This window comes from Pseudomonas sp. W22_MBD1_FP4 (assembly GCF_052113765.1).
GTDB lineage: Bacteria > Pseudomonadota > Gammaproteobacteria > Pseudomonadales > Pseudomonadaceae > Aquipseudomonas > Aquipseudomonas sivasensis.
Genome location: NZ_JBGQOI010000031.1, coordinates 1 through 56,923, shown reverse-complemented (window position 1 = coordinate 56,923; position 56,923 = coordinate 1). Strand labels below are relative to the sequence as shown.

At 58.6% G+C, this 56,923-nt stretch carries 50 protein-coding genes (1 of these 50 cut by a window edge); 26 read left to right on the top strand and 24 right to left on the bottom strand.

Annotated features, from left to right (window positions below):
- Positions 1 to 346 carry part of the coding region annotated (locus tag ACEN2T_RS27715) for an MATE family efflux transporter (protein ID WP_442117871.1) on the bottom strand (this coding region is incomplete at its 3' end). The annotated region extends 671 nt beyond the left edge of the window, so 346 of the 1,017 annotated nt are shown.
- A gap of 256 nt (positions 347 to 602) precedes the next feature.
- Here ACEN2T_RS27715 and pdxB point away from each other — a divergent pair.
- Positions 603 to 1,745 (top strand): 4-phosphoerythronate dehydrogenase PdxB, encoded by a 1,143-nt coding sequence (gene pdxB / locus ACEN2T_RS27710; RefSeq protein WP_122755747.1) that lies wholly within the window; start codon positions 603 to 605, stop codon positions 1,743 to 1,745.
- 53 nt (positions 1,746 to 1,798) lie between these two features.
- Here the strand turns inward: pdxB and ACEN2T_RS27705 are convergent, their stop codons facing one another.
- Complete coding sequence (locus ACEN2T_RS27705) at positions 1,799 to 1,972, bottom strand: PA1571 family protein (RefSeq protein ID WP_032888780.1); 174 nt, start codon at positions 1,970 to 1,972, stop codon at positions 1,799 to 1,801.
- Between the two features lie 243 nt (positions 1,973 to 2,215).
- On the opposite strand from ACEN2T_RS27705, the gene ACEN2T_RS27700 reads away from it, so the two are divergent.
- A complete protein-coding gene (locus ACEN2T_RS27700) occupies positions 2,216 to 3,982 on the top strand; it encodes an ABC transporter ATP-binding protein/permease (RefSeq protein ID WP_442117870.1) in 1,767 nt (588 codons plus the stop codon).
- Between the two features lie 22 nt (positions 3,983 to 4,004).
- On the opposite strand, the gene ACEN2T_RS27695 is transcribed toward ACEN2T_RS27700, so the two are convergent.
- Both ACEN2T_RS27695 and ACEN2T_RS27690 read right to left on the bottom strand, forming a co-directional pair.
- Entirely contained in the window at positions 4,005 to 7,901 is a 3,897-nt protein-coding gene (locus tag ACEN2T_RS27695; protein ID WP_442117869.1) for a hypothetical protein, read from the bottom strand.
- Between the two features lie 209 nt (positions 7,902 to 8,110).
- The gene (locus ACEN2T_RS27690; protein WP_032888785.1) at positions 8,111 to 10,039 is read right to left on the bottom strand and encodes a transglycosylase SLT domain-containing protein; all 1,929 of its coding nucleotides are present in this window, start codon (positions 10,037 to 10,039) and stop codon (positions 8,111 to 8,113) included.
- A 213-nt stretch (positions 10,040 to 10,252) separates the two neighbouring features.
- On the opposite strand from ACEN2T_RS27690, the gene ACEN2T_RS27685 reads away from it, so the two are divergent.
- Complete coding sequence (locus tag ACEN2T_RS27685) at positions 10,253 to 12,172, top strand: ATP-binding cassette domain-containing protein (protein WP_122764927.1); 1,920 nt, start codon at positions 10,253 to 10,255, stop codon at positions 12,170 to 12,172.
- Between the two features lie 138 nt (positions 12,173 to 12,310).
- Here the strand turns inward: ACEN2T_RS27685 and ACEN2T_RS27680 are convergent, their stop codons facing one another.
- Complete coding sequence (locus ACEN2T_RS27680) at positions 12,311 to 12,751, bottom strand: universal stress protein (RefSeq protein WP_032888788.1); 441 nt, start codon at positions 12,749 to 12,751, stop codon at positions 12,311 to 12,313.
- Positions 12,752 to 12,856: 105 nt separating this feature from the next.
- Here ACEN2T_RS27680 and ACEN2T_RS27675 point away from each other — a divergent pair, with 105 nt between their 5' ends.
- The 7 genes from ACEN2T_RS27675 (at position 12,857) to ACEN2T_RS27645 (ending at position 21,211) form a co-directional block, all read left to right on the top strand.
- Positions 12,857 to 13,294, top strand: a complete 438-nt coding sequence (locus ACEN2T_RS27675; RefSeq protein ID WP_032888790.1) for a hypothetical protein — start codon at positions 12,857 to 12,859, stop codon at positions 13,292 to 13,294.
- A gap of 493 nt (positions 13,295 to 13,787) precedes the next feature.
- Positions 13,788 to 15,935 (top strand): fatty acid oxidation complex subunit alpha FadB, encoded by a 2,148-nt coding sequence (gene fadB / locus ACEN2T_RS27670; protein ID WP_442117868.1) that lies wholly within the window; start codon positions 13,788 to 13,790, stop codon positions 15,933 to 15,935.
- A 29-nt stretch (positions 15,936 to 15,964) separates the two neighbouring features.
- Positions 15,965 to 17,140 carry an acetyl-CoA C-acyltransferase FadA gene (fadA, locus tag ACEN2T_RS27665; RefSeq protein ID WP_024074080.1) on the top strand — a complete coding sequence of 392 codons (1,176 nt, stop codon included), beginning with the start codon at positions 15,965 to 15,967 and terminating at the stop codon, positions 17,138 to 17,140.
- Between the two features lie 97 nt (positions 17,141 to 17,237).
- Positions 17,238 to 17,474 carry a DUF1653 domain-containing protein gene (locus tag ACEN2T_RS27660; protein WP_010212074.1) on the top strand — a complete coding sequence of 79 codons (237 nt, stop codon included), beginning with the start codon at positions 17,238 to 17,240 and terminating at the stop codon, positions 17,472 to 17,474.
- Positions 17,475 to 17,588: 114 nt separating this feature from the next.
- On the top strand, positions 17,589 to 20,210 hold the full coding sequence (topA, locus tag ACEN2T_RS27655; RefSeq protein ID WP_032888794.1) for a type I DNA topoisomerase: 2,622 nt from the start codon (positions 17,589 to 17,591) through the stop codon (positions 20,208 to 20,210).
- 127 nt (positions 20,211 to 20,337) lie between these two features.
- Positions 20,338 to 20,859, top strand: coding sequence for a DUF6586 family protein (locus ACEN2T_RS27650; protein WP_442117867.1), 522 nt, complete (start codon positions 20,338 to 20,340; stop codon positions 20,857 to 20,859).
- Positions 20,860 to 20,977: 118 nt separating this feature from the next.
- Positions 20,978 to 21,211, top strand: a complete 234-nt coding sequence (locus ACEN2T_RS27645; RefSeq protein ID WP_032889274.1) for a hypothetical protein — start codon at positions 20,978 to 20,980, stop codon at positions 21,209 to 21,211.
- Between the two features lie 258 nt (positions 21,212 to 21,469).
- On the opposite strand, the gene sulA is transcribed toward ACEN2T_RS27645, so the two are convergent.
- Positions 21,470 to 21,943 (bottom strand): SOS-induced cell division inhibitor SulA, encoded by a 474-nt coding sequence (gene sulA / locus ACEN2T_RS27640; protein ID WP_099601405.1) that lies wholly within the window; start codon positions 21,941 to 21,943, stop codon positions 21,470 to 21,472.
- Between the two features lie 10 nt (positions 21,944 to 21,953).
- Positions 21,954 to 22,562, bottom strand: a complete 609-nt coding sequence (gene lexA / locus ACEN2T_RS27635; RefSeq protein WP_003172575.1) for a transcriptional repressor LexA — start codon at positions 22,560 to 22,562, stop codon at positions 21,954 to 21,956.
- 263 nt (positions 22,563 to 22,825) lie between these two features.
- Here lexA and ACEN2T_RS27630 point away from each other — a divergent pair, with 263 nt between their 5' ends.
- Positions 22,826 to 23,533 carry a TetR/AcrR family transcriptional regulator gene (locus tag ACEN2T_RS27630; RefSeq protein ID WP_032888800.1) on the top strand — a complete coding sequence of 236 codons (708 nt, stop codon included), beginning with the start codon at positions 22,826 to 22,828 and terminating at the stop codon, positions 23,531 to 23,533.
- 144 nt (positions 23,534 to 23,677) lie between these two features.
- On the top strand, positions 23,678 to 24,688 hold the full coding sequence (nagZ, locus tag ACEN2T_RS27625; RefSeq protein WP_442117866.1) for a beta-N-acetylhexosaminidase: 1,011 nt from the start codon (positions 23,678 to 23,680) through the stop codon (positions 24,686 to 24,688).
- An 87-nt stretch (positions 24,689 to 24,775) separates the two neighbouring features.
- Here the strand turns inward: nagZ and ACEN2T_RS27620 are convergent, their stop codons facing one another.
- The 3 genes from ACEN2T_RS27620 to mfd are packed head-to-tail and all read right to left on the bottom strand — an operon-like array spanning position 24,776 to position 31,500.
- Positions 24,776 to 27,463: a DEAD/DEAH box helicase gene (locus ACEN2T_RS27620; protein WP_442117865.1), complete on the bottom strand. Its 2,688-nt coding sequence runs from the start codon at positions 27,461 to 27,463 to the stop codon at positions 24,776 to 24,778.
- Positions 27,464 to 27,472: 9 nt separating this feature from the next.
- A complete protein-coding gene (locus ACEN2T_RS27615) occupies positions 27,473 to 28,039 on the bottom strand; it encodes a CsiV family protein (RefSeq protein WP_032888806.1) in 567 nt (188 codons plus the stop codon).
- 11 nt (positions 28,040 to 28,050) lie between these two features.
- The gene (gene mfd, locus ACEN2T_RS27610; RefSeq protein ID WP_032888809.1) at positions 28,051 to 31,500 is read right to left on the bottom strand and encodes a transcription-repair coupling factor; all 3,450 of its coding nucleotides are present in this window, start codon (positions 31,498 to 31,500) and stop codon (positions 28,051 to 28,053) included.
- Between the two features lie 340 nt (positions 31,501 to 31,840).
- Here mfd and ACEN2T_RS27605 point away from each other — a divergent pair, with 340 nt between their 5' ends.
- Complete coding sequence (locus ACEN2T_RS27605) at positions 31,841 to 33,304, top strand: glyceraldehyde-3-phosphate dehydrogenase (protein ID WP_032888810.1); 1,464 nt, start codon at positions 31,841 to 31,843, stop codon at positions 33,302 to 33,304.
- 194 nt (positions 33,305 to 33,498) lie between these two features.
- Here ACEN2T_RS27605 and ACEN2T_RS27600 read toward each other — a convergent pair whose 3' ends face one another.
- Positions 33,499 to 34,032 carry a chalcone isomerase family protein gene (locus ACEN2T_RS27600; protein ID WP_032888812.1) on the bottom strand — a complete coding sequence of 178 codons (534 nt, stop codon included), beginning with the start codon at positions 34,030 to 34,032 and terminating at the stop codon, positions 33,499 to 33,501.
- 261 nt (positions 34,033 to 34,293) lie between these two features.
- On the opposite strand from ACEN2T_RS27600, the gene sthA reads away from it, so the two are divergent.
- Positions 34,294 to 35,688 carry a Si-specific NAD(P)(+) transhydrogenase gene (gene sthA / locus ACEN2T_RS27595; protein WP_032888814.1) on the top strand — a complete coding sequence of 465 codons (1,395 nt, stop codon included), beginning with the start codon at positions 34,294 to 34,296 and terminating at the stop codon, positions 35,686 to 35,688.
- Positions 35,689 to 35,730: 42 nt separating this feature from the next.
- On the opposite strand, the gene ACEN2T_RS27590 is transcribed toward sthA, so the two are convergent.
- Entirely contained in the window at positions 35,731 to 36,453 is a 723-nt protein-coding gene (locus ACEN2T_RS27590) for a glycerophosphodiester phosphodiesterase (protein WP_032888815.1), read from the bottom strand.
- A gap of 44 nt (positions 36,454 to 36,497) precedes the next feature.
- On the bottom strand, positions 36,498 to 37,076 hold the full coding sequence (locus ACEN2T_RS27585; protein ID WP_032888817.1) for a PilZ domain-containing protein: 579 nt from the start codon (positions 37,074 to 37,076) through the stop codon (positions 36,498 to 36,500).
- A 94-nt stretch (positions 37,077 to 37,170) separates the two neighbouring features.
- Between ACEN2T_RS27585 and ACEN2T_RS27580 the strand changes: the two genes are divergently transcribed.
- Genes ACEN2T_RS27580 through ACEN2T_RS27570 form a run of 3 tightly spaced genes read left to right on the top strand, consistent with a single transcriptional unit; the run spans position 37,171 to position 40,417 of the window.
- Positions 37,171 to 38,421 carry a lipoprotein-releasing ABC transporter permease subunit gene (locus tag ACEN2T_RS27580; RefSeq protein WP_442117864.1) on the top strand — a complete coding sequence of 417 codons (1,251 nt, stop codon included), beginning with the start codon at positions 37,171 to 37,173 and terminating at the stop codon, positions 38,419 to 38,421.
- Positions 38,422 to 38,428: 7 nt separating this feature from the next.
- Positions 38,429 to 39,112: a lipoprotein-releasing ABC transporter ATP-binding protein LolD gene (gene lolD, locus ACEN2T_RS27575; RefSeq protein WP_024074097.1), complete on the top strand. Its 684-nt coding sequence runs from the start codon at positions 38,429 to 38,431 to the stop codon at positions 39,110 to 39,112.
- Between the two features lie 60 nt (positions 39,113 to 39,172).
- Positions 39,173 to 40,417 (top strand): lipoprotein-releasing ABC transporter permease subunit, encoded by a 1,245-nt coding sequence (locus tag ACEN2T_RS27570; RefSeq protein WP_095184121.1) that lies wholly within the window; start codon positions 39,173 to 39,175, stop codon positions 40,415 to 40,417.
- A 104-nt stretch (positions 40,418 to 40,521) separates the two neighbouring features.
- Here ACEN2T_RS27570 and ACEN2T_RS27565 read toward each other — a convergent pair whose 3' ends face one another.
- Entirely contained in the window at positions 40,522 to 41,877 is a 1,356-nt protein-coding gene (locus ACEN2T_RS27565) for a heavy metal sensor histidine kinase (protein ID WP_442117873.1), read from the bottom strand.
- On the bottom strand, positions 41,874 to 42,554 hold the full coding sequence (locus ACEN2T_RS27560; RefSeq protein WP_181639677.1) for a heavy metal response regulator transcription factor: 681 nt from the start codon (positions 42,552 to 42,554) through the stop codon (positions 41,874 to 41,876). The genes ACEN2T_RS27565 and ACEN2T_RS27560 overlap by 4 nt, the downstream gene beginning before the upstream one ends.
- A 157-nt stretch (positions 42,555 to 42,711) precedes the next feature.
- Between ACEN2T_RS27560 and copI the strand changes: the two genes are divergently transcribed.
- Together copI and queF are read left to right on the top strand one after the other, a co-directional pair.
- On the top strand, positions 42,712 to 43,239 hold the full coding sequence (gene copI / locus ACEN2T_RS27555) for a copper-resistant cuproprotein CopI (protein ID WP_442117863.1): 528 nt from the start codon (positions 42,712 to 42,714) through the stop codon (positions 43,237 to 43,239).
- 66 nt (positions 43,240 to 43,305) lie between these two features.
- A complete protein-coding gene (gene queF / locus ACEN2T_RS27550; protein WP_442117862.1) occupies positions 43,306 to 44,136 on the top strand; it encodes an NADPH-dependent 7-cyano-7-deazaguanine reductase QueF in 831 nt (276 codons plus the stop codon).
- A 125-nt stretch (positions 44,137 to 44,261) separates the two neighbouring features.
- Here queF and ACEN2T_RS27545 read toward each other — a convergent pair whose 3' ends face one another.
- Positions 44,262 to 44,528: a DUF4404 family protein gene (locus ACEN2T_RS27545; protein ID WP_032888829.1), complete on the bottom strand. Its 267-nt coding sequence runs from the start codon at positions 44,526 to 44,528 to the stop codon at positions 44,262 to 44,264.
- A gap of 110 nt (positions 44,529 to 44,638) precedes the next feature.
- Positions 44,639 to 45,247 (bottom strand): hypothetical protein, encoded by a 609-nt coding sequence (locus ACEN2T_RS27540; protein WP_032888830.1) that lies wholly within the window; start codon positions 45,245 to 45,247, stop codon positions 44,639 to 44,641.
- 195 nt (positions 45,248 to 45,442) lie between these two features.
- Between ACEN2T_RS27540 and ACEN2T_RS27535 the strand changes: the two genes are divergently transcribed.
- Positions 45,443 to 46,132 (top strand): MlaA family lipoprotein, encoded by a 690-nt coding sequence (locus tag ACEN2T_RS27535; RefSeq protein ID WP_442117861.1) that lies wholly within the window; start codon positions 45,443 to 45,445, stop codon positions 46,130 to 46,132.
- Between the two features lie 62 nt (positions 46,133 to 46,194).
- On the opposite strand, the gene ACEN2T_RS27530 is transcribed toward ACEN2T_RS27535, so the two are convergent.
- A complete protein-coding gene (locus ACEN2T_RS27530; RefSeq protein ID WP_095184124.1) occupies positions 46,195 to 46,491 on the bottom strand; it encodes a PilZ domain-containing protein in 297 nt (98 codons plus the stop codon).
- Between the two features lie 278 nt (positions 46,492 to 46,769).
- Here ACEN2T_RS27530 and rssB point away from each other — a divergent pair, with 278 nt between their 5' ends.
- Positions 46,770 to 47,951 carry a two-component system response regulator RssB gene (gene rssB / locus ACEN2T_RS27525; RefSeq protein WP_032888836.1) on the top strand — a complete coding sequence of 394 codons (1,182 nt, stop codon included), beginning with the start codon at positions 46,770 to 46,772 and terminating at the stop codon, positions 47,949 to 47,951.
- A complete protein-coding gene (gene rssC / locus ACEN2T_RS27520; RefSeq protein WP_032888838.1) occupies positions 47,951 to 48,433 on the top strand; it encodes an anti-sigma factor antagonist RssC in 483 nt (160 codons plus the stop codon). The genes rssB and rssC overlap by 1 nt, the downstream gene beginning before the upstream one ends.
- Before the next feature lie 183 nt (positions 48,434 to 48,616).
- Here the strand turns inward: rssC and tal are convergent, their stop codons facing one another.
- Together tal and dusA are read right to left on the bottom strand one after the other, a co-directional pair.
- The gene (gene tal, locus ACEN2T_RS27515; RefSeq protein WP_442117860.1) at positions 48,617 to 49,543 is read right to left on the bottom strand and encodes a transaldolase; all 927 of its coding nucleotides are present in this window, start codon (positions 49,541 to 49,543) and stop codon (positions 48,617 to 48,619) included.
- A 313-nt stretch (positions 49,544 to 49,856) separates the two neighbouring features.
- A complete protein-coding gene (dusA, locus tag ACEN2T_RS27510) occupies positions 49,857 to 50,825 on the bottom strand; it encodes a tRNA dihydrouridine(20/20a) synthase DusA (protein WP_442117872.1) in 969 nt (322 codons plus the stop codon).
- A gap of 143 nt (positions 50,826 to 50,968) precedes the next feature.
- Here dusA and ACEN2T_RS27505 point away from each other — a divergent pair, with 143 nt between their 5' ends.
- On the top strand, positions 50,969 to 52,102 hold the full coding sequence (locus ACEN2T_RS27505) for a tyrosine-type recombinase/integrase (RefSeq protein WP_442117859.1): 1,134 nt from the start codon (positions 50,969 to 50,971) through the stop codon (positions 52,100 to 52,102).
- Here ACEN2T_RS27505 and ACEN2T_RS27500 read toward each other — a convergent pair.
- A complete protein-coding gene (locus ACEN2T_RS27500; RefSeq protein WP_442117858.1) occupies positions 52,080 to 52,364 on the bottom strand; it encodes a pyocin activator PrtN family protein in 285 nt (94 codons plus the stop codon). The genes ACEN2T_RS27505 and ACEN2T_RS27500 overlap by 23 nt on opposite strands.
- 201 nt (positions 52,365 to 52,565) lie before the next feature.
- Positions 52,566 to 52,931, bottom strand: coding sequence for a hypothetical protein (locus ACEN2T_RS27495; RefSeq protein WP_442117857.1), 366 nt, complete (start codon positions 52,929 to 52,931; stop codon positions 52,566 to 52,568).
- Between the two features lie 142 nt (positions 52,932 to 53,073).
- Here ACEN2T_RS27495 and ACEN2T_RS27490 point away from each other — a divergent pair, with 142 nt between their 5' ends.
- The 3 genes from ACEN2T_RS27490 (at position 53,074) to ACEN2T_RS27480 (ending at position 54,699) form a co-directional block, all read left to right on the top strand.
- Entirely contained in the window at positions 53,074 to 53,589 is a 516-nt protein-coding gene (locus tag ACEN2T_RS27490; protein ID WP_442117856.1) for a hypothetical protein, read from the top strand.
- On the top strand, positions 53,576 to 53,911 hold the full coding sequence (locus ACEN2T_RS27485; RefSeq protein WP_442117855.1) for a hypothetical protein: 336 nt from the start codon (positions 53,576 to 53,578) through the stop codon (positions 53,909 to 53,911). The genes ACEN2T_RS27490 and ACEN2T_RS27485 overlap by 14 nt, the downstream gene beginning before the upstream one ends.
- A gap of 167 nt (positions 53,912 to 54,078) precedes the next feature.
- Positions 54,079 to 54,699 carry a recombinase family protein gene (locus ACEN2T_RS27480; RefSeq protein WP_442117854.1) on the top strand — a complete coding sequence of 207 codons (621 nt, stop codon included), beginning with the start codon at positions 54,079 to 54,081 and terminating at the stop codon, positions 54,697 to 54,699.
- Between the two features lie 26 nt (positions 54,700 to 54,725).
- Here ACEN2T_RS27480 and ACEN2T_RS27475 read toward each other — a convergent pair whose 3' ends face one another.
- Positions 54,726 to 55,553, bottom strand: a complete 828-nt coding sequence (locus ACEN2T_RS27475; RefSeq protein WP_442117853.1) for a metal-binding protein — start codon at positions 55,551 to 55,553, stop codon at positions 54,726 to 54,728.
- A gap of 486 nt (positions 55,554 to 56,039) precedes the next feature.
- Complete coding sequence (locus ACEN2T_RS27470) at positions 56,040 to 56,384, bottom strand: hypothetical protein (protein ID WP_442117852.1); 345 nt, start codon at positions 56,382 to 56,384, stop codon at positions 56,040 to 56,042.
- Positions 56,385 to 56,923: the final 539 nt, after the last annotated feature.

Here is a 56,923-nt window from a genome sequence, read left to right as displayed (position 1 = left end):
GCAGCAATCCTCCGAGGATCCCCACGACCACCGCCAGCCACAAGGCCTGGCGCACCAGCGGTCCGATTTCGCTGAATTTGCCGGCACCGTAGCGCTGAGCGACTTTTGGTGTGGTGGCCAGCAGCGTGCCGCTCATCAGCAAGTACACCGGGATCCAGATCGAGTTGCCCAACCCCACTGCCGCCAGATCCTGGGGGCTGACACGTCCGGCCATCACCGCGTCGACAAAACTCATGGCGGTGGTAGCCAGTTGGCCGATCATGATTGGCAGAGCGAGCGTCAGCAGGTCGCGCACTTCCCGACTGATACGGGCGGGGCGGGTGAGGGGGGTGGCGGCAGTGTTCACGTGCGGGTGTCCAATAGAAAATAGCGCAAGGACGGCGGATTCTACGCCTTGACGCCATGGTCAGGAAAAAACCTGTGTTAGGGATTTGTAAGCGACCTCCCAGGGCACCGCATATCCCTGGTGGGACGGGGCTTGCCCCCGATTGCAGAGTGTCAGTCACTGGATAGTCGCTGACACACGGCTATTCGGGGGCAAGCCCCCTCCCACATTGCAGATCGCATCCCTGTACACTGCTGATCCGCCAAAGGAGCCTGCCATGCTGATTGTTGCCGACGAAAATATCCCTCTGCTCGATGCCTTCTTCCAAGGATTTGGCGAGATTCGCCGGGTGCCCGGCCGTTCCCTTGATCGCGCCACGGTCGAGCAGGCTGACGTACTGCTAGTGCGCTCGGTGACTAACGTCAATCGCGCGTTGCTGGAGGGCTCAAAGGTGCGTTTTGTCGGCACCTGCACCATCGGCACCGATCACTTGGACCTCGACTACTTCAAGCAGACCGGCATCCAATGGTCCAGCGCGCCCGGCTGCAATGCGCGTGGCGTGGTGGACTACGTGCTGGGCAGCCTGCAGACCCTCGCCGAGATTGAAGGCGCCGACCTCAACCAACGCACCTATGGCATTGTCGGCGCCGGTGAAGTGGGCGGGCGGTTGGTCAAGGTGCTCAAAGGCCTGGGCTGGAATGTCCTGGTGTGCGACCCGCCGCGGCAGATCGCCGAAGGGGGCGACTATGTGAGCCTGGCGCAGATCATCGAGCAGTGTGACGTGATCAGCCTGCACACGCCTTTGACCAAGTCCGGCAATGGCTCTACCTGGCATTTATTCGACCGTCAGCGCCTCGAACAACTCAAACCCGGCACTTGGCTGATCAACGCCAGCCGTGGCCCGGTAGTGGACAACGCCGCCCTGCGCGAGGTGCTGTTGGAACGCGAAGACCTGCAAGCGGTGTTGGATGTGTGGGAAGGCGAGCCCGAAGTGGATGTGGACCTGGCCGACCTATGCGTGCTGGCCACACCGCATATCGCCGGTTACAGCCTGGAAGGCCGCCAGCGCGGCACGGCGCAGATCTACCAGGCGTTTTGCGCGTACCTGGGTCAGGAACCGAGCATTCACTTGAGTGAGCTGTTGCCTGCGCTGTGGTTGGCTGAAGTGCACTTGAATGCCTCGACCGACCCGGCCTGGGCGCTGGCGACCTTGTGCCGCAGCGTGTACGACCCGCGCCGGGATGATGCGGATTTCCGTCGGAGCCTGGTTGGAACTGTGCAAGAGCAGCGCAAGGCGTTCGACCTGCTGCGCAAGCACTATCCCGAGCGTCGCGAGATTGATGGCTTGAGCGTGCGCATCAATGGGGAGTCGGCGGCGTTGTCGAAGATCGTGTCCGCACTGGGCGCGGTAGCTGTTTAAGCGCCCATAAAAAACCCGGCCATCGAGGCCGGGTCTGAAAGAGCTTGGGCGCTTCAGCCTTGCTGGGCAGGCTTGACCAGTTTTTCTTCCAGTTCGCGGCACGCTTGCTGGATCATTTCTTCGGTGATCTGCACCTCATGGCCTTGGGCGTCGATGACGGAGCAAGGCAACTGCTGGGGTTGGCGGATCACTTCAATTTTGGCATCGCTGCTGTTTTGCAAGGTCATGGCCTGTCTCCTCATCAGGTTGTATACCTACTTTAAAACCCCCGCGTGACCGCGCTGTTACAACTCCCTGCACGACCACCGGTTCGAATACTCAGTCCACCAGAAACGGCGGCCGATTTCCAGCCGGGAATTAGACCGATAGCCTCTAGGGATGAGTATCGGCGGGCATAATTAACCTGACTCATTGTTATTTGCCCAAGTTCCCCCAATGTTGGGTACAGGTTCCTCATCGGTGATGCCCCTATGTTCTCGACCCGTCAACGCCGCGCGATTCGCCTGGCCAGCCGTTTTATCGCGCCATACCGCTGGCAGGCGCTGGGTGCTTTGCTGGCGCTGATCGTTACCGCCGGGATTACCTTGTCCATGGGCCAAGGCATTCGCCTGCTGGTGGACCAGGGCTTCATGACCCAATCGCCACACCTACTCAACCAGTCCATCGGCCTGTTCATGATCCTGGTGCTTGGCTTGGCGGTGGGTACTTTTGCGCGGTTTTACTTGGTCTCCTGGATTGGCGAGCGAGTGGTGGCGGATATTCGTCGGCAGGTGTTCAACCACCTCATCTACCTGCATCCCGGCTTCTATGAGAACAACCGCAGTTCGGAAATCCAGTCGCGGCTGACCACCGACACTACCTTGCTGCAATCGGTGATCGGCTCGTCGCTGTCACTGTTCCTGCGCAATGCCTTGATGGTCATTGGCGGCATCGTGTTGCTGTTCGTCACCAACCCCAAGCTCACCAGCATCGTGGTGGTTGCATTGCCGCTGGTGCTGGCGCCGATCCTGATTTTCGGGCGCCGCGTGCGTAGCCTGTCGCGCCTGAGCCAGGACCGCATTGCCGATGTGGGCAGTTATGTGTCCGAAACCCTTGGCCAGATCAAGACCGTGCAGGCCTATAACCACCAGGTTCAGGACGAGCAGCGCTTTGCCGTGACCGTGGAAGAAGCCTTTGCCACCGCGCGCAAACGCATCGCCCAGCGCGCCTGGCTGATCACGCTGGTGATCATGCTGGTGCTCGGTGCCGTGGGTGTGATGTTGTGGGTCGGCGGCATGGACGTGATCAGTGGGCGCATTTCCGGCGGCGAACTGGCGGCGTTCGTGTTTTACAGCCTGATCGTCGGCAGCGCGGTCGGCACCCTGAGCGAAGTGCTCGGTGAGCTGCAGCGTGCAGCCGGTGCAGCTGAGCGGATTGGTGAGCTGTTACAGTCGACTAATGAAATCCAGGCTCCGGCAACCGATACCGTGAAATTGCCCGAGCGGGTCAGTGGCCGTATGGAGCTGCAAGATCTGCGCTTTTCCTATCCCTCGCGACCTGACAGCTACGCTATCGACGGGTTGAACCTGACCATCAACCCCGGTGAAACCCTGGCACTCGTCGGCCCGTCCGGCGCGGGTAAGTCGACGATCTTCGACCTGCTGCTGCGTTTCTACGATCCGCAGCATGGCCGAATCCTGCTCGAAGGCCATCCGCTGACCGACCTCGACCCCCTGGACCTGCGCCGCCACTTTGCCCTGGTGTCCCAGAGCCCTGCGTTGTTTTTCGGCAGCGTCGAAGAAAACATCCGCTACGGCAATCCCTCAGCTACCCGCGAGCAAGTCGAAGCCGCTGCACGCATCGCCCATGCTCACGACTTCATCTTGCAAATGCCCGACGGCTACCAGACCCACCTCGGTGATCGCGGGCTGGGCCTCTCTGGTGGCCAGCGCCAGCGCTTGGCCATCGTCCGCGCGTTGCTGGTGGACGCGCCAATCCTGCTGCTGGACGAAGCCACCAGCGCTCTGGATGCGCAAAGTGAACACTTGATCCAGCAGGCACTGCCGCAATTGATGCAGGGCCGTACTACGCTGGTGATTGCCCACCGCCTGGCGACGGTGAAGAACGCCGACCGCATTGCGGTAATGGACCAAGGCAAACTGGTTGCGGTGGGCACGCATCAGCAGCTGATTGCGAGCAACCCGTTGTATGCGCGGTTGGCGGCATTGCAGTTCAGTAGTGGTGCGCAAGCGCAATGACCTGCTATGCCTGGCGCCAGTGCTAACGGAAGTAGACAGGTTTGTACCAAACCCTAGTGTCCACATAGTGTTTGGGCTCGCCCAGAAGCGCCACGTTCATCTTTATCTTGGTACCGTGAGTCTTGACAACGTGCTGGGTGACTTTCCCTACAAAGGCCTGATACATGTTCATATCTGCCAGCCGCTCGGCGTTTTTAGCAGAGATGCCGGGGCTGATCTCGTTGATCCGCGCAATCAGGTCGTCTCGCGCGGCCGTCAATGACGTAGAGCCGTGTTGCATTGAAACCGAGCCCTCGAACGCCTTCACCGGCCGGTTGATCTCCTTTTGCAGCAAGCTGCCGAAGGCGCGACTGCCACCCTCGCCAGAGTAGCAAACCAATAGCCGCACATTGTTAAAGGCGCTGGGGTCGACGCCTTTCGTGTTCAACAAAGCGACCAAGTCTTTGGCCGAGTACGCGGTATTGTCGATAACGATGCTGCTTCCACGGTTCAAAAATCTGTCCAGTCGGCTGCGCTCAAGACCGTGGGCGACAATATTCAGGCGATCAACACCTTTATAGGTGTCGACGAACACATGCATTTCATTGGCCACAAGTTTGAGGTCTTTCATCGTGCCTTTCATTTGTATGACGTTGTCATAGGCCAGACTTTTTTCGAAAGACACAGGTGAAGTTGCAGGTTGACTGCCTGTTGCGGCTGAAATTGGCCGATGATTGTCGGGTGAGAAGTTATCCAGTTTCTTCCCGTAAGCTGTGTTTTTATTCACGTCATAGTGCAGCCAGTGACCGGTTTTGTTATCCAGTTGGGCGGTTACTCGGCTGGGTTCGAGTGCACCGGGGGCGCGATAAGTGCCTTCCGCTATGTCGGCTCGTTCGGCAAACGCACGCAGTTGAGCGTGATCCATCGTGCTCTGCGACAGTTGCCGTGCATTAAGGGGTTTCGTGCCTGCGGCCAGCCGGGCACTGCTGGCCGGCGCGCCCGAGGCCTTACCCAGCACGCCGCGACCTATTCGGCTGCTCGCCATGGCCACCCGGGTCGCGCCTCTGGGACCGCCAACGGCACTCGCGCCTCTGCCCAGGGCCGAGCCGGTCAAGTACATCACTCCGTCAAACAACAGATCTCCCAGTGCCGCCAAGGGGTCTCCATTGATCAGGTTTTTAACGGCAGACGCCCCAGGTATTAGCCCTACAATTATGTTAAACAGGGCTTTTTCCTTATTGGCCTCTTCATCGAATGTTGTGATGCTTTTAGTCAGTTCCAGTAGTTGCTCAAAGTTTGATTCCGGGTTGGAGTAATTGACTACCGTATTACTGATATAGGCACTGCGCGCGCTGCTGAACGAGGCAGGGATGGTCACTGGCAATTGCCGGGCCCGTTGTTGTACTGCATCTTGGGAGGCGCTTGGTTTGACTTCATGGATCGCCGTATTTGTCCATTTTGAACCTTGATGGCTGGGCACCTTGACCCAATCTCCTTGGGGGCCTTCCTTAAAGTTTGTCTTCAGATCGTCACGTTTATTTATTTGGCCTTTTTGTGCTGATATTTCATAAAACTCCAGGTTCCCGTCGCGCTCGGTCTGGAAGATCAGTGCCTTTTGCTCTTTCGGCTGGCTGGGTACTTTATCTTCGTCATTAATTGTGAAACCTGGGAGGTTGCTTTCATAACGGCTGACCTGACCCTCTATGAATATACGAATGCTGCCAAACTCAAGATTCTTGCGATCTTCCAGAGGAAGTTTCGCAAGCTGGTTTTTTATCACGCTCGCCTGTGCTTTTTTGGTGCCTTCCGTGTAGTCGACAAAGGCTTGCTTATGGAGGGATTTTGCGTCTGGCAAGTGAGCAAGACGGGCAATCATGCTGGGGGCAATCGTGTTGTTATCGGATACCCAATTAGAAAACGGATTGACTTCGGGTTTTGAAAGATAAAAGTCCAGTAGCGAATATTTTGGCTGCGTGGAGCTAGCAAGGTCTCCGTGGCCTCTGCCGCGGGGGCTATTATCGCGAAAGCATTTAAGTTCGTAGGGAAGCCCCTCGCCGAATTGTTGCTTGAGTTGCTGTAGCGCCACATCGCGTTGGGTCGGCACCTTAGTGGCAAGTTGCTCGACGGCTTGTTGCAACGTTGAAGTTTTGTCAGCGAGCGCGCGCTGGACCCGATCAATGTCAGCCTGAGGATAGTTCCCGTCATCGCGGGGCACGAGTTCGCCGTTGATCTTGCCCCACTCAATAAGCGCCGCTCGCGATGTGACTTGCTGAATGGCCTGCCCCTCTTGCGAAATCGGGTCCAGGGCATCTCTGGCACACACTTGCGCAAACGTCATCTGCATCGTGGCACCAGGGCTATAGGCCTCGATCCGCGTCACCGCCGCTTTGAAACTCACCCACGCCGCCGATCCCAACGTAATGCTGGCAGGAACGTTTTTGACCAATAAATCCGGCGCTGTACGCGAAAGCAGCATTTGTGCAGCAATGGGCGCCATGTCCGGCGAGGCTCTGTTCAGTTTTATCAGGTGGTCAATGAACGCCTGCTTGATAGTTGCAAGGGGCTGCCCCATGAAACGTCCGTCGGCCAGATTGAAACCCGCGAGATGATTGAGTTGCGGGCCAAACATGCTTTCTGGGTCCAGAGTGGTAGCGATGGCAGTCAACAGCCAGTCATGGCTAGAGCTGGTCTTCCAGCCATCCCCCATCTTTTGGTGCAAGGCGGCTTCGAGTTCGATGGCTTTTGGTGTGTTGATGATTTTTTCGATGACTTTAAGTGGGTCGCGCAATTCGTTTTGGGAAATGTGCAGGTGGCTTGTGAGATAACCCAAAACTCCCCGTGGGTTTTGGGGCTCCGTTCTTTCCTTCACCAACGCCGGTAGTTGCAGGTTGTAGTGAAAATGACTGTAAACGCTCTTTTGGTCGTGGTCGCCCAGCGGGGCCGGCCACGAGATCGCCCCACCCAGGCTGCCTAGGCGTGGTGCCTGCAATGGCGGGGCATTGAGCGTGCTGATCATGTTCTCCAGTGCTTCAAGCGTACTGGGCAACCGCCAGTTATTTGCCAGGATAAATTGCTCAAGTGTCACGGTGCGTCCAGGGCCGGCTTCGGGGCGTTGGCCGAATGACGAGTGCGGGTGCACCTCTATCGTTGTGTTCTTTAACCGCTCCTCAATCCCCTCGGTACCATAGCGCACAAGGCCCTTGAGCTTTTCGCAGAGCGCGCGCGTGTCCACCAAGTCGCCAAGGGCGGTCCGCTCTGTATTGAGCTTGCCCGTATTGGCCGGCCCATCCTCGACCTTGTTCGGAACCGCGTTGGCGGCGTTTTTGGTGAATGTCTGGGTCTGCTGCAGCTCTGCTGTCCGTGACGTCGTGAGGGGTACCGATTCACCGTGAAAATTCGCCACCACTTCAAAGGGCGCAGATGTGGAGTCCGATGCGGACAGACGAAGGGGGCTGTTGCCCGCCGCCACAACGTTGGCGGCGCGAAGAATCGGCGCCACAACGACCGGCCAGAGCGGGTTTTCATCCGTTGCCCTGAACACCTCCCGGCGCCCATCAGTCATGGTGAAGGTGATCTCGTCACGCAGACTGATCATTAAGGGTTTGGAAAGATTAATGTGCCTTTGCGTTGCCCATTCGACGAATTGGGGATGCTTGAGCAGCGTATGCAGGTGCGTCCACCACTGGCCGAAGGTCGAACTTGGCGGGATACCCTCAACGCTCTCGATGCCATCGTACGATGGGCCGGTTTTCGCCGATCTGGCTGATACGGCGGCAAAGAGCACGGCCAATTCCTGATCGGCCTTGGCTTGCGGCGTTTTGCCGGCATCTTGATCAGGCGTGTGCGGCTTTTCACTCTTGATCTCGAAGAGTGGCGGGGGGGTGATGATGTTGGTCGCGGGCTGAGTGTTTAAGCGGCTGCTGATGGACGTGAGTGTCATGTCTGAGTTTCTCTCTAGGCCATTTTGAAGTCAGTCACTCAGAGATGATTTATCGACTGAGCTCGTGGGCTGAGTGAACATCAGACTTTTCGCGTTCCATCATGTTTTTTCTGTATGTGTATTTCCCCGGGCGATCAGAATATTTTCAGCCGTGGAAATGAAAATGCCCGCATCTTTCGATGCGGGCATTTTCAGAGTGGCTTCAGACCTTACTGGTCATCAAAATAGCGCTCATGCCAATCCACAAGCGGCTGTGGTGAGTTGAGTTTTTGCCCGTAGATCACCGAATAAGACAACACGTTTTGCACATACTGACGGGTTTCGTCGAATGGGATGCTTTCCACCCATACATCGAAACTCAAGTGATCCGCTCCGCGCAGCCACTGGCGCACGCGGCCGGGGCCGGCGTTGTACGCGGCGGAAGCGAGCACGCGGTTGCCGTTGAATTGGCTGTGCACCTGGCTCAGGTAGGCGGCGCCGAGCTGGATGTTTTTGTCCGGGTCCAGGACCTGGGCCGGGGAAGCCAGCGGGATGCTGAATTTGCGCGCGGTTTCCTTGGCGGTGCCGGGCATCAGTTGCATCAGGCCGCTGGCGCCTACGCCGGAGCGGGCGTCGTCCATGAAGGCGCTTTCCTGGCGGGTAATGGCGAATACCCAGCTCGAATGCAGGCCCCGCACCTTGGCTTCACGCACCAAGGTGTCGCGGTGGGCCATTGGGAAGCGGATATCCAGGTCGTCCCAGTACTGGGCCTGGCTAATGGTGCGGATCGCCGGGAAGTACCACTTCATGTCGTACGCCAGCTTGGCCTGGGCGACCATCTCATCACGGTTGAAATGACGGCTGACGTGGTACCACTCGCGGCGGCCATCCACGATCTGGCCACGGGCGTAGAACTCCAGAGCGCGACGCACGCCGGGTGTGTTACGCACTTTATTGACCAGCGCCTGACTCATCACCAGCGGCTTGTTGTTCAACTGGTACGGAGCCTTGGAGCGGTCGGCGGCGAGGAAACCGTAGAAGTCCCGTTCCCGCGAAAGGTTCTTGTAGAGCACCAATGCTTGCGGGTTCTTCGGCTCAGCCAGTTCAAGGCTGCGCGCCTGCCAGTAGCGCCAGCGGTTGGAGGTGGCCAAGTCTTGTGGGAGTTTGCGCGTCAACTGGTAGGCATCTTCCCAGCGCGCCAGGCGCAACAGCAGGCGCAGGCGCCATTCGGAGACGGTGTTGTCGCGCAGTTCCGGGTCGTATTTGGTCATCACCTCAAGGGCACGTGGGTCGAAACGCTTGGCCAGGGTCAGGCCGATTTCACGGGCGATTGCCACTTTTTCGTCACGGGAGAAGTGCATGCTGCTGGCGTAACCGTCGAGCAGGGCCATGGCTTTGTCCGGGTCCTGGCGCGCCAGGCGGCGCAGGCCCAGGCCTACGGCATCCGACATAGCCTCGGTGGCCGGCTGGAAGCGCGATGGATCGCTTAGCATGTCGGGCTTTTGCGCCACGTCCACCATCAGGCGACCTTGGGCGCCGAGGGTTGGCAGGGTTTTTACCAGGCTGTTGGCCAGCGCGTAGTTGCGCGCTTCGGCGGCGAGTTTGGTGCGGTCCCAGATTTTCTGTTCGGTGAGTTGGCCGTCGGCGGCCCACTGGCCAAAGGTGGCATCACAGGCGGCGGGTTGGGATTTGCCGGTCATCCACAGCTTTTCGGCGGTCTTGTAGCCTTCGGCCTTGAGGTTGTGGGTGAGCTGGTATTGGCCGTGCAGGCAGTCCAGTTCGACGAAATTGAGTTTGGGGTCGTAGTACTTTTCAAAGGTTTGCCAGTCGCCACGCTCGGACAGCCAGCGCAACCAGCGCAGTTTCATCCAGTTCGCCTGGGGCAGGTCGCCGTTTTTGGCCAGGAACTGCTCGATTTCCTGGTTGCTCGCGGTTTTCAGGCGCGCAGTCAGTTCGTCGTAGGCCAGGTACGGTGTAAGCGGATAATCGGCCAGGGCCTGGCTGTATTGCATGTACGGGCCGGTATCGCCCTTGGCCAGAGCGCGCTTGGCTTCATCGTAATATTGACGTTGGGTGGTGAGGTCCACGGCCTGGGCGGATTGAACGGCGGTGGCGGAAAGAAGCAGACAAGATAAAAAGTTGAAAAGGCGACTGCGCATGAGACGTCCGTGCAGAGAAATCACGACTAGCGCCGGCACTGCCGACGCTGATTGCCCCTAGCTTAGCCTTTTGCCAGCGACCGGCGAAAGCTTTGCTGGCCGGTTCGTTCAGGTTTACGGGAAATGTCCTACAGAACGTGTCGGCCTTGAAAATGCTGGCCGCATCCCACCCTCAACTCAGGTAGAATGCGCGCCCAGTTTTTGGAGAAGCGTATGACCCTGCTCAAATTCAGCGATGTGTCCCTTGCTTTCGGCGCTATGCCGTTGTTGGACAAGGTGTCCTGGCAGATCGCCCGTGGTGAGCGGGTGTGCATCATCGGCCGCAACGGCACCGGCAAGTCCAGCATGATGAAGCTGGTAAAAGGCGACCAAAAGCCCGATGACGGCTCTGTTTGGCGCGCCCCGGGCCTCAAGATTGGCGAATTGCCGCAAGAATTGCCGGTGGCCGACGGACGGACAGTGTTCGACGTGGTTGCCGAAGGCCTGGACGGTGTGGGCGAGTTGCTTGCGCAATACCATCACCTGGCGCAGAACTGCGTCACCGAGGAAGACCTGAACAAGCTGATGCACGTTCAGCAGGACCTCGAAGCACGTGATGGCTGGCGCCTGCAGCAACTGGTGGACAGCACCCTGAGCCGCCTGCAACTGCCGGCCGACAAGACCCTCGCCGAGTTGTCCGGCGGCTGGCGTCGCCGCGTGCTGCTGGCCCAGGCCCTGGTGTCCGAGCCGGATCTGTTGCTGCTCGACGAACCAACGAACCACCTGGACATCGGCGCCATCGCCTGGCTTGAAGAAGCCCTCAAGGATTTCCAGGGCGCCGTGCTGTTCATCACGCACGACCGTTCTTTCCTGCAAAACCTGGCCACGCGCATCCTTGAACTGGATCGCGGCGGCTTGATCGACTGGAACGGCGACTACGCCAGCTTCCTGGTGCACAAAGAAGCGACGCTGGCGGCTGAAGAAACTGCCAACGCGCTGTTCGACAAAAAGCTGGCCCAGGAAGAAGTCTGGATCCGCCAGGGCATCAAGGCGCGCCGCACCCGTAACGAAGGCCGCGTGCGCGCCCTCAAAGCCCTGCGTGTTGAGCGTAGCGAGCGTCGTGAGCGCACCGGCAAGGCCAATATCCAGCTCGATACCGCCGACAAGTCGGGTAAACAAGTGATGGTGCTGGAAAACGTCAGCTTCCATCACCCGGACGGTCCGTTCCTGATCAAGGACTTCTCCATGGTCCTGCAGCGTGGCGACCGTATTGGTCTGCTGGGCGCCAACGGTACCGGCAAGACTACCTTGCTCAAGCTGATGCTCAATGGTCTGAAACCTACCAGCGGCACCGTGGAGGAGGGCACACGCATCGACGTGGCTTACTTCGACCAGTTACGCCATCAGTTGGACCTGGAAAAAACCGTGATCGACAACGTGGCTGAAGGCCGCGACTTTATCGACATCGACGGCCAGAGCCGCCACGTGCTGAGCTACCTGGGCGACTTCCTGTTCAGCCCGCAGCGCGCACGGACGCCGGTCAAGGCCTTGTCCGGTGGTGAGCGCGCACGCTTGCTGTTGGCCAAACTGTTCAGCAAACCTGCCAACTTGCTGGTGCTCGACGAACCGACCAACGACCTCGACGTAGAAACCCTTGAACTGCTGGAAGAGGTCTTATTGACCTTCAACGGCACTGTGCTGATGGTCAGCCACGACCGGGCATTCCTCGATAACGTGGTCACCAGCACCCTGGTCTTCGAAGGTGAAGGCAAGGTGCGCGAATACGTCGGTGGCTATCAGGACTGGCTGCGCCAGGGCGGTTCACCGCGCCTGTTGGGCGTGACCGAGAGTAAGTCCGGCAAGGCCGACTTGAACTCGGCGGTGGTCACGCCTGTTGCCACTGCTGCCCCTGCACCCGAGGCTGCGCCGACGGCCAAGAAGAAGCTCAGCTACAAGTTGCAGCGCGAGCTGGAAGCCTTGCCGGGTGATATCGACGCCAAGGAACAGCAAATTGCTGCGGTAGAAGCCGACATGGCTGATGCGGGTTTTTATCTGCGTCCGGCGGCGGAAACTGCCAAGGTCATCGCTTCTCTGGAGAAGTTGAACCAGGAGCTGGAAGTGCTGATGGAGCGTTGGGCAGAGTTAGATGCCTGAGTGACTTGAGGTCAGTAAAAAAGCGGCTCAAATGTGGGAGGGGGCTTGCCCCCGATAGCGGTGTCTCAGTCAGTGGTGTTTCTACTGAGAGGCTGCTATCGGGGGCAAGCCCCCTCCTGCATTGCATCTTCATCGGAGTTACGAGCTTTTTACCAACTTAACGGCCAACACATCGCACGGCGCTCCGTGCAGTACATCATTGGCGGTGGAGCCCAGCAGCAATGCCAAGCCGTGACGGCCATGGCTGCCCACCACGATCAGATCGCAGTTCTGTTCCTTGGCCAGGTGGTGGATCTCCTGGCGCGGTTGGCCGTAAGTGAGGTGGGAGTTTTCCTTGGTCAGTTCCGGGTATTTGATGATCAACCGGTCCAGGCGTTCTTTGGCCTGATCGAACTGTTGTTGTTGCAGTTGGGAAAGGTCCATCGGCACATCGCCGCCAAACGCCATGGCCATGGGCTCGACGATGTGTACCAGTGACAGCTTGGCGCCGTTGGCGATTGCTGAAGCCTGCGCGCGCTTGATCACTGGATCGCACTCTTCGGTCAGGTCGACGGCGACCAGAATATGTGTGTAGGACATGGGGCGTTCCTCCAGGGGACTGCAATAAGTTCAGTATGGCTGCTTTCAAGCGGATGGGGTTGCGTCAGGTCAAATCCGCTCATCTAAAAATTCGGGGGTACTCATATGACGGTCTGGATAGTGGTGTCAATCCTTGTGGTGGTTCTGAGCCCTCTGGCATGGCTACGCCCTTCGCGCCACCAGAGTGGGCGAATGGCCCTGCGCATGGAGGCGCGCCGCATCGGCCTGGCCATGCAATTGGCACCTCAGGAGTGGCCGCACTGGCTCAAGCAAGAGCCGCCGAGCCCCTGTGCGCAATACTGCCGGCCACGACGCGGCAGCACGCCGGCAACCTGGAGTTATTGGCAGTTGGAGCCGGGTGTGTGGGTTAATCAATGGCGTGAAGTCTGCGACGATGAGAAGTTGTTGCCGCATTTTGCAACGCTGCCGGCCAACGTCTACAAGGTCGAGGCCGACAAGCAGATGATTGCCCTGTATTGGGGCGAGAAGGGCGAAGCGAGTGATTTGCTCGCCATTGATGCGCTGCTCAAAGCGCTGGCCTGAAGCGTCTACTGAATTTCAGGCAATAAAAAGCCCGACATCATCATCGGGCTGGAGTTGGCCAGGCAGGCCGGTAATCTGTGCTTGCTGCGTCGGATGTTCATCCGTGCGCGTTATGGTTGCGGCTAGCCTAGCCGGATATCCCGTTCTGTACAGTCTTTTCCCACATCCTTCCTATAATTGATTTCGTGAATATTTGAATATTGGCGAAGCGTGCGCCTATGGTTTGAGTTCTGAAATGACTGGAAAGTCGCGTTTTTCCTAGCCTTTCGAGCGATTGACAATTGCCTGGAATTGGATGAAGGTGGCGTACCCAAATCAAACGGGCGTATGAATTGAGCGTTTGTCTGTCAGACCGCGCGCACATACATCCCGACTATCGCATTGGCGGGTGTGCCTGGCGGATTGGAGTGAGCATTGACCTAAAGGCCAGTGTCCAACCAGAGGCCAGCGTCCAATGTGTACTGTTCAGCTTCCATATCGTGGAGATCAGTTGATGATTTACGAAGGTAAAGCCATCACGGTTAAGGCTCTTGAAAGTGGCATCGTCGAATTGAAATTCGACCTCAAGGGTGAGTCCGTCAACAAGTTCAACCGTCTAACCCTGAATGAACTGCGTCAGGCCGTAGACACCATCAAAGCAGATGCTTCGGTCAAGGGCGTGATCGTCTCCAGCGGCAAGGACGTGTTTATCGTCGGCGCTGACATCACCGAATTCGTCGACAACTTCAAGCTGCCCGATGCCGAGCTGGTGGCTGGCAACCTCGAAGCCAACAAGATTTTCAGCGATTTCGAAGACCTCAACGTACCGACCGTTGCCGCGATCAATGGCATCGCGCTGGGCGGTGGCTTCGAAATGTGCCTGGCCGCAGACTTCCGCGTCATGTCGACCACCGCCAAAATCGGCCTGCCTGAAGTCAAACTGGGCATCTACCCAGGTTTCGGCGGCACCGTGCGCCTGCCGCGCTTGATCGGGGCCGACAACGCCATCGAGTGGATCGCCGCCGGTAAGGAAAACCGTGCTGAAGACGCGCTGAAAGTCGGTGCCGTCGACGCCGTGGTTGCTCCGGACAAACTGGCCGAAGCCGCACTGAACCTGATCAAGGGCGCCATCAGCGGCGAATTTGATTACAAGGCCAAGCGTCAGCCGAAGCTGGAAAAACTCAAGCTCAACGCCATCGAACAAATGATGTCGTTCGAAACCGCCAAAGGTTTCGTCGCTGGCCAGGCAGGTCCGAACTACCCGGCGCCGGTTGAAGCGATCAAAACCATCCAGAAAGCTGCGAGCTTCGGTCGCGATAAAGCCCTGGAAGTGGAAGCGGCAGGCTTCGTCAAACTGGCGAAAACCTCGGCTGCCCAAAGCCTGATTGGACTGTTCCTGAACGATCAGGAACTGAAGAAAAAGGCCAAGGCCTACGACGAAATCGCCAAGGACGTGAAACAGGCTGCCGTACTCGGCGCCGGTATCATGGGCGGCGGTATTGCCTATCAGTCGGCGTCCAAAGGCACGCCGATCCTGATGAAAGACATCAATGAGCACGGTATCGAGCAAGGTCTGGCCGAAGCCGCCAAGCTGCTCGTGGGGCGCGTTGATAAAGGTCGCATGACTGCAGCGAAAATGGCTGAAGTGCTTAACGGTATTCGTCCTACGCTGTCCTACGGCGATTTCGGCCATGTCGACCTGGTGGTCGAAGCCGTTGTCGAGAACCCGAAGGTCAAGCAGGCGGTACTGGCTGAAGTTGAAGGCCACGTCAAAGACGACACCATCCTGGCCTCGAACACCTCGACCATTTCCATCTCGCTGCTGGCCAAGGCCCTCAAGCGTCCGGAAAACTTCGTCGGCATGCACTTCTTCAACCCGGTGCACATGATGCCGTTGGTGGAAGTGATCCGTGGCGAGAAGTCCAGCGAGCTGGCTATTGCCACCACCGTTGCCTACGCCAAGAAAATGGGCAAGAACCCGATCGTAGTCAACGATTGCCCAGGCTTCCTGGTCAACCGCGTGCTGTTCCCGTACTTCGGTGGTTTCGCCAAGCTGGTGAGCGCCGGTGTTGACTTCGTGCGCATCGACAAAGTCATGGAAAAATTCGGCTGGCCGATGGGCCCGGCGTACCTGATGGACGTGGTCGGCATCGACACCGGCCACCACGGTCGTGACGTGATGGCTGAAGGCTTCCCGGACCGCATGAAAGACGACCGCCGCTCCGCTGTCGATGCTCTCTATGAAGCCAAGCGCCTGGGCCAGAAGAACGGCAAGGGCTTCTACGCCTACGAGACCGACAAGAAGGGCAAGCAGAAAAAAGTCGCCGATCCATCGGTTCACGAAGTGCTCGCACCTGTCATCTACGAACAGCGTGAGGTGTCCGATGAGGACATCATCAACTGGATGATGATTGCCCTGTGCCTGGAAACCGTTCGCTGCCTGGAAGACGGTATCGTTGAAACCGCTGCCGAAGCCGATATGGGCTTGGTGTACGGTATTGGTTTCCCTCCATTCCGTGGCGGTGCGCTGCGTTACATCGACTCGATCGGTGTGGCCGAATTCGTTGCCCTGGCTGATCAATACGCTGATCTGGGCCCGCTGTACCACCCGACCGCGAAGCTGCGTGAAATGGCCAAAAATGGCCAGAGCTTCTTCGGTTAAGCGCCCAGACGACTAGAGCGAGAATATTTATGAGCTTGAATCCAAGAGACGTGGTGATTGTCGACTTCGGTCGCACACCGATGGGCCGCTCCAAGGGCGGCATGCACCGCAACACCCGCGCTGAAGACATGTCCGCGCACCTGATCAGCAAATTGCTGGAACGCAACGTCAAGGTCGACCCGAACGAAGTCGAAGACGTAATCTGGGGCTGCGTCAACCAGACCCTGGAGCAGGGCTGGAACATCGCGCGCATGGCGTCGCTGATGACTCAGATCCCGCACACAGCTGCTGGCCAGACCGTGAGCCGCTTGTGCGGTTCGTCCATGAGCGCGCTGCACACCGCCGCCCAAGCGATCATGACTGGCAACGGGGATGTTTTTGTAGTCGGTGGCGTGGAGCACATGGGCCACGTCAGCATGATGCACGGCGTCGATCCAAACCCGCACATGTCGCTCTACGCGGCGAAAGCCTCTGGCATGATGGGCTTGACCGCAGAAATGCTCGGCAAGATGCACGGCATTACCCGCGAAGCCCAGGACGCGTTCGGCTTGCGCTCCCACCAACTCGCCCACAAGGCGACCGTGGAAGGCAAGTTCAAGGATGAAATCATCCCGATGAACGGTTACGACGAGAACGGCTTCTTGAAACTGTTCGACTACGACGAAACCATTCGTCCGGACACCACCCTGGAAAGCTTGGCGGCCCTGAAGCCGGCATTCAATCCAAAGGGCGGCACCGTGACAGCGGGTACTTCGTCGCAAATCACCGACGGTGCTTCGTGCATGATCGTGATGTCGGCGCAGCGTGCCCAGGACCTGGGCATCCAGCCGCTGGCGGTGATTCGTTCGATGGCAGTGGCAGGTGTGGACCCGGCAATCATGGGCTATGGTCCTGTACCGGCCACACAAAAAGCGTTGAAGCGCGCGGGCCTGACTATCTCCGATATCGATTTCTTCGAGCTCAACGAAGCTTTCGCCGCACAGGCCCTGCCGGTGCTGAAAGATTTGAAAGTACTCGACAAGATGAACGAGAAGGTTAACCTGCACGGCGGTGCGATTGCCCTGGGCCACCCATTCGGTTGTTCCGGTGCGCGTATTTCCGGCACTTTGCTTAACGTGATGAAGCAAAATGGCGGTAACCTTGGGGTTGCAACCATGTGCATTGGTCTCGGCCAAGGCATTTCCACCGTCTTCGAACGCGTCTAAGCGTTGAGTTGACGGAAGCCGGGGCCAAGTGCCCCGGTTTTTGTTTTTTGGAATTTTTAATATTTTTTTTCAACAAATTTTGTAAGGGGGCCAGAGCATGAAAGTCGAACCAGGGCTCTACCAACATTATAAAGGTCCGCAGTACCGCGTTTTCAGCGTGGCACGGCATTCCGAGACCGAAGAAGAAGTGGTGTTCTACCAAGCACTGTATGGCGATTACGGCTTTTGGGTGCGTCCCTTGAGCATGTTCCTGGAGACCGTCGAAGTAGACGGCGAGCAGGTCCCGCGCTTTGCTTTGGTCCAGGCCGAACCCAGTCTTTTTTCAGGGCAATAACGGCAGGCGGCGCAGAATGCTGCGCTTGACCTCACCTTGTTGCCACTATATATAGCGTTGCCGCGTCAGGCGCCAACCGCCTTTCACTTCTCGAATTCAGGAATTTTCCGATCCATGGGCAAATCGCTGGTCATTGTGGAATCCCCGGCTAAGGCCAAGACCATCAACAAGTACTTGGGTAACGAGTACGTGGTGAAGTCGAGTATCGGCCATATCCGAGACCTGCCCACCAGCGGTTCGGCTAGCGCCAGCAAGGAGCCTGCCGCCAAGCGCGGCAAGGCGGCTGCGGGCGAAGGTCCGGTGCTCACGCCTAAAGAGAAAGCGCGCAAGCAGCTGGTCTCGCGCATGGGTGTGGACCCGGATCATGGCTGGAAGGCCAAGTACGAAATCCTTCCGGGCAAGGAAAAGGTCATCGAAGAGCTGCGCCGGCTCGCCAAAGATGCCGACACCATCTATCTCGCGACGGACTTGGACCGCGAAGGGGAAGCCATTGCCTGGCACCTGCGCGAAGCCATTGGCGGTGACGACAGCCGCTACAAGCGTGTGGTGTTCAACGAAATCACCAAGAAAGCCATTCAGGAAGCCTTCTCCAAGCCGGGCGAGCTCGATATCGATCGTGTTAACGCGCAGCAGGCCCGTCGGTTCCTCGACCGCGTCGTGGGTTACATGGTCTCGCCGCTGCTATGGGCCAAGATCGCCCGTGGCCTGTCCGCCGGTCGTGTGCAATCGGTAGCGGTCAAGCTGGTGGTGGAGCGTGAGCGTGAGATCCGTGCGTTCAACCCTGAAGAGTATTGGGAAGTCCACGCCGACCTGGGCACTGCCAAGGGCAACAACGTGCGCTTTGAAGTGGCCCGCGAGAAAGGTGAAGCCTTCAAGCCGCTGAACGAAGCTCAGGCCATGGCCGCGCTGGAAAAGCTCAAGGCCTCCAGCTACAGCATCGTCAAGCGCGAAGACAAGCCGACCAGCAGCAAACCGTCGGCACCGTTCATCACCTCCACCCTGCAGCAGGCCGCGAGCAACCGCCTGGGCTTCGGCGTGAAGAAAACCATGATGATGGCCCAGCGTCTGTACGAAGCCGGCTACATCACTTATATGCGTACTGACTCCACCAACCTGTCGCAAGACGCGGTGGCAATGGCGCGTACCTATATTGAAAGCGAATTCGGCAATAAGTACCTGCCGGAGAAGCCGAACGTCTACAGCAGCAAAGAAGGCGCCCAGGAGGCTCACGAAGCGATTCGTCCTTCCGATGCCAACACCGAGCCAAGCAAGCTGAGTGGCATGGAGCGCGACGCTGAGCGCCTCTACGAGCTGATCTGGCGCCAGTTCCTGGCTTGCCAGATGCTGCCGGCGCAATATCTGTCGACAACCGTCAGCGTGGGTGCTGGCGACTTCGAACTACGTGCCAAGGGCCGTATCCTCAAGTTTGATGGCTACACCCGCGTGATGCCGCAAATCGCCAAGCCTGGTGACGACGATGTACTGCCGGACATGGCCCAGGGCGATACGTTGAAGCTGATCAAGCTCGACCCGTCCCAACACTTCACCAAGCCACCGGCGCGTTACTCGGAAGCCAGCCTGGTCAAGGAAATGGAAAAGCGCGGTATCGGTCGTCCATCGACCTACGCGGCGATCATCTCCACCATTCAGGACCGTGGTTATGTAGCGCTGCACAACCGTCGGTTCTATTCGGAAAAGATGGGCGACATCGTTACAGAGCGTCTGTCCGAGAGCTTCTCCAACCTGATGGATTACGGCTTTACCGCCGGCATGGAAGAGAACCTCGATGACGTGGCCCAAGGTGAGCGCGACTGGAAAAATGTACTCGACGAGTTCTACGGCGACTTCAAAAAGAAACTCGAAGTAGCTGAGAGCCCTGAGAGCGGCATGCGTGCCAACCAGCCGGTTATGACCGATATCCCGTGTCAGACGTGCGGCCGCCCGATGCAGATTCGTACGGCATCCACCGGCGTGTTCCTTGGTTGCTCGGGCTACAGCTTGCCGCCGAAAGAACGCTGCAAGGCCACGGTCAATCTGGTGCCGGGTGATGAAATCGCCGCCGATGACGAAGGTGAGTCCGAGTCGCTGGTCTTGCGTGGCAAGCACCGCTGCCCGATCTGCAGCACGGCTATGGACGCCTATCTGCTGGACGAGAAGCACAAGCTGCACATCTGCGGTAACAACCCGGATTGCAACGGCTACGAGATTGAAGAGGGCACCTACCGCATCAAGGGCTACGAAGGGCCGAGCCTGGAATGCGACAAGTGCGGCAGCGAGATGCAGCTCAAGACGGGTCGTTTCGGTAAGTTCTTCGGTTGCACCAATCCGACCTGCAAGAACACTCGCAAACTGCTGAAAAGCGGTGATGCGGCGCCGCCGAAGATGGATCCGGTGAAGATGCCGGAACTCAAGTGCGAGAAGGTCAACGATACCTACATCCTGCGTGATGGCGCTTCGGGGTTGTTCCTGGCGGCAAGCCAGTTCCCGAAAAACCGCGAGACCCGCGCGCCGTTGGTGCTGGAAATCGTTCCGCACAAGGACGAGATCGATCCGAAGTACCACTTCCTGTGTGAAGCGCCGAAGAAGGACCCGGATGGTCGTCCAGCCGTGATCCGCTATAGCCGCAAGACCAAGGAGCAGTACGTACAGACCGAAGTAGACGGCAAGCCGACCGGCTGGAAAGCGTTCTACGACGGCGGCAAGTGGAAGGTCGAAGACAAGCGCCAAGGCGCTTGATCGACTAATTTGCGATAGACAAAGGCCGCCTGTATGGGCGGCCTTTTTTTGCGCTTGCAGCGGGCTCGGTTGATCCGTGACACTGTTAAGCCAGCATCGCGCCTCATTCGTTGTGGAGATTGCCGTCATGGCCAACGAACTCTATACCCGTACCAATCAGAAAATTTACTTCGCGGGTTTGTCCCTGGAAGCCCTTGGTCGTGCCGAGGAAGGGAAGGAGATGAATGCTATCGCGCTGGTTCAGGCAGGGCGTGAAGCAGCCTTATTCCACCTGTACGGCGCCTTGCTGGGCCTGTGCCATGAAATCGCCGGGTTCTACCGCTTGCCCCAGGCCGGTTCGCCCCGTGCGGAAATGATCATGAGCCGTGAAGTGCTGGAGACCATGGCGATTCCTGAGCTGGCGGAACTGGTAGAGATGGCCCAGAGCCCAGACAGCTGGGTGGCGCGCCTGCTCAAGGCCCATGCCGATCTGTTTCAGCCGCCGCGTGTTCCCCATGTGCCTAAGGGTGACGTTAGGCAGCCATTGATCTTGGCAGTTGCGCTGGAGGAGGACGAGCCTAAGTCATTGAGCCGGGAAGAGTTGGAGGGCTGGCGTCAGGAGCTGAAGAAGATGGCGCTGCGCTTTCGTGAGGGCCTGAACGAGTGCTAAACCCCGAGTAGGTTTAGAAAGCACCGTTCATCAAGCTGTAAAGAAACCTCCCTAGATCCTCAGCGAGGCTGGGTGGATGACTGATATAATCCCGGCCTTTCGTGGAGAACAGACTTTTATGCCGACGTCCTTTCTGGAAATTGTTGAGTTGCCTGACGGCCGAATCGAGCTGCGTCGGGCTGAGGACGAGGGTTCTCTGGTTATTCTGGACTTTTCAGAGGACGCAAAAGCGTTCCTGCAAGGCCAGCACGTGGAAGTGGCTAAAGCCATGTTGAGCGTAGGTGTGCAGATGGCTGGTCGCCTGGCGGAAGGCGAGCCGGAGAAAGAGGATGGGTCGCGGGTTCTTCACTGAGTCTGTGCCGCGCGCTGCTTATTGCGAGCGGATTTTTCGATGAGTGTACTTGTTGTGGTGAGCGGGCTTGCCCCGCGCTGGGTTGCGAAGCAGCCCTAAAACCAGGCGCCGTGGATCATCCGATATACCGCATCAATCTATTCAGGGCCGCTTCGCAGCCCGGCGCGGGGCAAGCTCGCTCGCCACAGAAGCTCGCTAAGCATAATGAGCATGCTCACTACAATCAGCCCTCTTCGCGCCCTCATCAAACCCAGCTTTTTATCCCAATCTAATATTCAAACTCTGTGCATCGCCCGTGCGTGCGGCACTGATCAATTGCTGCTTGGCCGACGCATTCAGCGGATTCAACCAGCTCACCACCGTATGGCTACGACCCAGGCGCAACGCTTCGCATGTCAACTGCTGGGCACTTTGCGCGCCGCGCGGTTGCAGTAACAGGATGCGCTCACGATTGAGGCCGGCGTCCCGCAGCCAGGCCTGTGTAAGGCTGGCGGGCGGGGCAATCAGGGTCAACCAGCGTGCATCCTGATCTTCGCTCAGATCACGCAGGATAGGTGCCAATAGGCTCAGGCAGCTCCCGGCCGCACCGCGCAACGACAGTTCACTGAACGCCTCGGGTTCAGCGCTCCAGGGCGCCTCTACCGTTTCCTTGAGGATGGGCGCAAGGGGTTGAGCCATAAAGGCCTCGAACAGCGACAGTTGTGTGTGTTGTGGGGTGTGTACGAGCTGCATGATGCCTCCTTTAGCGGCGAATGACGCCGACGCTCAAGCCTTCGATCACCAGGTCCTGATCTTTCAGGTTTACTTCAATCGGAGCGAACTCAGGGTTCTCGGCCAGGAGCCAGACCTTGCTGCCTTCGCGCTTGAAGCGTTTTACGGTGACTTCATCGCCGATGCGGGCGACGACGATCTGGCCATTACGGGCTTCGCGGGTGGTGTGGACGGCTAGCAGGTCGCCGTCAAAGATGCCCACGTCTTTCATGCTCATGCCGTGCACCCGCAACAGGTAGTCGGCACGCGGATGGAAAAAAGTCGGGTTGATGTTGCAGGACTCCTCGACGTGCTGTTGTGCCAGGATCGGCGCACCAGCGGCAACGCGGCCAATGATCGGCAGTGTTGATTCGTCGGCTTTGGCTTCGAAGCCAGGGATGCGAATACCGCGCGAGGCACCGGGGGTCATCTCGATCGCACCTTTGCGGGCGAGTGCCTTGAGGTGTTCTTCGGCGGCGTTGGGGGACTTGAACCCCAGTTCCAGCGCAATCTCAGCTCGTGTCGGCGGGTAGCCGTTGTCATCGAGGCAGCGCTTGATAAAAGCCAGAATCTCAGCTTGGCGTGGCGTCAGTTTTAGCATGTTGATCGCTCTGTCTTTTTATACAGTGACTGGGATTATATACAGTGAACTGCACTTGGCAATCATCCTTTTCTGTGGCTCCGCTGGACGGTCATTCGCCATCCTTCCTACAACGCAGGTATGGCACTGCCTACAGACCTGAAGGGATGTGATTAAATAGCGATGAAATAGATGACTGACCGGCCGGAAAGCGAACCCGCAGGCTTGACAAGACACACCCTGAAACGTATGTTTCAAACAAGTGTTTGTCAGGCGGAGTAGTCATGGCCCAGTCGGAAACCGTTGAACGCATTCTCGATGCTGCCGAGCAATTGTTCGCGGAAAAAGGATTTGCTGAAACTTCATTGCGGCTGATCACTAGCAAGGCAGGGGTCAACCTCGCCGCTGTGAACTACCATTTCGGCTCGAAAAAAGCCCTGATCCAGGCGGTGTTCTCTCGCTTCCTGGGGCCGTTTTGCGCAAGTCTCGATCGTGAGCTAGAGCGCCGTCAGGCGAAGGCCGACAACAAGCCCAGCTTGGAAGAGCTGCTGGAGATCCTCGTCGAGCAAGCCCTGGTGGTCCAGCCTCGCAGTGGCAACGACCTATCGATTTTCATGCGCCTGTTGGGCCTGGCTTTCAGCCAAAGCCAGGGCCACTTGCGGCGTTACCTGGAAGACATGTACGGCAAGGTGTTCCGCCGCTATATGTTGCTGGTCAACGAAGCGGCGCCGCGTATCCCGCCTATCGAACTGTTCTGGCGCGTGCATTTCATGCTGGGTGCGGCGGCGTTCAGCATGTCGGGCATCAAGGCACTGCGTGCGATTGCCGAGACCGATTTCGGCGTCAACACCTCCATCGAACAGGTCATGCGCCTGATGGTGCCGTTCCTCGCCGCCGGCATGCGTGCCGAAACCGGTGTGACCGATCCGGGCATGGCTGCTGCCCAGTTGCGTCCACGCAGCAAAACTGCGCCGGTTCCTGCCAAGGTTTGACTACGCCGGGTGTGCGCGGCTGCTTGCATCCGCTAAGCTAGCCGCCATGCCGAATTCAGCTATTTACTCGCAACCCGTTGTGCTTGCCGCGCGTATCGCGCGAAGCAAGTGCACCGGGTTGTGTGCGTTATTTAAGGAAGGTTTATGACTGCTGCCCTGCAAGGTTCTTTGATGGTCGACGTTGCCGGTACCTGGCTGACGGCCGAGGATCGCCACTTGTTGCGTCAGCCTGAAGTGGGTGGCCTGATTATTTTTGCGCGCAATATCGAGCATCCGCGCCAAGTGCGTGAACTGAGCGCGGCGATTCGCGCGGTGCGCCCGGATTTGCTGCTGGCCGTCGATCAGGAAGGCGGTCGTGTACAACGTTTGCGCCAAGGCTTCGTGCGCCTGCCGGCTATGCGTGCGCTGGCGGATAACCCCAACGCTGAATACCTGGCCGAGCAGTGCGGTTGGATAATGGCCACCGAAGTGTTGGCTGTCGGCCTGGATTTAAGCTTCGCCCCGGTGCTGGACTTGGACTACCAACGCAGCGCGGTGGTCGGCACCCGTTCCTTTGAGGGCGACCCCGAGCGTGCTGCGGTGCTCGCAGGTGCCTTTATTCGTGGCATGAACAGCGCTGGCATGGCTGCGACCGGCAAACACTTCCCGGGACATGGTTGGGCAGAGGCTGATTCCCACGTTGCCATTCCCAATGACGAACGTAGCTTGGAACAGATTCGCGCCAATGATCTGGTGCCTTTCGCACGTCTGAGCAAGCAATTGGCGGCGGTGATGCCGGCTCACGTCATCTACCCGCAAGTCGACGCCCAGCCTGCTGGTTTCTCGCGCCGTTGGTTGCAGGACATCCTGCGCGGCGAGCTGCAATTTGACGGGGTGATTTTCAGTGATGACCTGTCCATGGCCGGTGCCCATGTGGTCGGCGATGCGGCCAGTCGTATCGCAGCGGCATTGACGGCCGGCTGTGACATGGGGCTGGTGTGCAATGACCGTGCTGCTGCGGAGCTTGCCCTCACTGCGGCGCAGCGGATGAAAGTCACTCCATCGCCCCGAATTGCGCGCATGCGTGGTAAGGCGATTGCTTCGACCGATTACAAGCAGGATCCGCGTTGGTTGGCGGCGCTCACTGCGTTGCGAAAGGCTCAGTTGATCGGCTGAACATCGCGGCGAGGCCATCGCAGGCAAGTCAGCTCTCACAGGGTGTTCATTCCGGGTGTGTGGCTTGCCTACCAAACAATCTAACGGTCAGCGCTTCTCTTGCTTATCAGGCAGCGGCGCAAACAACGCTTCAATTTCCTCATTGCCCAACTGCCAATCCCCGGTGGTTCGTCCATCCAGCACACCCGCCGCCAGGTCGGATTTTTCCTTCTGCAGGTGCTGGATTTTCTCTTCCACCGTCCCTCGGGCAATCAGCTTATAGACAAATACCGGCTTCTCCTGCCCGATGCGATACGCACGGTCAGTGGCCTGGTTTTCCGTCGCCGGGTTCCACCACGGATCGTAGTGGATCACGGTATCGGCTTCCGTCAGGTTAAGCCCCACGCCACCGGCTTTCAGGCTTATCAGGAAAATCTGCAACTTGCCGCTCTGGAAATCCTTCACCGGCGTGCGCCGATCCCGGGTCTGGCCGGTGAGCAGCGCGTAGGCAATGCCGCGTTTTTTCAGTTCGACTTCGATCAGGCTCAGCATCGAGGTGAACTGGGAAAACAGCAGGATCCGGCGCCCTTCGGCAAACAACTCGTCGAGCATTTCCAGCAGGCTGTCGAGCTTGCCCGAGCTGCTGCCGCGGGCAGGCAGAGCGGCGTCGTTGACCAAGCGTAGATCGCAGCAGACCTGTCGCAGCTTGAGCAGCGCTTCAAGGATGATGATCTGGCTGCGCGCCACGCCCTTGCGGGTGATCTCGTCGCGGACCTTTTTATCCATGGCCAGGCGCATGGTTTCGTACACGTCGCGCTGGGCCTCGTTGAGGTCGACCCAGTGGATGATTTCGGTCTTGGGTGGCAACTCCGTCGCTACTTGTTCCTTGGTTCGGCGCAGCAGGAAGGGTTTTATCCGGCCGTTGAGGTGCTGCAATCGCACCTCACTGGCGCGCTTTTCGATGGGCACACGGTAATCACGGTTGAAGCTTTTTACGTCGCCCAACCAGCCTGGCAGCAGGAAGTGGAACAGTGACCACAGTTCGCCCAGATGATTTTCCAAGGGCGTGCCGCTCAGGCACAGGCGCTGCCGAGCATTCAGCTCGCGCGCCGCTTGGGCCGCCTTGCTGGAGGGATTCTTGATGTACTGGGCTTCATCCAGGATCAGTACGTGCAAGGGCAGGGCGGCGAGGTGGTCGATATCCTTGGGCAGCAGGGCGTAGGTAGTGAGCAGGAGATCGTAGTCCTGCAGGTTGGCGAAGTGTTTCTTGCGTCCCGCGCCGTACAGCGCCAATACCTTGAGTTGCGGTGTGAAGTGCGCAGCTTCGTCGAGCCAGTTAGGGATGAGGCTGGTGGGCATCACCACCATGCAGGGCCGGTCCAGGCGTCCGGCAATCTTTTCGCTGAGCAGATGCGCCAGGGTCTGCAGGGTTTTACCCAGGCCCATGTCATCCGCAAGGATCCCGCCGACGTCCAATTGCCGCAGCGACTGCATCCAGCTCAGGCCTTCCAACTGATACGGGCGCAGCGTCGCGTTCAAACCCTCGGGCGCCGCACAGGTGAAGTCCTTGATATCCCTCAGGCGTTGGGCAAAGTTGCGGATCTTCTCGCCGCCTTCCCATTGCAGCGGCAGGTCTTCCAGCGGGTTCAACCGAATTGCATCGGCCTTGGCCAAACGCAGCGTGGTGCCAGGGTCCTGTAGGTAAAACTCGCCAAGCGTTGCCAGAACCGGTTTCAGGCGGCCATAAGGTAATGCCACTTGCAGTGGGCCGTGGCCGTTGGGCAGGCCGGGGATATTCACCAGGATCAGTTCGTCATCGCGGCGCCGAGCGAGTTTCTCCGGGTTGAGGATCTCGGTGTGGGAGCGCATCAGATTCAGCAGGATCGGCAATAGGCTCAGCCGCTCTCCGTTGACGATGATGCCCAGCTCCAGGTCAAACCAATCGCGCTCAGGCCCGTCATCGACAGTGGCGTACCAGTCGTCCACCGGGCTCAGGTCGAAACCGAAATCCTCATCGATCTGCAATTCCCAGCCTTCGGCGCGCAGGGTGGGTGAGACGTTAAGGGTGAAGTTCAGCCAGGCGCTGTCATTGACCATTTCGAAGAGCTCGCCAGCGCTTTCCGGCAGTGCCTTGCTCTGGCGGGTGGCGATCTTGAAACCCAGCAGGCGCAGTCGTTCACGAAAGGGTTGTTCCAGCTCCGGATGGCGCTTGATGCGCAGGCTCTGGGTTTCCTGGCGCACGATGATGTCGGCGTTCTTTTGCCCGCTGACATAGTTGCCCAAGTAATTGAACGAGAGCGCGGCACGGTGCTGGATATAGCGCTGCATCTTGCCATTGCGCGGTTCGAACGCACTGAACTCGACACTCGCCAGCCACAGGCGCGGGACCGGCAGCACGTCCTCCATCACCACCTGCGGCAACACCACACGGTTATCCAGTACGGCCTGGAGTTTTTCCAGCAATTCGGCGTCCTGGGCGGCTGCCGGATACGCCAGGGTTTCCTGGACCTTGAGCAAGACTGCAGCGATGTGTTTGCAATTGGTGTGCACCGGGCAGGTGCAGCGGCTGTCTACCAGAATCAGCGAGCCCTTGGCCGATTCGCGCAGCGAGATGGTTTGTCGGTAAACGTTGCCGCCCGAGCCTTCGCAACTGGCGATGATGGTGCTGTCACCGGATTCGACGATGCGCACCCGGTTCTCCAGCGCGTAACGTCGCCCGCGCTCCAGGCTCTGCTCTTTGAAGCGATTGGCCCACGAAGGGGCCAGGGGTTTGGTCAGCGACGATGTCAGGGGCATGGCGCTGGATCAGTCCTGAATGTCGGGCGGTGGTGCGCTGGGTGGCTTGGCGGTCAGCGAAGTGATCTTGATCAGCAGTGCCAGGTGGCCGCCGTCCAGATAGTTGAGTTGGTTGTTCTTGGTGCGCACGTCGGTCTGGTTCAGGTGCTCGCTGGCAATCACGCTGCCCTTGCTGTCGAACTGGTTGATCCAGAATTGCGCATCGATATCGGTAAAGCGCCCCAGTTGCAGGTTCAGCGTGCCCTCGATAGGGAACTGACCGAACTGCTCCTCGCCGTCAGTGATCGCGATTTTGACCGGCTGTTCACCGAGATTCTGTTCCCATGCCTTGTGCGCCAACACGGTGTAACTGTTATCGGCCCTGAGCTTGTCGACGATATTGTTCAGGCGCGGCGGGCTCATCTTGTCGCCCAGGCGCACAGCCCCGGCATCCCAGTTTTCCGGCGCGGCGCGGCTGTTGATCACCGGTTCCGCGTTTTGGCGCACCAGGATCATTTCTACCTGGTAAGGGCTGTCGGCAAATGCCGAAGGCGCCAGTACCACCAACAACAAGCTCAAAATGCGGAACAGGCGCATTGGGGCGTCCTTCAAACAGATTTCGGGATGAGGCGCTCAAACAGCGCCTCCAGGGTATTAAAGCGTTCTTCGGCACGTTCCATCGGCACCATGAATTTGAACAGCGTAGCCCCTTCGAACTTATAGCGGTTGGGTTGGCCCTGGATCAGCTTGATCAGCACCAACGGGTCTACCGGCGTTTGCGCTTCGAACTCGATGCGTCCGCCCTGTGGCCCTGCGTCGACTTTCTTAATACCCAGCTGCTCGGCCTGCAATTTAAGCAAGGTCAGGCGCACCAGGTTCTTGGTCGGTTCCGGCAGCAGGCCGAAGCGGTCGATCATTTCAACCTGCAAATCCTTGAGGCCTTCTTCGTCGGTGGCCGAGGCGATGCGTTTGTACAGGATCAACCGTGCGTGCACATCCGGCAGGTAATCTTCGGGAATCAAGGCCGGCAAGCGCAGGTTGATTTCCGGGCCGCCGCCCAGGGGTTGATCGAGGTTCGGCTGCTCGCCCTTGCGGATGGCTTTCACCGCGCGTTCAAGCATCTCCATATACAAGGTGAAGCCGACGGCCTGGATCTGCCCGCTCTGGCCGTCGCCCAGCAGTTCGCCGGCGCCACGGATTTCCAGGTCGTTGGTGGCCAGCACAAATCCGGCGCCCAGGTCCTGGGTGTTAGCAATGGCTTCCAGGCGCTTCTCGGCGTCGGAAGTGATCTGTTGGCGCGGCGGAGTCAGCAGGTAGGCGTAAGCCTGGTGGTGGCTACGGCCGACGCGGCCACGCAGTTGGTGCAACTGCGCCAGGCCGAACTTATCAGCGCGCTCGATGATGATGGTATTGGCGCTCGGTACGTCGATGCCAGTCTCGATGATGGTCGAGGCGATCAGTACGTTGAAGCGCTTGTGGTAGAAGTCGCTCATCACCTGTTCGAGTTCACGCTCGCGCATCTGACCGTGGCCGATGGCGATGCGTGCTTCCGGTACCAGTTCGGCGAGGTCGGCGGCGCATTTCTCGATGGTTTTTACGTCGTTGTGCAGGTAGTACACCTGGCCACCACGGAGCAGCTCACGCAGCAGTGCTTCTTTGACCGTGCTTTTGTTCTGCTCCATCACGAAGGTGCGCACCGACAGCCGGCGTGCCGGCGGCGTGGCGATGATCGACAGGTCGCGCATGCCCGACACCGCCATGTTCAGGGTGCGGGGGATCGGCGTCGCAGTGAGCGTAAGAATGTCGACTTCGCTGCGCAGGGCCTTGAGCTGTTCCTTTTGACGCACGCCGAAGCGGTGTTCTTCGTCGATGATCACCAAACCCAGGTTCTTGATCTTCACATCGTCCGACAGCAGCTTGTGCGTGCCGATCACGATGTCGATCTTGCCTTCGGCCAGGTCGGCGATCGCGGCGTTCACTTCCTTGGCGGACTTGAAGCGGCTCATCACTTCGACGGTCACCGGCCAGTCGGCAAAGCGGTCGCGGAAGCTGTTGTAGTGCTGCTGGGCGAGCAGGGTGGTCGGGACCAGGATCGCGACTTGTCGGCCGCCGTGGACGGCAATGAAGGCTGCGCGCATCGCCACTTCGGTCTTGCCGAAACCCACGTCGCCGCACACCAGGCGGTCCATCGGCTTTGGCGCGAGCATATCGGCGCGCACGGCTTCGATGGTGGTTTGCTGGTCCGGCGTTTCTTCGAAGGCAAAGCCGGCGCTGAAGGTGGCGTAGTCGGCTTTCGGGTCGGCAAAGGCATAGCCTTCGCGGGCGGCGCGGCGGGCGTAAATGTCGAGCAGTTCAGCGGCGACATCGCGCACCTGTTCGGCGGCCTTGCGCTTGGCTTTCTGCCACGTCTCGGACCCCAGGCGGTGCAACGGCGCCAGTGCGTCGTCGCTGCCGGTGTAGCGGGCGATCAGGTGCAGGCTGGCAACCGGCACATAGAGCTTCGCGCCCTCGGCGTACTCCATGGTGAGGAATTCGGCGGCCTGGTTATCGATCTCGAGCGTCTGCAGACCGAGGTAGCGACCCACGCCGTGGTCGATATGCACCACCGGCGCGCCTTCGCGCAGCTCGGTGAGGTTTTTGATCACGGCGTCGTTGTTGGCGTCGGCGCGTTTTTCGCGACGGCGCCGCTGCATCACGCGCTGGCCGAACAGGGGGCTCTCGGCGATCAGTGCCAGGGCCGGATCATCCAGAAGCAGGCCTTCGTCGAGCGGTGCGATGGTGATCGCCAGGCGTTCTTTGCTTTTTACAAAGTCCGGCCAACTGTCGACGGTTTTTGGCCGCAGTTTCAGACGTTCCAACAATTCCAGCAGCACTTCGCGACGGCCGGCGGATTCGGCGGTAAACAGCACGCGGCCGGGGAAGTCGCCGAGGAAGTTGGACAAAGCCTCCAGGGGCTGCGTGGCTTTGGCTTGAATCGCCAAATCCGGCAGCGTTCCGGCTGGGAAGCGTTCGCGGCCGCTGCCGGCGTCCACGTCCTGCTGGCTGGCGACAACGCGCGGCCAGTTTTTCAGGCGCGCGAAACAGTCTTCCACCGGCAGGAACAGCTCGGCGGGTGGCAATAAAGGACGGGACGGGTCGACGCGGCGCTCTTCGTAGCGGTTGCGCACGTCGTTCCAGAAGTTTTCCGCGGCTTGCTCGATACCCGGCAGCGAGAACACCTGGGTGTCCTGGGGCAGGTAATCGAACAGCGTGGAGGTTTCGTCGAAAAAGAGCGGCAGGTAGTACTCGATACCGGCGGGGGTAATCCCACTGCTCAAGTCCTGGAAGATCGGGCAGCGACGGAAGTCGACATCGAAGCGTTCGCGGAAGCGCGCCTTGAAGCGGGTCACCGCGTCTTTTTGCAGCGGGAATTCCCGCGCGGGTAGCAGCTTGACCGAGTCGACCTTGTCGATAGAGCGCTGGTTCTCCGGATCGAAGGTGCGCAGGGTTTCGATTTCGTCATCGAACAGGTCGATGCGGTACGGCAACTTGCTGCCCATCGGGAACAGGTCAATCAGGGCGCCGCGCACCGCGAATTCACCGTGCTCATACACCGTATCGACGCAGCGGTAGCCGCTGGCTTCAAGGCGCGTGCGCATTTGTTCCACATCGAGTTTCTGGCCGATATCCAGCACCAGGCTGCTGCCCAGCAGGAACTTGGTCGGTGCCAGACGGTGCAGGGCCGTTGTGATCGGCACCACGAGCACACCGTGGGCCAGTTCCGGCAAGCGGTACAGGCTGGCGATGCGCTGGGAAATGATGTCCTGGTGCGGCGAGAACAGGTCGTAGGGCAGGGTTTCCCAGTCGGGAAAATGCAGCACCGGCAAATCGGGGGCGAAGAAGCTCAGCTCCTGCTCCAACCGTTCGGCGCTTTGGCTGTCGGCGGTGAGCAGCAGGGTAAAGCGCTTGGCTGCGCTGGCAGCCTCGGCAATGGCCAGGCTCAGGGCGGCACCGGGCAGGTTGCCCCAGTGCTGTTTACCTGCCGCGGCAGGGAGTAGCGGTAGACGCAGAACGGGCACGGAAGGTTGAGCTCCAAGCGTTGCGACAAAGTCGGTAATTGTAACGGCCCGAGGTGCCGCCTGTCAGTTGCTGACTGAGCCTATTACGGTTTGTAGGAAATGTAGTGGCTAAGACAAACAATGGCGTGTTTTGACTCAATATGTAGTGCCAAAAAGCGTGAATGTTTAGGAGGGTTACGGACAAGTCGGTCGACTCGTTGAACTAGTGGCCTTCTGGAACCCGCGTATTTACTGGGCTGCAGCGGGGCGGTATTTTTTAGCAAGGACTTTTTGTTGCCTGGCGCGCATTGCGACGAGGACAGTCGGGCGGCATAATGTAGCCCCTTTTTTCAGCCCCTACATGTGGAAGGTTCCCGTGACTCAGAAGCCCGACCAGTGTCTTGGTGAATGGATCGACCGTGAAGCACTCGCAGAAGCGATGATCCCGCTTATCGGTCAGCTGTACCGCAATAACAATGTGGTGAGCTCGATCTATGGCCGCAGCCTGATCAACCAGTCCGTCATCGCGATTCTCAAGGCGCACCGTTTTGCGCGCCATCGCTCTGCCGACGACAGCGAACTCTCCGTCCACGAAACATTCCCACTGCTCAAGGCCATGAGCGAGCTCAAGCTCGGTGCGGCCTCGGTAGATCTGGGCAAGTTGGCGTACAAATTCCGCAAAGAAGGCGCGGGCCGCACTGCCGAGCAGTTCGTGCGTGAAGAAATGGCCGATGTGGTTGGCCAGCAAAACGCCGCTGCCCGCAAAGGCACTGATGTGGTTCTGTACGGCTTCGGTCGTATCGGCCGCCTGCTGGCACGCATCCTGATCGAAAAAACCGGTGGCGGCGACGGCCTGCGCCTGCGTGCCATTGTCGTGCGCAAAGGCGCCGACAACGACCTGACCAAACGCGCCAGCCTGCTGCGTCGCGATTCGGTACACGGTCCGTTCAACGGCACCATCGTCATCGATGAAGAAAACAACACCATCACCGCCAACGGTAACCTGATCCAGGTGATCTACGCGAAGAACCCTTCTGAGGTGGATTACACCCAGTACGGCATCAAGGACGCTCTGCTGGTGGATAACACCGGCGTATGGCGTGATGCCGAAGGCCTGGGCCAGCACCTGGCCTGCCCGGGTGTCGACCGTGTTGTTCTGACCGCACCTGGCAAAGGCAAGCTGAAGAACATCGTGCACGGCATCAACCACGGTGAAATCACTGCTGACGACAAGATCGTGTCCGCCGCTTCCTGCACCACCAATGCCATCGTGCCGGTGCTGAAAGCTGTGAACGACAAGTTCGGCATCGTTAACGGCCACGTTGAAACCGTTCACTCGTACACCAACGACCAGAATCTGATCGACAACTTCCACAAAGGCGATCGCCGTGGTCGTAGCGCCGCGCTGAACATGGTTATCACCGAGACCGGTGCTGCCACCGCTGCTGCCAAAGCTTTGCCTGAGCTGGCCGGCAAGCTGACCGGTAACGCGATCCGTGTGCCGACGCCTAACGTGTCGATGGCGATTCTCAACCTGAACCTTGAGAAAGCCGCCACCCGTGAAGAGATGAACGAGTACCTGCGCTACATGGCGCTGCACTCCGATCTGCACAAGCAAATCGACTACGTCAATTCCCAGGAAGTGGTGTCCACCGACTTCGTTGGCTCGCGCCACGCCGGTGTGGTGGACGCGGAAGCGACCATTACCCAGGACAACCGTGTTGTGCTGTACGTGTGGTACGACAACGAGTTCGGCTACAGCTGCCAGGTGGTTCGCGTGATGGAAGACATGGCTGGGGTTAACCCGCCTGCGTTTCCGCGCTAAGCCTCTGCGTTGAATGAAAAAGCCCCGACTGGTTCGGGGCTTTTTTATGGCAGCAGGTTTTGTGTTGTCGATCAGGGCCTCATCGGGAGCAAGCTATCTCCCTCATTTGAATGTATTCACAAGTCGACATGTGGGAGGGGGCTTGCCCCCGATAGCGGTCGTTCAGTGGATGCATACCCCACGGCAGGCCATTTTCATTTCAACAATTTGCCGCGCAACTCATCAGACAGCCCTTTGGGCGCCAGCCAGATACCCAGGTAGGCCCTGGCCAGTGCCTCATTACGGCTGCTGAACACCACTTGGCCATTGATCTCAAGGTTCAAGCCGCGCCCTGGATGAAAGTCCAAGGCATATCGATCACCTTTGCGTATGTTGCGAAAGCTGGCATGCAGTTGATCCAGCTCGGGCTTCAAGCGTGCGCTGGCTTGCTGGCGCTCCAGCGTAGCGGTGGCGGCCTTGATTACGTCGGAGCGGTCGATGTCGCGATAGTAATAAAGCACCAGGCGCAGCGCCTTTTGCTGGTCCCAGGCCTGTCTGGCGCTCAGCGTCGCCGGGGCATATAGCGCCGCCGCGTACACGTCCGCCCAGAGGTACGTGAGCACCGCCTGGTTTTTCAGGACCAGTTCCTGGGACTGTGCCGGGAAATCGGCCTGCTTCAATCGATCCGCCTCATTAGCATGCGCCGTGATCGACAGCATCATCATCAAACAGATAACTATATGTCGCATAATGCCCCGTCCTGAAAAACGTACGTGCCTACAGGGTAATTCAATTTCTGGCCGTGTCAGGATTTAGCGGTAATCTGCGCCGTGTAGTAAAGGCAATACTGGCCTACGACGCGACCAAGGGTTAATGTGCGCGGCGTTGAGCCTTATATAGACTGTGCCCCGGTTCACACACTTGAGCCAAATTGTCCTTCATGACCGCTGGCCGCGGCATGATTTAGCCAGGCGTCCAACCGTACGCCTGGCCTGTTCTGAGGAGTACGCATGGCTGTCTACAACTACGACGTGGTGGTACTGGGTTCCGGCCCGGCTGGAGAAGGTGCGGCGATGAACGCCGCGAAGGCAGGGCGCAAGGTGGCGATGGTCGATAGCCGTCGCCAGGTCGGCGGTAACTGCACCCACCTGGGTACCATCCCGTCCAAGGCCTTGCGTCACTCGGTCCGCCAGATCATGCAGTTCAACACCAACCCGATGTTCCGGGCCATTGGTGAGCCGCGCTGGTTCTCGTTCCCGGACGTGCTCAAGAGCGCCGAGAAAGTTATCTCCAAACAAGTGGCTTCGCGTACCGGCTACTACGCCCGTAACCGTGTCGACCTGTTCTTCGGAACCGGCAGCTTCGCCGACGAGCAAACCGTCGAAGTGGTGTGCGCCAACGGCGTGGTCGAGAAGCTGGTGGCCAAACACATCATCATCGCCACCGGTTCGCGCCCGTATCGCCCGGCCGATATCGATTTCCACCATCCGCGTATCTACGATAGCGACACCATCCTGAGCCTGGGCCACACCCCACGCAAATTGATCATCTACGGCGCCGGCGTGATCGGCTGTGAATACGCCTCGATCTTCAGCGGCCTGGGTGTATTGGTGGAACTGGTGGACAACCGCGACCAATTGCTGAGCTTCCTCGACTCGGAAATTTCCCAGGCGTTGAGCTACCACTTCAGCAACAACAACATCACCGTGCGCCACAACGAAGAGTACGAGCGGGTCGAAGGCCTGGACAACGGTGTGATCCTGCACCTCAAGTCCGGCAAGAAGATCAAGGCCGACGCCTTGTTGTGGTGTAACGGCCGTACCGGCAACACCGACAAGCTGGGCATGGAAAACATCGGGGTCAAGGTCAACAACCGTGGCCAGATCGAGGTGGACGAGAACTACCGCACCTGTGTAACCAATATCTACGGCGCTGGTGACGTAATCGGCTGGCCAAGCCTGGCCAGTGCGGCGCATGACCAGGGCCGTTCGGCTGCTGGCAGCATCGTCGACAACGGCAGCTGGCGCTACGTGAACGACGTGCCGACCGGGATCTACACGATTCCCGAGATCAGCTCGATTGGCAAGAACGAGCACGAACTGACCAAGGCCAAGGTGCCTTATGAAGTCGGCAAGGCGTTCTTCAAGAGCATGGCGCGTGCGCAGATCGCTGGTGAGCCCCAAGGCATGCTGAAGATCCTGTTCCACCGCGAGACCCTTGAGGTGCTCGGTGTGCATTGCTTCGGCTACCAGGCGTCGGAGATCGTGCACATCGGCCAGGCCATCATGAACCAACCGGGCGAGCAAAATACCCTCAAGTATTTTGTGAACACCACGTTCAACTACCCGACCATGGCTGAAGCCTATCGGGTAGCGGCCTACGACGGCCTCAACCGGCTTTTTTGAGCGGCTCCGGCCGGTGGCCTGAGCCGGCCGGGGAGACCGATTTCAGTAATTCCCGAGGGTGGCAGTGGCCAAACCGGGAAAGTCTGTAATCAGGCTATCTACGCCGAAGTCGGCGAGCCTGCGCATCAGCGCAGGTTCGTTGACCGTCCATACGGACACGTGCAAACCCTGGCGCTGGGCTTTTTCCAGACGCTCCGGGGTGCACAGCGTCCAGTTCAATGCCAGATACTCACAGCCGTAGTTTTGCGCGACCTTCAGCGGGTCGAGCCAGGCGTATTCGGCGACCAGTCCGCGTGACAGGTCCGGGGTGAGTTCAACCGCCGCTTTCAATACTTCCCGCGAGCTTGAAGTCACGGTGACTTTGTCCATCAGGCCGAAACGTACCGCCATCTCACGGATTGCCAGCACGGTGGTCGCGGCGCGGGTGCGCGAAGCGCTTTTGACTTCCAGTTGCCAGTGATCGAAGTCGCACTGCTCGAACAACTCTTCCAGGCGTGGGATCGGGCACGGTTTGATCCAGCCTGGGCCGCCTTTGCGTGCGTCCATCTTCACCAGGTCCGCCGCCGAATACTCGACGACCTTGCCGCGCCGGTCAGCGGTGCGCTTGAGGGTCGGGTCGTGGATGACCATCAACTCGCCGTCCATGGACAGGTGCAGATCCAGTTCGCAGCGGCGTACACCGTGCTTGAGGCACTCCTGGAAGCTGGTCAGGGTGTTTTCCGGTGCTTCGCCTTTGGCACCGCGGTGGCCGTAAATCAGGGTCACAGTTGCTCCTTTGCGCCAGGCTGGCTGGCGTAGTGAATACGAATTCAGATGTCGTCGCTTTGTTCCCGCGCCAGGCGGCGTTCCTGGGCCTGCTTTTGCAGGATGTAGCGCGCCAGCAGTTGGCGTTGGGTATCGGTCATGGACTCGAATTCCGTGCCCACGTCAAAGCCATCGCCCTTGGGATCGCAATGGGTGACCCGTGCCCGCAGCAGCAGGCCGAGCGCCTGGGGCATCAGCACCAGCTTGACGGCCAAGTGAGCGCCGGTGACCAGTGAGGTAGGGTGTTGGAAGTCGATGCCGCCTTCGGAGATGATCACCGGCTGCGGTGCGCCCACCTCATCGAGCAGGCCGCGTGCCATGATCTGGCTGAGCAGGTCCACGCGCTTGTTCTGCACGCGCAGGAAGGCTGCGAGGGTGCGGTCCTTCTCGCTCAGTTGGCGCAGCAGGTGCTGGGCTTCGAATTCGCTGAGGTGCAATTCGCTGAGCAGGTTGAACAGCGGTGAATCATCCAGCAACACTTCCTTGCTCGCCGCTTCGGGGGCCGACAGGTTTTTGATTTGGAGTGCGATCATGTCGTCGATACGGTAGTATTCGCGGCGCTCTTCTTCATCTAATGTCGACATGGCGAACCCCAGGTAACGGTAATGGTCAGAGTGTAAAGCTGCTTACCAGACCCCGCCACCGGGACGTCTTCTTTTCCTCCGAACAAGCCCCGACATGTTCAGACCTCTCTTCGTATTTATTGGCACGCGTTATACCCGTGCAAAGCGCCGCAATCATTTTGTGTCGTTCATTTCCTTGACCTCGATGATCGGGCTCGCCTTGGGCGTAGTCGTGATGATTGTGGTGCTGTCGGTGATGAACGGCTTCGATCATGAGATGCGCACCCGCGTGCTGGGCATGGTGCCCCACGCGACCATCGAGTCGGGCGAGCCGATCAACGATTGGCAAAACCTGGCCGCCAAGGTCAAGCAGAACCCCAAGGTCGTGGCCGTTGCGCCGTTTACCCAGATGCAGGGGCTGCTGACCCATGATGGCGAGGTGCAGAAGATCTTGCTCAATGGCATCGACCCCGCCCAGGAACGCAACGTGTCGATCATCGACAAGTTCATGTTGCAGGGCAAACTCGACGATCTGGCGCCTGGCGATTTCGGCATCGTGATCGGCGACAAGGCCGCAGCCAAGCTCGGCGTGGGCCTCGGCGACAAGCTGACCTTCGTCGCGCCGGAAGTCACCGTGACCCCGGCGGGCATGTTTCCGCGCATGAAACGCTTTACCGTGGTCGGCACCTTCCATGTGGGCGCCGGCGAAATCGACGGCTACCTCGGGCTGACCAATCTCACCGATCTGGCCCGCCTCCAGCGCTGGCAGCCGGATCAGGTGCAGGGCCTGCGCCTGAAGTTCAGCGATTTGTTCGACGCCCCGCGCGGTGCCTGGGATATCGCCCAGCACTTGGGTGAAACCGAGTATTACGCCCGTGACTGGACCCGTACCCACGGCAACCTGTACCAGGCCATCCGCATGGAAAAAGCCATGATCGGCCTGCTGCTGCTGCTGATCGTCGCTGTGGCCGCGTTCAACATCATTTCCACGCTGGTGATGGTGGTGAATGACAAGAAAGGCGACATCGCCATCCTGCGTACCCTGGGCGCCACGCCGGGGCAGATCATGGCGATCTTCATGGTGCAGGGCACCGTGATCGGCGTGGTGGGTACCTTGATCGGCACCGCCGTGGGCATCCTGGCCGCGCTTAACGTCAGCGCAGCCATCGCCTTGCTTGAGAAAGTGATCGGCCACAAGTTCCTCAATGCAGACGTCTACTTCATCGACTACTTGCCGTCCCAGGTTCAGGCCCAGGACGTGTTGATGGTGGGCGGGGCTGCGTTGGTCCTGAGTTTCCTTGCCACCCTGTATCCAGCCTGGCGCGCGGCACGTACCCAGCCAGCACAGGCCTTACGTTATGAGTGAATCGGGCATGAGTGAAAAAGCAATCCTGAGCTGCCGCAACCTGGGCAAATCCTACGAGGAAGGCCCTGAGTCAGTGGTGGTGCTGTCCAACCTGCAACTTGAGCTCCATCCGGGCGAACGCGTGGCGATCGTCGGCAGTTCCGGTTCCGGCAAAAGTACCTTGCTGAACCTGTTGGGCGGCCTCGACACGCCGTCCCAGGGCAGCGTCTGGCTGGCTGGCGAAGAATTGTCAGCCTTGAATGAAAAGGCCCGTGGCCAGTTGCGCAACCGTTCGTTGGGTTTTGTGTACCAGTTTCACCACTTGTTGCCGGAATTCACCGCACTGGAAAACGTCTGCATGCCGCTGCTGATCGGCAAGACCGCAATCCCGGAAGCACGCCAGCGTGCCAAGGCCTTGCTGGAGCGTGTCGGCTTGGGCCATCGCCTTGAGCACAAGCCGGCCGAACTGTCCGGTGGCGAGCGCCAGCGTGTGGCAATCGCCCGCGCCCTGGTGAACAACCCAGGCCTGGTGATGCTCGACGAGCCCACCGGCAACCTCGACTCCCACACCGCCCAGGGCATCAAGGATTTGATGCTGGAACTGAGCACCCAGATGCGCACTGCATTCCTGGTGGTGACCCATGACATGAGCATGGCCCGCCAGATGGACCGCGTGCTGCACCTGCAGGAAGGTCATCTGGTCGCCATCTGACCCGTTTCAAGCCTGGCGCCTGGCGTCGGGCTTTTTTAATTTTTCAGGCGGTGCAAGCGAATGTTCAGACCGTTATCGATTTTCATCGGCACGCGCTATACCCGCGCCAAGCGCCGCAACCGTTTTGTTTCGTTTATCTCGATGACCTCGATGATCGGCCTCGCCCTGGGCGTATTGGCGATGATCGTAGTGCTGTCGGTGATGAACGGCTTCCAGCGCGAAATGAGCTCGCGCATCCTCGGCATGGTGCCCCACGCCACCATCGTCGGCGTGAACCCGATTGATGATTGGCAGCCGGTGGCCGCGGCTGCGATGAAGAATCCGCAAGTGACCGCTGCAGTACCGTTCACGCAGATGGACGGCATGTTCTCCTACAAGGGCGCGATGCAGCCGATTGAGATCAGCGGCGTCGACCCGGCCCAGGAAGGCAAGGTGTCGATCGTGGCCCAGCACATCGTTCAGGGCAAACTGGACGACCTGAAACCCGGCGAGTTCGGCGTGGTGGTCGGTGAGATCACCGCCCGGCGTTTCCGCTTGAACGTGGGCGACAAGCTCACCCTGATCGTTCCGGAAATCAGCACTGCACCGGGCGGCATCACCCCGCGTATGCAGCGGTTGAACGTGGTGGGGATTTTCAAGGTCGGCGCCGAGTTGGATGGTTCCATGGCCTTGATACACATGGCCGACGCGGCGGAAATCCAGCATTGGCAGCCGAACCAGGTGCAGAGTGTGCGCTTGGCGGTTAAAGATTTGTACGCAGCGCCCAAGGTGTCCACGGACATTGCCACCAGCCTCGGCGCGGCCTACAAGGCAGATGACTGGACCCACACCCAGGGCAGCCTGTTCAGCGCGATGAAAATGGAAAAGACCATGATCGGCCTGCTGCTGCTGATGATCGTCGCCGTGGCCGCGTTCAACATCATCGCCACCTTGATCATGGTAGTGAATGACAAAGGCGCGGACATCGCGATCTTGCGCACCATCGGCGCCACGCCCCGGCAGATCATGGCGATCTTCATGGTGCAGGGCACAGTGATCGGCATTGTCGGCACCTTGATCGGCGGCGTACTGGGAGTGATTGCAGCGCTCAACGTGAGCGAGTTGGTGGGCTGGGTCGAGCGGGTGAGCGGGCAGCATATCTTTAGTTCGGATGTGTACTTCGTCAGCAACCTGCCTTCGGAGCTGCAAGGTGGCGATGTGGTGCTGATCTGCACTGCCGGGTTTGTGTTGAGCTTTTTGGCGACGCTGTATCCGGCGTATCGGGCGGCGAAGATTGAGCCGGCGCATGCGCTGAGATACTCGTAATTATTGAGACCGCTATCGGGGGCAAGCCCTCTCCCACATTTGAGGTATTCATAGATCAAAGTGTGGGAGGGGGCTTGCCCCCGATAGGGCCGGTGCAGCTTGCATCAATCTACAGCTGGCAGCTCAATCACAAACCGCGTCCATCCAGCCCCGGACTCACAAAAAATCCTTCCCCCATGGGCGCGCACGATCGACTGGGTAATCGCCAGCCCCAGCCCTGCATGTTCGCTGCTGCCTTCATGGCGCGCCGGGTCGGCCCGATAGAACCGATCAAACAGCCTCGGTAGCAACGCCCCGGGGATGCCTTCACCGGTGTTCTCCACCGCTAGCGTCACGCCCATTGCGCCTTCGGTTATTCTTACCCGCACTTCGCCGCCTGCCGGGGTGAACCTGAGGGCGTTATCCAGCAAGTTCGACAAAGCCCGGCGCAACATGCCGCGATCCCCGGCTGTATGAGCGCTGCCTTCTTGTACCAGCGATACGTGCGCGTCCTCGGCCAGCAACGCAAAGAACTCCAGCAACGCCTCCACTTCATCGGCCAGGGCCAATGGCTCACGCTTGGGCATCAGCAAACCATGGTCCGCCTTGGCCAGGTACAGCATGTCGTTGACCAGTTGGGCCATCCATTGCAGCTCTTCCAAATTACTGTGCAGCGCCTCGCGGTAATCCTCCAGCGGGCGTGACTGGGTGAGGATGACTTGTGTCTGGGTCAGCAGGTTCGACAGCGGCGTGCGCAGTTCATGGGCAATGTCGGCGGAGAAGGCCGACAGGCGTTGGAACGCGTCGTCCAATCGTCCCAGCATGGCGTTGAAGGCCTGGGCCAGTTCAGCCAGTTCCGCCGGCATGTGTTGTTGGGGCAGGCGCTGGGTCAAGGAGTGGGCCGATACGCTGGCAGCCACTTCGCCCATGCGCCGCAATGGGCGCAAGCCGCTGCGTGCGGCCCAGGCGCCCAGCAGCGCGGTGGCGAGGGCAGAGAGGCCAACGGTGAGCCAGATCAAACGCTGCATGCGTTGCAGGAAGTGCTGGTGGTGGGTGATGTCGAGTATCAGGCTCAGTTGCGGTGAGTCAGCTTGGCCAGCGTTCAGTGGCGCATTGTAGACGCGGTAATCGGTGCCGGCATTTTGTAGGCTATGCAGGCCGGGCGCGGTGGGCAGGGCGACGTTCGACGCATCGTCCAGCCAGCGCTGGCCGGCTGAAGTGATGCGCAGTGCAAGGTCGGGCTGTCGATTGAGTTCGACGCGCAGTTGCGCCTCGCGTTGGTTGAACGCTTGAGGTGAGTCGACGCCCTGCAAGGTACTGCGCAACGCCACAAGTTTGCTGTCGAGTTGCTGCTGGTCCAACTCGACAAAGTGCGCCTCACTGGCTTGGTTGAACAGCACGCCTGCAATCAGCGACACCACTGCCGTACAAGCCGCAAACAATAGTGCCAGGCGGCTGGCGAGGGACAGGCGCTTGATCAATTGCACCGCTCCTCCAGCACATAGCCCATGCCGCGAACGGTGTGGATCAGCTTATTAGGGAAGTTGTCATCGACTTTGAGGCGTAGGCGGCGGATCGCTACTTCGATGATGTTGGTGTCGCTGTCGAAATTCATGTCCCACACCTGGGAGGCGATCAGCGTTTTGGGCAGCACTTCGCCCTGGCGGCGCAGCAGCAGTTCCAGCAGAGCGAACTCCTTGGCGGTCAGGTCGATACGTTGGCCGTCGCGCTCGACGCGGCGGCGGATCAGGTCCAAACGCAGGTCGGCCACTTGCAGGGCGGTTTCCTGGGGCGTGCTGCTGCCACGGCGCAACAGGCTGCGCACCCGCGCCAGCAATTCGGAGAAGGCGAAGGGTTTGATCAGGTAATCGTCGGCGCCCAATTCGAGGCCATGCACGCGGTCCTCTACGGCATCCCGGGCGGTCAGAAATAGCACCGGGATCTCCAGACCGGCACTGCGCACCGCTTGCAGGATTTGCCAACCGTCGCGACCGGGCAGCATTACATCCAGGATCAGCAGGTCATAATCGCCGGTCAGCGCCAGGTGCTGGCCGCTGGTGCCGTCGGCCACCAGTTCGGTGGTAAAGCCAGCCTCGGCCAGGCCTTGACGCAGATAGTGGCCGGTTTTCGGTTGGTCTTCGACGATCAGCAATTTCATGGGGTAGCTCTTGGCAACGGGTGGCGAGGGGGCTTTATACCGTGGGGACCAGGTGCGGGGCGCAACCTGACAAAGTTGTAATCTAGCAGTCAGTTGGCTGGCAGCGGCGTAATCTTAGAGTGCGGCTCAAGCCGGTTATACATTTTGGAGAAGAGAGATGACGTTGCGTACACCCCAGTTGTTGGCGGGTTGCCTGTTGGCGTTGAGTTTCAATGCAATGGCTGATGCATCCCACAGCTATGCATTTGGTCAACCAGCGGCGGCTGACAAGGCCACGCGCACCGTAGAAGTGACGCTGCAGGATATTGCCTTTGCGCCCAAGTCCCTGGACGTAAAAGCCGGTGAGACGGTGCGCTTCGTGCTGGTCAACAAGGGCCAGTTGCTGCATGAATTCAACCTCGGTGACGCGGCGATGCACGCGGCGCATCAGAAGGAAATGTTGCAGATGCAGGCCAGTGGCATGCTCACGTCTACCGGCATGGGCAAGATGGACCACAGCGCCATGGACCACAGCGCCATGGGCCACGGTGCAATGAAGCACGATGACCCGAACAGTGTGCTGGTCGAGCCCGGTAAAACTGCTGAGCTGACGTGGACATTCACCCAGGCCACCGGTCTGGAGTTCGCCTGTAACCTGCCCGGGCATTACCAGGCAGGCATGGTCGGCAAGCTGACCGTTGAGTAAGGCGTTTCTTAAGGGCGGGGGCAAAGGCTGGTAGACTGGCGCGGTTTATTTAGCCAGGTTTCCGCCATGCATCCCGCAGCCGAACATTCGCCGCTGGGCAAGTCCAGTGAATACATCTCCACGTACACGCCTTCGTTGCTGTTCCCGATTCCTCGCGCCGCCAAGTGGGCCGAGCTGGGTCTGAGTGCCGAGACCCTGCCTTACAAGGGCGTGGATTTCTGGAACTGCTTCGAACTGTCCTGGCTGTTGCCGTCGGGCAAGCCGGTGGTGGCCATTGGTGAGTTCAGTATCCCGGCCGACTCGCCGAATATCATCGAGTCCAAGTCATTCAAGCTGTACCTCAACTCGCTGAACCAGACCGCCTTTGCCGATACGCAAAGCCTTGAGTCGACACTGCGCGCTGACCTGAGTGCCGCCGCCGGCAAACCAGTGACCGTACGCATCCGCAGGCTTGCAGAGATCGAGGCCGAGGGTGTGATGGCATTGCCGGGCTTATGCATTGACGATCTGGATATCAACGTCAGCAGCTACGAACACCCGCGCCCCGAGTTGTTGCGTTGCGACGACTCGCGGATTGTCGAGGAGAGCGTGCACAGCCACCTGCTCAAGTCCAATTGCCCGGTTACCAGTCAGCCGGACTGGGGCAGCGTAGTGGTGGAGTACCGTGGTCAAGCGTTGGATCACGCCAGCCTGTTGGAGTACATCGTGAGCTTTCGCCAGCACTCGGACTTCCATGAGCAGTGTGTGGAGCGCATCTTCCTCGACCTGCAGCGCCTGCTGAAGCCTGAGAAATTGACGGTGTATGCGCGCTATGTGCGGCGCGGCGGGTTGGATATCAACCCTTATCGCAGTACCGAGGATGTGGCGTTCCAGAACGTGCGCCTGGCCCGCCAGTAAAACAAATGTGGGAGGGGGCTTGCTCCCGATAGCAGAGGTTCAGGCACAGGTTCGGTGACTGACGCTCCGCAATCGGGGGCAAGCCCCCTCCCACATTCTGGTTCTGTGTCTGGCTTGGGTTCGGGTTAAATGCCGATGTTGCCCAGGGTGATCACGATATTGCGCAGTGTCCCGGCAATGCCCGGATGGTCCAGTTCAAAACCTTCCACTGCACGGTTTACATCATCGGCGATGCTCGGTGTCTGGGTGGCCGGTTCCAATTCAAGTTGCACTTCGAATTTGGCAATCAACCCTTCCAGCGCTTCACGTTTTTCTTCCGATAGCGGTGGCTCCTGCTCCAATTGCCCGCGCAGGATATTGACCTGTTCTTCCAGTTTTTTGCGATCAGGCATGACGTTCTTCCTTTTATCGATAGGCACTGGCATAGACCACGGCACGCTGAGAAAGGTCTACGGGATGAACTGTAGATTAATCCACCGGCGCCGACTGTGCATGATCTCGATCAGGGCTTCTCGCCTTTGAGCTGGCGCCGGCTGATGTCTGCCAGGCAGGTGCCGAGTTCGCCTAAGTGATCGATCACAGAATGCACTCCCAGCCCATACAGCGTCACGGTGGCCTTGCCGCGCTTGTGTTCGCGTTCCTTGTCGCTCAGTGCTTGCCATTGCTCGGGCGCTAAGCCACACAGCGAACCGCAGGAGGCCAGGCCGATGGTCCACAGCCCGGCGTTAAGTCCCGATTGCAACAAGCGCGGCTCGCCGCTGACCAGGACGCAGCCTTCAAGGCGTTCGATATTCAATTCCATCAGCGCTTGCCAGCACGCGTGGGGGGCGGGCCAGCGGATGGAGGAGGGCGAGGCTGCTTTGAGCCAGGTGGGCAAGGTGGCGGCCAAAGGAGTGGTCACCGCAGGCGGCAGCTCATCCAGCCAAGCGCAGGGCACGCCCAGCTCTTTGAGGTTGCGCAGGATTTTCAGGGCGCCCGGCGTGGCTTGTGAATCCGGGGAAGGAGAGTCGGTGCGCGCCTGTGAGCCAAAATCCACTAGGCAGCCACTCAGGCCAAACAGCACGGCGGTCAAGGCGGGTGCGCTGGTGATTGCAATCTCGGCTTGAGGCATGTCGACATCCCTGAAATAGCTGTGACGCTATCGAGGCAGGATGACAGTCCGATGACAGTTGGCTCAATTGTAGGAATTTTGTCCATTTACGGTATGAGTTTTCCCGGCGGCTGCCTAATTGGGCACTTCCGTCATATACTGGCTACCTTATTCAGGGCATAGCGCCCATGACAGACCATTCAAGGAGCAAAAGCTATGCGCTGGAGCCACTACTTCGCTCAGCTGTCGGTGTGTGCCACCGTTCTGCTGGCCCCGTTCGCTGTGCAAGCTGCGTCGGAAGATGATCCATGGGAAAGCGTCAACCGCCCGATCTTTACCTTCAACGACACTGTTGATACCTATGCCCTCAAGCCATTGGCCCAAGGCTATCAATGGATCACTCCGCAATTTGTTGAAGACGGTATCCACAACTTCTTCCGCAACATCGGCGACGTCGGCAACCTGGCCAACAATGTGTTGCAGCTCAAACCTCACAATGCAGGTGTCGATACTGCCCGTTTGCTGGTTAACACCACGTTCGGTGTGCTGGGCTTCATCGACGTAGGCACCAAAATGGGGCTGCAACGCAGCGATGAAGACTTCGGCCAGACACTCGGCTACTGGGGCGTTGGCAGCGGTCCGTACGTGATGATCCCTCTGCTGGGTCCAAGCACCCTGCGTGATGCGCCGTCCAAGTTCGTCGACAGCTACACCCAGCCTTATCGCTATATGGATGATGTGTCCCTGCGCAACAGCGTCATGGGCCTTGGCATCGTCGACGCCCGTGCCAGCTTGCTCGACAGTGAGAAGCTGATCACCGGCGACAAATACACCTTCATTCGTAACGCCTACCTGCAGAACCGTGAGTTCAAGGTCAAAGATGGCAAGGTCGTCGACGACTTTTAAGAGGTGATCGTTTGAAATGAAAAAAGGCGATCCTGAGTGATCGCCTTTTTTGTGCGCGGGTTTCAGCGCATTTTCAGGATGCTGAGGCCCAATTGCTGATCATTGCCCACCGTTTTGGCCCACACCACTTTGGTATCTGCCTCCAGGCCTTTAAGGGCCGCATGTTCTGAATCAATGCGCACGGTCAGCAGGTCTCCTACGTTGAACTGGCGCGGTGCCTGCACTTGCATTCCGGAGCTGGAAAGATCCACGCAAACCCCAGCAATCTCTTGGCCTTCGTGGATCAAAGACACATCGGCATCCACTCGCATGCGGATGAAATCGCGTTTCTCGGCGTAGTCGCGCTCGTGTTCGCTCATGGGTTCCATCCTTACTTTGTGTTGTGGTCGTGGCTGTTCTTATAACTCCCGGTGATTTGCGATGTAAAGACGCCTGGCGACCATCGGCATGAGCTTGAAACACCTGGCGGATGGGAGTACCGTCTGCGCCTTAGAAGGGCACCTCTGCTTTACAGTTGTGCGTGGGCAAAACGCCTACGCTTTTGTAGGACAGAGAGGCTAGAAAGCGAATCCAGTAGTGTGACCCCGGCCATTGCCGAGTTGCCTACGCCAACCTAATTCTGGCGCCGTTTGCCCACATGCAAAAAACCAGTGCCACGCTGCTGATAATCGATGACGACGAAGTAGTGCGCGCGAGTCTCGCGGCCTATTTGGAAGACAGTGGCTTCAGCGTCCTGCAGGCCAGTAATGGCCAACAGGGTCTCCAGGTATTCGAGCGCGACCAGCCCGACCTCGTGATCTGCGACTTGCGCATGCCCCAGATGGGCGGCCTGGAGCTGATTCGCCAGGTGACTGAGCTTGCCCCGCAGACTCCGGTGATTGTTGTGTCCGGTGCCGGCGTGATGAACGACGCCGTTGAGGCCTTGCGCCTGGGCGCCGCCGACTACCTGATCAAACCCCTGGAAGACCTTGCGGTGCTGGAGCACTCAGTGCGCCGCGCGTTGGATCGTGCACGTCTGCTGGTCGAGAACCAGCGTTACCGCGAAAAGCTCGAAACCGCCAACCGCGAGCTCGAAGCCAGCCTGAACCTGCTCCAGGAAGACCAGAACGCCGGTCGCCAGGTACAGATGAACATGCTGCCGGTCAGCCCATGGACCATCGACGAGTTCAAGTTTGCGCACCAAATCATCCCTTCGCTGTACCTGTCGGGTGATTTTGTCGACTACTTCCGTGTGGATGAGCGACGTGTGGCGTTCTATCTGGCCGACGTTTCGGGCCACGGTGCTTCCTCTGCTTTTGTCACCGTGTTGTTGAAGTTCATGACCACACGGCTGTTGTTTGAATCCAAGCGCAATGGCACCTTGCCGGAATTCACCCCCTCCGAGGTGCTGGGCCACATCAACCGAGGCCTGATCAGCTGCAAGCTGGGCAAGCACGTGACGATGGTAGGCGGCGTGATCGATGAAGAAACCGGTCTTTTGACCTACAGCATTGGCGGTCACCTGCCGATGCCTGTTTTATACACTCCAGACAGTGTGCGTTACCTGGAAGGGCGTGGTCTGCCCGTCGGCTTGTTCAATGAAGCCACCTACGAAGACCACATTTTGGAACTGCCGCCGACCTTCAGCCTGACGCTGATGTCCGATGGCATCCTGGACCTTCTTCCAGAGCCTACACTCAAAGAGAAAGAAGCCGCCTTGCCCCAACGGGTCAAGGCAGCTGGCGGCAGCCTGGATGGCCTGCGGCAGGTTTTTGGATTGGCCACGCTAGGGGAGATGCCGGATGATATCGCCCTATTGGTGTTGAGCAGGAATCTTTGATGAGTACCGGAAGAATCCAATTCGCTGAGCAAGACGGGACCTTCGTCCTGAAGTTTGTCGGTGAAGTGCGCCTGACCTTATGTTCGGCGCTGGATGCGACGATTGAGCGGATCTTCACTGCGCTGAACTTCTCGGCGATCGTGATCGATCTGACTGAAACTCGCAGCATTGACAGCACCACCCTTGGGCTATTAGCCAAGTTGTCCATTCTGTCTCGGCAGAAGGTTGGCCTGTTGCCGACCGTCGTCACCACCCACGAAGACATCACCCGGCTGCTGCAGTCCATGGGCTTTGATCAGGTGTTCAACATCGTTGATCGTCCGATTCCTTGCCCGGAATGTCTTACCGACCTGCCGTCCCAGGATCAGTCCGAAGAAATGGTGCGGGTGAAGGTGCTGGAAGCGCACAAGATCCTGATGGGCCTCAATGAGTCCAATCGCGAAGCGTTTCACGACCTCGTCAACGCCCTCGAGCGTCATTGATCCTTCTGTCGAATACATTCCAAATGTCGGAGGAGCCCCGATAGCGCAGTGTCAGTCAGTACATTCACAACTGGCTCACCGCTATCGGGAGCAGCCGCTCCCGCAGTTGAACTGAGATCGGTTTGAGACACAAAAAAAGGGCGGTACCCTCACAGGTACCGCCCTTTTTGCCGTCCCCGCTGTTTACAGCTTGGCGGACAACAGCGCCTCAAGTTTTTCCTGGTCACGGGCAAACTGACGAATGCCCTCCGCCAGCTTCTCAGTCGCCATCGCATCTTCGTTGGACTCCCAACGGAACTGCGCTTCAGTCATATGCACTCGCGCTTCACCGGCATGGCCAGGCGACAGCTTACGCTCCAGCTTGCCTTCATCCGCCGCCAGCTTCTCCAGCAGGTCCGGGCTGATGGTCAGGCGATCACACCCGGCCAATTCTTCAATCTGGCTCAGGTTACGGAAGCTCGCACCCATCACTACCGTTTTATAATCATTAGCCTTGTAGTAGTTGTAGATGCGCGTAACCGACTGCACGCCCGGATCATCGGAGCCGGTGTAGTCGTTACCGTTGGCCTTCTTGTACCAATCGTATATGCGGCCCACGAACGGCGAAATCAGGAATACCCCAGCCTCAGCACACGCCACAGCCTGGGCAAAGGAGAACAACAGTGTCAGGTTGGTCTGGATCCCTTCTTTCTCCAGCTTCTCTGCCGCGCGGATGCCTTCCCAGGTAGAGGCGATCTTGACCAGTACACGGTCGCGGCCAACGCCGGCTTTTTCGTACAGGTCAATCAGACGGTGCGCACGCTTGAGAATGGCGGCCTCGTCGAACGACAGGCGGGCATCCACTTCGGTGGAAATGCGGCCCGGCACAACTTTAAGAATCTCTTGCCCCACAGCGACCGCAAAACGGTCGCTGGCCAGGCCCACATCACCGTTGCAGTCCTGCACGCACTCATCCAGCAGCTTGGCATAGCCCGGAATCGACGCGGCCTTGAGCAGTAGGGAAGGGTTGGTGGTTGCATCCTGCGGCTTGAGCTTGGCGAGGGTGGAAAAATCGCCGGTATCGGCTACGACAGTGGTGAATTGCTTGAGTTGTTCCAGCTTGGAAGTCATGAGCGTGCTCTGTCCTATGGGTCTGATGACATTACCCGAGCGCCGAGAGGCGCTCAAGGGCGCAAATGCGTTCGATCGTTTGCGAGGGCAACAACCTGAAAACAGCCGTTTGAATGACCGGCCGTGGTGCTAAATAGGAGGGCAAATTCGCCAGCAGGTTCAACCCAACTGCCCGATGACACTTGGATATCGCCTTCATGCCTACTGATGCCTTCCCCGGCACACACCGCACCAAATGTGGGAGGGGGCTTGCCCCCGATGACGGTGTGCCAGCTCAGCCAATAATCAACGGACTCCCCTGGAAGCCACCCAATCAACGCCCTTCCAACAAAGCCCCAGCCTGATCCAACAACGCCAACGGATCCGCGGCCTTATGAATATCCACCGACAGCAACTGCCTGAACTTGCGTGCCCCGGGGAACCCAGTGCCCAGTCCCAGCACATGCCGCGTAATATGATGCATCGTCCCGCCACCGGCCAAATGCTCAGCAATGTAAGGCCGCAACTGCGCCAACGCGTCCGCCCGACTGATCACCGGCTGTGCACTGTCAAACAGCTGTTGATCCACCTCCGCCAGCAAATACGGATTGTGATAAGCCTCCCGCCCCAACATCACGCCATCAAACGTCTGCAAGTGCTCATGGCACTGCTCCAGCGTCTTGATGCCCCCGTTGAGCACAATCTCCAACTGAGGGAAGTCCTGCTTCAACTGCGCCGCCACGTCATAGCGCAACGGGGGAATGTCCCGATTCTCCTTAGGCGATAACCCCTCCAGAATCGCAATCCGCGCATGCACGGTGAAACTGGTGCAACCGGCGTCCTTCACCGTCCCGACGAAATCACACAACTGCGCATAACTGTCCCGGCCATTGATCCCGATACGGTGCTTCACCGTCACCGGAATCGACACCGCATCACGCATCGCCTTCACACAATCGGCCACCAGCGCCGGATGAGCCATCAGGATCGCGCCAATCATATTGTTCTGCACCCGATCGCTGGGGCAGCCGACGTTCAAGTTCACTTCGTCGTAACCGGCGGCCTCGGCCATGCGCGCACAGGCCGCCAGATCCGCCGGAACGCTACCGCCCAATTGCAGCGCAAGCGGGTGCTCGGCCTCGCTGTGACGCAGGAAACGCTCATGGTCGCCATGGAGGATCGCCCCAGTGGTGACCATTTCGGTGTAGAGCAGGGCGTGTTTGGAGAGCAGGCGCAGGAAGAACCGGCAGTGGCGGTCGGTCCAATCCATCATGGGTGCAACAGAAAACCTCCTAGATACCATATCTACTGGGTTAGCTAGTGTTTCTGGGGGGCGTGTCTGCATTTAGCTACTTCTCATTTACTACCATTTACCACTGTTTTTGCTTATTTCCGAAGGTCCGTTGCTACAATGTAGCAACTCAATTCAGTCGTGTAGCAAAATCCATGGGATCTATCACCGTTCGCAAGCGCAAGGATGGCTCTGTAGCGTACACCGCACAGATCCGCATCATGCAAAAGGGTGTGACAGTTTATCAGGAAAGCCAGACTTTCGACCGCAAGACCACGGCCCAGGCTTGGCTCAAGCGACGCGAAACCGAAATGGCCGAGCCGGGTGCAATTACCAAGGCCAACCGTAAGGGCGTGACGGTAAAGGAGATGATCGAGCGCTATCTTGATGAATACGAAAAGCTCCGGCCGCTGGGCAAGACGAAGCGCGCCACCCTCAAGGCGATCAGTGAGACCTGGCTGGGCAAGCTCGAAGACAAGGGCCTCACCAGTCAGAGGCTAGTCGAGTACGCCAACGACCGAATGCAGAAAGACGGCATTCAGCCGCAGACCGTGGGTAACGACCTGGCGCATTTGGGTGCAGTGCTGTCGGTGGCTCGGCCCGCCTGGGGTTACGACATTGATCCGATGGCGATGCCGGATGCGCGCAGGGTGCTGCGCAAGATGGGTGCAGTATCTAAGAGCAAGGAGCGCGAGCGCCGGCCGACCCTGAAAGAGCTGGACGCCCTGCTGCAATATTTCGGCGAGATGCGCGACCGCCGCAAGCAAGAGATCGACATGGTCAGGGTGACCGTGTTTGCGCTGTTCTCCACGCGCCGTCAGGAAGAGATCACGCGGATCAAGTGGGGTTCTATAGATGAGGCGCGCCGGATGGTCCTGATCACCGATATGAAGAACCCCGGCCAGAAATACGGCAATGACGTCTGGTGCCTTGTGCCTGACGAGGCCTGGGCGGTCATGCAGTCGATGCCGAAAGTGGCGGATGAGGTGTTCCCCTACAATGCACGGTCGGTGTCGGCCTCATTTACCCGGGCGTGCCACTTTCTGGAGATAGACGACCTGCATTTTCACGACCTGCGGCATGACGGCGTAAGCCGGTTATTTGAAATGGGATGGGATATCCCGAAAGTCGCCTCTGTTTCTGGCCACCGGGATTGGAACTCGATGCGTCGGTACACGCATTTGAAGGGAAGCGGCGATCACTACAAAGACTGGCCGTGGCTGGAGCGGGTTATATCGGGCCCCACGATCGAGGCCCGGAAGCGCGTCAGGAAACCCGACGAAAGCTAGATCTCCCCATCAGTTTTTCATGCTCGGTTCGCGCCCTGGCGTGCTGAGCATCCAGATAGGCGGCCAAGTCGTTGAGGTGCACGCCGCGCGCTGACTTTTGGCTGCTTTCCAAGCGCACCAGCGGCAGGTCGATCTCGCCGGCCGCCACCTTAAGCTTCATTTTCTCTGGGGTCAGGTGGCTGAAGTAGTCAGCACAAACGCGCTCCAGGGGAATGATGGCCATGCCGCTGTACTGGGCCAACAGGAGAAACGGGGTATTCATTTGATGCTCCATGCCGCGCGTGGCGGCAGAAGGTTGGTAGGGGTTAGCCGGCAACAGCATCTTCGCAGCGGATATCCATTGTGTGTTTCGCTTTCACGCAAGAAAAGCGACGGAAATCAAAAGGCGGAAAATTCCCTGCCAGGGTATGAGCTCCCTCAACGTGATGTGAGTCCGGTAGTCCTGTAAAACTCAAGGGCCACCTTAGGTCGGCTGTGGTTTTTTCTGCTCGTATGCGATGCGGTTCATTACACAAACTGGAATTGCAAATCCTTGGATATTTGTTTTGAGGGTTTCACTACCGTCTTCGATGATTCCGCAGGGCACACCTCGACGGAAACGCATTCCCTTCCCGATGTAATTGCGCAGGATGATTTCCCATGACTCGTCGTCGTAATGGAAGCCCGTGATCTCAGCCCACTTGGCCGTAAAGTCGTTTCCAACAATGCCTTTAGATGTGAGGCAGAAAATTTCTATTTGGTCTTCCTTTTTGACTGGTACCGCGTAAATCCGGCCGTTCGGTGCTACTGGTGGGAACGTCTGCCCATTGCCTAAGTGACGAAATTCCATGGTACCGCTCCGCATGCATGAGGTTGCATGACACCGTATGCCATGCTCTGGAAAGCCCAAGCCTACAAAGCTCAACGCCTTACTCCATTGGGTTTCCTAAGAGCCTTCGTAAGCTGTGGGAATCAAAAAAAGGAGTGGCGCCATGGGTAAAAAAACAACAACGATACGAAACGGTTTGCTGGCAGCGGCAGTGGCTTTTCTGGTTGGGTGCTATGGCACGCAGGGGGCTAGGACTGTGCAGCTTCATGAGCCAAAGGATGTACCGAGAGAAAAATGGTCGGATGCTATGCATGTTTTGACCTCAATGGGGATTTCCGGGCAGCGGGATGTTCCAATTGAGCGGTCGGGTGCAGTTGATGAAGCAGTCCCTGTCGGCGGCTCTGGGATAGTGCTTGGGGATGCTGGATTAAGCGCGGTTAGCTTCGCGTCGCCACCTACAGACCCGAGTGATGGCGCAGCGGCGGGAATTGGCATGGGTTTGATGCTGTCAGGTGGGGCGAGCGATCCGGCGCGCGTAATCCAGGTCGTTGCTTGGGTGCCCGCTGACCAGGCAAACACATCGGACGAAGCATCTGCTCTTGCATTGCGTAAGGTCGAAGAGGCCCGTAAGAAGGTCTTTTGCCAATGGCTTATCGAAGCTGCTAATGCAGACAGGTAAATATCCTGATGGCCATTCACGCGGCTATGCCTCCCTGACAGATAGCTACGCGGAGCGGCCGATTCCATACAGTGATGAGATTGCTAAATCGCCGAGTTTTCTGAGATCGCCTCTCAGCTACGGGCCGATCTTCATTCGTAACAACCAGTTCACCCTTGACGCCTACAAGAACGACATGACGACTTCGGAAGCCATGCTGCTTGCATCGCAACACCTGCCAGAGTGGATCTACATCTACCACCCTGGACAGCAGCTGAGAAAAAACTCGATCCCTGCAGCAATCTTCAATCAGGGCAGGGCACTCTACTTTGTAGGGAAGTAGATCTGCTGGACTGCAACGCCGTGGGTTTTCGAAAACCTGCGGTGATTTGTTGGGTATGCCTATCCAGATACAGGCTTATTTTGCCTTTTTCGGGCTTTCCGCTTGATAAGTAACACCCAAAGTGAAACAGTATTAGTAGAACGCCCTAACTGATACAGGCACCCATCATGTTCATCCGCGCATACCTCCGAGCCTCCACTGAAGAGCAAGACGCCGGCCGCGCCCGCGCCTCGCTCGAGCAGTTCGCCGGCGACCATAACAAGATCATCGCCAGCGTGTACCTGGAGAACGCCAGCGGCGCCACCGCGGACCGGCCTGAGCTGCTGCGTCTGCTGAAAGATGCGCGCAAGGGTGACGTGCTGCTGGTGGAGTCGATAGACCGGCTATCCCGTCTCCCGGTGGAGGACTGGCAAAAGCTCAAGGCCGCTATCGACTCTAAGGGCCTGCGCATCGTCGCGCTCGACCTGCCGACCAGCCACCAGGGAATGCAGGACACGAAGGGCGACGAGTTCACCGGGCGGATGCTGGGGGCGATTAACTCAATGCTGGTAGAAATGATGGCGGCCATTGCCCGCAAGGATTACGAGCAGCGCCGTGATCGACAGGCGCAGGGCATTGAGAAGGCCAAGGCGGCTGGAAAATACCAGGGACGACCAGTAGACACGGATCTGCACAAGCGGGTGCGGGAACTGTTGGCCGCTGGCCTGGGCATTCGCGCTACCGCCCGGCACGCCGATTGCTCGACCACCACGGTACTGCGTATTAAAGACCAATCAGCACAAAAATAGCGCCGAGTTCGATCTCAAGGCCGCCACTACTCCGGCGTGGGGTAGCTGACGACTGTCTGCCCCTCATTCACCATATAAAACCTATTTCCGTTTAGGAGAACAAACGGAAAATCTGCGTTGTGCACATTGGCGGTAGATAAGTTCAGGGTGAGCGCCTTATCTGTCAGGTCTAGCTTTACAGCGTGCGCGGGATACGTTCCCTCATTTTTTTTCGTCACCATGAAGGCGAGTGGAAAGAAGCTCAGCACACTTACCAATGCCTGATGACCCTCGTTGTGGAACGCGACGAGCTTTGCACTCAAGTGAACGTTACTTGGATAAAACCAGTAATAAATGTCGTGGGTGTCAGCAAGAGCAGCATCATCCCCCAAAACAAATTTCTTTAGGGGGTCAAAGTATTCTGATGGTTCAGGCGGTGCCAAGCACTCACTTACGGTCGTAGCAGAGAGGATATGGCCAATCATTGCCCTGGCGTACGGCACCACATCGATAGGAGCTGAAGCAAAAGGAAAAAGATTTCCAGGGGACCGAAAGTAGCTGACAACCTGGCGCGTAAGGCTCCTGTAGGCAACACCGGCAAGCTCATCACCAGGACCGAGCAGCTCACCATTGCACCCCCTGCAAATGGTTCGAAACGAGCTTCCATTCCTGGCTCGTACGCCTTTTAGGTGTGATTGCTCAACACCCAAAACTTCAGTGATCAGCTTTTGTTCGGTGGGCTTTATCGTCACACACGACTTAGGGGGTACATGATCCTGGCTCAGCCGCACAAATTCGCCGCATATCAGGCAATGCCCATGCTCAATACGGGAGTGCTGAATTCTTTTGGATATTTGCTGACTGTATTTGCCCACGAGATTCCCCGCAGAAAGTGCCCTCATCGGGATCGGGAGGAGCGTGCGCAACCCTAGCTGGCACGGTACTGAATCGCCAGCAGAATCAGCAAAATTAGTACGTTTGCTGCCACCCTGCTGTCATAGAGAGTTTTCAGGATGTGGCGAATTCGCTGGAGAGCTTGAGTTATATGGTGTCCCAGGGCCGGTTCGAACGGCCAACCTTCCCCTTAGGAGGGGCGAAATTTTCCGGTGTTTAAAAAGATCCGCCTGAAAAGGGGCTGCATCAGCGCGTTGGTAGGCTGCTTGGCGCTGGACAGGGCATTCGGGCAACCGCTCGCCATACAGGGTTCAGTACCACCGCAGCGCTCAAATCCGCTATGAAATGACCAAGTAGCGACGCAGCTTTGCGCACTGTCGAGCAGCAGTGACATCCTTTCCGAATTCTACCCAGGCTGTATTCGCCGCCTGAGTAACATTCCGGCCGCATGGAATGCGCTGGCTCGTCTAACGGCTCAGGTGCCGTAGCAATGTCCTGATAATTCTGGCACGCAGGAGGAAGCTTGCAACTGACACCGCAAGCGTCATACCGCCCGCCAGTTCGCCGAAACGTGCGAACGCAGCGATGTTCACCAAGGCGAGAACCATGATGCCGTAGAACTCGGCATTGGCCTTGCCGGCAGCCAGAACCTGATGTTCGGTGAGCATCCACTTCTGCGACAGGCAGAAGGGGCATACGGACGACTCCGGCTCACGGCCGCCCACCGGTATTCCATTGATGTAAAAAGGCGCGCTGGTGACCACCTTTGGAACCATCATCTTCTTGCAGCACTGGCACTTAACTTTGCTCATGATCTGAACCTGCTGGACTTGGCACATGCCTGAACGTTACCCGAGCAGTGGAGAATCCCAAGCCACCACCATGCGCATCTGCCAATGTGCTGCAAAATCAGTCGGTGTGATGCTTCTTGTCGAGATGATCCGCGACCTTGTAGCCAATCACCGCAGCCGCTCCCAGCGTGCCGATCACGCCGATGACCGCATAAACCAGTAGCTCAATCGAGTCCATGTCTTGCTCCTTCTGGGTTGAAAAATTTGCACTGGCTTCAGCTTCTCACCCGTTGTGCCAATCCCAAGGATTTCAATCCTTCTCAAATCCCTTTCCGCCGGTAGCTGGCTGATTGAGTTCGAGGGCAACCGGCGCACCGCTGATATCCGTTTCGCGACACGTTTCAAAAAAGCATGCTCACTCCCCATCTATTGCTTATGGAAGTCTGGCGCGTAACTTCCCATAGAGAATCGCCGGTTTAGGCGAAGGGGTGTCGTGAAGAGGTGTTGCCGCTGTAGCCCGCATGGTTACTGGGTTTCAGGTTTTTTAGGGTGCCTTTACA

Coding starts and splice junctions, on each gene's coding strand:
- ACEN2T_RS27540 (WP_032888830.1), bottom strand. CDS start 45,247: ATGCCTCAAGCCGAGATTGCAATCACCAGCGCACCCGCCTTGACCGCC.
- tal (WP_442117860.1), bottom strand. CDS start 49,543: ATGACTTCCAAGCTGGAACAACTCAAGCAATTCACCACTGTCGTAGCC.
- topA (WP_032888794.1), top strand. CDS start 17,589: ATGGGCAAATCGCTGGTCATTGTGGAATCCCCGGCTAAGGCCAAGACC.
- ACEN2T_RS27560 (WP_181639677.1), bottom strand. CDS start 42,554: ATGAAATTGCTGATCGTCGAAGACCAACCGAAAACCGGCCACTATCTG.
- sulA (WP_099601405.1), bottom strand. CDS start 21,943: ATGCAGCTCGTACACACCCCACAACACACACAACTGTCGCTGTTCGAG.
- dusA (WP_442117872.1), bottom strand. CDS start 50,825: ATGGTATCTAGGAGGTTTTCTGTTGCACCCATGATGGATTGGACCGAC.
- ACEN2T_RS27695 (WP_442117869.1), bottom strand. CDS start 7,901: ATGACACTCACGTCCATCAGCAGCCGCTTAAACACTCAGCCCGCGACC.
- sthA (WP_032888814.1), top strand. CDS start 34,294: ATGGCTGTCTACAACTACGACGTGGTGGTACTGGGTTCCGGCCCGGCT.
- ACEN2T_RS27620 (WP_442117865.1), bottom strand. CDS start 27,463: ATGCCCCTGACATCGTCGCTGACCAAACCCCTGGCCCCTTCGTGGGCC.
- ACEN2T_RS27545 (WP_032888829.1), bottom strand. CDS start 44,528: ATGCCTGATCGCAAAAAACTGGAAGAACAGGTCAATATCCTGCGCGGG.
- ACEN2T_RS27500 (WP_442117858.1), bottom strand. CDS start 52,364: ATGAATACCCCGTTTCTCCTGTTGGCCCAGTACAGCGGCATGGCCATC.
- ACEN2T_RS27690 (WP_032888785.1), bottom strand. CDS start 10,039: ATGCGCAGTCGCCTTTTCAACTTTTTATCTTGTCTGCTTCTTTCCGCC.
- queF (WP_442117862.1), top strand. CDS start 43,306: ATGCATCCCGCAGCCGAACATTCGCCGCTGGGCAAGTCCAGTGAATAC.
- ACEN2T_RS27530 (WP_095184124.1), bottom strand. CDS start 46,491: ATGAGCGAACACGAGCGCGACTACGCCGAGAAACGCGATTTCATCCGC.
- ACEN2T_RS27650 (WP_442117867.1), top strand. CDS start 20,338: ATGGCCAACGAACTCTATACCCGTACCAATCAGAAAATTTACTTCGCG.
- ACEN2T_RS27705 (WP_032888780.1), bottom strand. CDS start 1,972: ATGACCTTGCAAAACAGCAGCGATGCCAAAATTGAAGTGATCCGCCAA.
- fadB (WP_442117868.1), top strand. CDS start 13,788: ATGATTTACGAAGGTAAAGCCATCACGGTTAAGGCTCTTGAAAGTGGC.
- rssB (WP_032888836.1), top strand. CDS start 46,770: ATGCAAAAAACCAGTGCCACGCTGCTGATAATCGATGACGACGAAGTA.
- ACEN2T_RS27535 (WP_442117861.1), top strand. CDS start 45,443: ATGCGCTGGAGCCACTACTTCGCTCAGCTGTCGGTGTGTGCCACCGTT.
- ACEN2T_RS27480 (WP_442117854.1), top strand. CDS start 54,079: ATGTTCATCCGCGCATACCTCCGAGCCTCCACTGAAGAGCAAGACGCC.
- ACEN2T_RS27685 (WP_122764927.1), top strand. CDS start 10,253: ATGACCCTGCTCAAATTCAGCGATGTGTCCCTTGCTTTCGGCGCTATG.
- ACEN2T_RS27580 (WP_442117864.1), top strand. CDS start 37,171: ATGTTCAGACCTCTCTTCGTATTTATTGGCACGCGTTATACCCGTGCA.
- ACEN2T_RS27605 (WP_032888810.1), top strand. CDS start 31,841: ATGTGGAAGGTTCCCGTGACTCAGAAGCCCGACCAGTGTCTTGGTGAA.
- ACEN2T_RS27645 (WP_032889274.1), top strand. CDS start 20,978: ATGCCGACGTCCTTTCTGGAAATTGTTGAGTTGCCTGACGGCCGAATC.
- ACEN2T_RS27660 (WP_010212074.1), top strand. CDS start 17,238: ATGAAAGTCGAACCAGGGCTCTACCAACATTATAAAGGTCCGCAGTAC.
- ACEN2T_RS27485 (WP_442117855.1), top strand. CDS start 53,576: ATGCAGACAGGTAAATATCCTGATGGCCATTCACGCGGCTATGCCTCC.
- ACEN2T_RS27680 (WP_032888788.1), bottom strand. CDS start 12,751: ATGTCCTACACACATATTCTGGTCGCCGTCGACCTGACCGAAGAGTGC.
- ACEN2T_RS27700 (WP_442117870.1), top strand. CDS start 2,216: ATGTTCTCGACCCGTCAACGCCGCGCGATTCGCCTGGCCAGCCGTTTT.
- nagZ (WP_442117866.1), top strand. CDS start 23,678: ATGACTGCTGCCCTGCAAGGTTCTTTGATGGTCGACGTTGCCGGTACC.
- rssC (WP_032888838.1), top strand. CDS start 47,951: ATGAGTACCGGAAGAATCCAATTCGCTGAGCAAGACGGGACCTTCGTC.
- ACEN2T_RS27505 (WP_442117859.1), top strand. CDS start 50,969: ATGGGATCTATCACCGTTCGCAAGCGCAAGGATGGCTCTGTAGCGTAC.
- ACEN2T_RS27585 (WP_032888817.1), bottom strand. CDS start 37,076: ATGTCGACATTAGATGAAGAAGAGCGCCGCGAATACTACCGTATCGAC.
- ACEN2T_RS27630 (WP_032888800.1), top strand. CDS start 22,826: ATGGCCCAGTCGGAAACCGTTGAACGCATTCTCGATGCTGCCGAGCAA.
- ACEN2T_RS27615 (WP_032888806.1), bottom strand. CDS start 28,039: ATGCGCCTGTTCCGCATTTTGAGCTTGTTGTTGGTGGTACTGGCGCCT.
- ACEN2T_RS27470 (WP_442117852.1), bottom strand. CDS start 56,384: ATGAGCAAAGTTAAGTGCCAGTGCTGCAAGAAGATGATGGTTCCAAAG.
- copI (WP_442117863.1), top strand. CDS start 42,712: ATGACGTTGCGTACACCCCAGTTGTTGGCGGGTTGCCTGTTGGCGTTG.
- ACEN2T_RS27600 (WP_032888812.1), bottom strand. CDS start 34,032: ATGCGACATATAGTTATCTGTTTGATGATGATGCTGTCGATCACGGCG.
- ACEN2T_RS27570 (WP_095184121.1), top strand. CDS start 39,173: ATGTTCAGACCGTTATCGATTTTCATCGGCACGCGCTATACCCGCGCC.
- ACEN2T_RS27490 (WP_442117856.1), top strand. CDS start 53,074: ATGGGTAAAAAAACAACAACGATACGAAACGGTTTGCTGGCAGCGGCA.
- ACEN2T_RS27495 (WP_442117857.1), bottom strand. CDS start 52,931: ATGGAATTTCGTCACTTAGGCAATGGGCAGACGTTCCCACCAGTAGCA.
- lexA (WP_003172575.1), bottom strand. CDS start 22,562: ATGCTAAAACTGACGCCACGCCAAGCTGAGATTCTGGCTTTTATCAAG.
- pdxB (WP_122755747.1), top strand. CDS start 603: ATGCTGATTGTTGCCGACGAAAATATCCCTCTGCTCGATGCCTTCTTC.
- ACEN2T_RS27675 (WP_032888790.1), top strand. CDS start 12,857: ATGACGGTCTGGATAGTGGTGTCAATCCTTGTGGTGGTTCTGAGCCCT.
- lolD (WP_024074097.1), top strand. CDS start 38,429: ATGAGTGAAAAAGCAATCCTGAGCTGCCGCAACCTGGGCAAATCCTAC.
- fadA (WP_024074080.1), top strand. CDS start 15,965: ATGAGCTTGAATCCAAGAGACGTGGTGATTGTCGACTTCGGTCGCACA.